At 37.0% G+C, this 57671-nt stretch carries 45 protein-coding genes (2 of these 45 cut by a window edge); 20 read left to right on the top strand and 25 right to left on the bottom strand.

Annotated elements, in window-relative coordinates; genetic code table 11:
- The 6 genes from R2Q77_RS18650 to R2Q77_RS18625 form a co-directional block, all read right to left on the bottom strand.
- A protein-coding gene (locus tag R2Q77_RS18650; protein WP_316805241.1) for an aminoglycoside phosphotransferase family protein crosses the window boundary here: on the bottom strand, positions 1-400 show its 5' portion. 677 nt of this gene lie to the left of the window's left edge; 400 of the gene's 1077 nt are visible here — the first part of the coding sequence; it begins with the start codon at positions 398-400; its stop codon lies beyond the left edge, outside the window.
- Positions 391-1290 (bottom strand): NDP-sugar synthase, encoded by a 900-nt coding sequence (locus tag R2Q77_RS18645; RefSeq protein WP_316805240.1) that lies wholly within the window; start codon positions 1288-1290, stop codon positions 391-393. Before R2Q77_RS18645 ends, R2Q77_RS18650 begins: the two co-directional genes overlap by 10 nt.
- Positions 1291-1392: 102 nt before the next feature.
- Positions 1393-2964 (bottom strand): helicase HerA-like domain-containing protein, encoded by a 1572-nt coding sequence (locus R2Q77_RS18640; RefSeq protein ID WP_316805239.1) that lies wholly within the window; start codon positions 2962-2964, stop codon positions 1393-1395.
- A gap of 96 nt (positions 2965-3060) precedes the next feature.
- Positions 3061-3363, bottom strand: a complete 303-nt coding sequence (locus R2Q77_RS18635) for a chaperone modulator CbpM (protein WP_316805238.1) — start codon at positions 3361-3363, stop codon at positions 3061-3063.
- Between the two features lie 3 nt (positions 3364-3366).
- Positions 3367-4263 carry a J domain-containing protein gene (locus R2Q77_RS18630; RefSeq protein WP_316805237.1) on the bottom strand — a complete coding sequence of 299 codons (897 nt, stop codon included), beginning with the start codon at positions 4261-4263 and terminating at the stop codon, positions 3367-3369.
- A gap of 146 nt (positions 4264-4409) precedes the next feature.
- Positions 4410-6827 carry an alpha/beta hydrolase family protein gene (locus tag R2Q77_RS18625; protein ID WP_316805236.1) on the bottom strand — a complete coding sequence of 806 codons (2418 nt, stop codon included), beginning with the start codon at positions 6825-6827 and terminating at the stop codon, positions 4410-4412.
- Between the two features lie 310 nt (positions 6828-7137).
- Between R2Q77_RS18625 and R2Q77_RS18620 the strand changes: the two genes are divergently transcribed.
- Positions 7138-8811: a hypothetical protein gene (locus R2Q77_RS18620; protein ID WP_316805235.1), complete on the top strand. Its 1674-nt coding sequence runs from the start codon at positions 7138-7140 to the stop codon at positions 8809-8811.
- A 237-nt stretch (positions 8812-9048) separates the two neighbouring features.
- Here R2Q77_RS18620 and R2Q77_RS18615 read toward each other — a convergent pair whose 3' ends face one another.
- From R2Q77_RS18615 to R2Q77_RS18590, 6 genes are all read right to left on the bottom strand, one after another.
- The gene (locus R2Q77_RS18615) at positions 9049-10125 is read right to left on the bottom strand and encodes a nitronate monooxygenase (protein WP_316805234.1); all 1077 of its coding nucleotides are present in this window, start codon (positions 10123-10125) and stop codon (positions 9049-9051) included.
- Between the two features lie 63 nt (positions 10126-10188).
- Positions 10189-11307: a M42 family metallopeptidase gene (locus R2Q77_RS18610; protein WP_316805233.1), complete on the bottom strand. Its 1119-nt coding sequence runs from the start codon at positions 11305-11307 to the stop codon at positions 10189-10191.
- A gap of 112 nt (positions 11308-11419) precedes the next feature.
- Complete coding sequence (locus R2Q77_RS18605; protein WP_316805232.1) at positions 11420-11827, bottom strand: GNAT family N-acetyltransferase; 408 nt, start codon at positions 11825-11827, stop codon at positions 11420-11422.
- Positions 11828-11932: 105 nt separating this feature from the next.
- Positions 11933-13114, bottom strand: a complete 1182-nt coding sequence (locus R2Q77_RS18600; protein WP_316805231.1) for an MFS transporter — start codon at positions 13112-13114, stop codon at positions 11933-11935.
- A gap of 73 nt (positions 13115-13187) precedes the next feature.
- Positions 13188-14729, bottom strand: a complete 1542-nt coding sequence (locus tag R2Q77_RS18595) for an acyl-CoA carboxylase subunit beta (protein WP_316805230.1) — start codon at positions 14727-14729, stop codon at positions 13188-13190.
- A gap of 31 nt (positions 14730-14760) precedes the next feature.
- Positions 14761-15996, bottom strand: a complete 1236-nt coding sequence (locus R2Q77_RS18590; RefSeq protein ID WP_316805229.1) for a porin — start codon at positions 15994-15996, stop codon at positions 14761-14763.
- A 130-nt stretch (positions 15997-16126) separates the two neighbouring features.
- Between R2Q77_RS18590 and R2Q77_RS18585 the strand changes: the two genes are divergently transcribed.
- From R2Q77_RS18585 to R2Q77_RS18575, 3 genes are all read left to right on the top strand, one after another.
- The gene (locus R2Q77_RS18585) at positions 16127-16471 is read left to right on the top strand and encodes a hypothetical protein (RefSeq protein WP_316805228.1); all 345 of its coding nucleotides are present in this window, start codon (positions 16127-16129) and stop codon (positions 16469-16471) included.
- A 151-nt stretch (positions 16472-16622) separates the two neighbouring features.
- Positions 16623-18227, top strand: a complete 1605-nt coding sequence (locus R2Q77_RS18580) for a SulP family inorganic anion transporter (RefSeq protein ID WP_316805227.1) — start codon at positions 16623-16625, stop codon at positions 18225-18227.
- A 6-nt stretch (positions 18228-18233) separates the two neighbouring features.
- Positions 18234-18890 (top strand): carbonic anhydrase, encoded by a 657-nt coding sequence (locus R2Q77_RS18575; protein WP_316805226.1) that lies wholly within the window; start codon positions 18234-18236, stop codon positions 18888-18890.
- 60 nt (positions 18891-18950) lie between these two features.
- On the opposite strand, the gene R2Q77_RS18570 is transcribed toward R2Q77_RS18575, so the two are convergent.
- The 3 genes from R2Q77_RS18570 to pruA form a co-directional block, all read right to left on the bottom strand.
- A complete protein-coding gene (locus R2Q77_RS18570) occupies positions 18951-19205 on the bottom strand; it encodes a hypothetical protein (protein ID WP_316805225.1) in 255 nt (84 codons plus the stop codon).
- Positions 19206-19580: 375 nt separating this feature from the next.
- Positions 19581-20303, bottom strand: coding sequence for a DUF3667 domain-containing protein (locus tag R2Q77_RS18565; protein ID WP_316805224.1), 723 nt, complete (start codon positions 20301-20303; stop codon positions 19581-19583).
- Positions 20304-20477: 174 nt separating this feature from the next.
- Entirely contained in the window at positions 20478-22112 is a 1635-nt protein-coding gene (pruA, locus tag R2Q77_RS18560; RefSeq protein WP_316805223.1) for an L-glutamate gamma-semialdehyde dehydrogenase, read from the bottom strand.
- 249 nt (positions 22113-22361) lie between these two features.
- On the opposite strand from pruA, the gene R2Q77_RS18555 reads away from it, so the two are divergent.
- From R2Q77_RS18555 to R2Q77_RS18535, 5 genes are all read left to right on the top strand, one after another.
- Positions 22362-23000: a TetR/AcrR family transcriptional regulator gene (locus R2Q77_RS18555; RefSeq protein WP_316805222.1), complete on the top strand. Its 639-nt coding sequence runs from the start codon at positions 22362-22364 to the stop codon at positions 22998-23000.
- 21 nt (positions 23001-23021) lie between these two features.
- Positions 23022-24392, top strand: a complete 1371-nt coding sequence (locus R2Q77_RS18550) for a TolC family protein (protein ID WP_316805221.1) — start codon at positions 23022-23024, stop codon at positions 24390-24392.
- Positions 24393-24395: 3 nt separating this feature from the next.
- Entirely contained in the window at positions 24396-25448 is a 1053-nt protein-coding gene (locus tag R2Q77_RS18545; protein WP_316805220.1) for an efflux RND transporter periplasmic adaptor subunit, read from the top strand.
- A gap of 93 nt (positions 25449-25541) precedes the next feature.
- Positions 25542-28601: an efflux RND transporter permease subunit gene (locus R2Q77_RS18540; RefSeq protein ID WP_316805219.1), complete on the top strand. Its 3060-nt coding sequence runs from the start codon at positions 25542-25544 to the stop codon at positions 28599-28601.
- A gap of 68 nt (positions 28602-28669) precedes the next feature.
- Complete coding sequence (locus R2Q77_RS18535; protein WP_316805218.1) at positions 28670-29350, top strand: DUF6624 domain-containing protein; 681 nt, start codon at positions 28670-28672, stop codon at positions 29348-29350.
- An 18-nt stretch (positions 29351-29368) separates the two neighbouring features.
- Here R2Q77_RS18535 and R2Q77_RS18530 read toward each other — a convergent pair whose 3' ends face one another.
- Positions 29369-30508, bottom strand: a complete 1140-nt coding sequence (locus R2Q77_RS18530; RefSeq protein ID WP_316805217.1) for a sterol desaturase family protein — start codon at positions 30506-30508, stop codon at positions 29369-29371.
- Between the two features lie 151 nt (positions 30509-30659).
- Between R2Q77_RS18530 and lpxK the strand changes: the two genes are divergently transcribed.
- From lpxK to R2Q77_RS18515, 3 genes are read left to right on the top strand one after another with little or no spacing between them, the layout of a single operon-like run.
- Positions 30660-31721, top strand: a complete 1062-nt coding sequence (gene lpxK, locus R2Q77_RS18525) for a tetraacyldisaccharide 4'-kinase (protein WP_316805216.1) — start codon at positions 30660-30662, stop codon at positions 31719-31721.
- On the top strand, positions 31693-32508 hold the full coding sequence (locus tag R2Q77_RS18520; RefSeq protein WP_316805215.1) for a purine-nucleoside phosphorylase: 816 nt from the start codon (positions 31693-31695) through the stop codon (positions 32506-32508). Before lpxK ends, R2Q77_RS18520 begins: the two co-directional genes overlap by 29 nt.
- 13 nt (positions 32509-32521) lie before the next feature.
- A complete protein-coding gene (locus R2Q77_RS18515) occupies positions 32522-34519 on the top strand; it encodes a putative porin (RefSeq protein ID WP_316805214.1) in 1998 nt (665 codons plus the stop codon).
- Positions 34520-34585: 66 nt separating this feature from the next.
- Here R2Q77_RS18515 and R2Q77_RS18510 read toward each other — a convergent pair whose 3' ends face one another.
- Together R2Q77_RS18510 and R2Q77_RS18505 are read right to left on the bottom strand one after the other, a co-directional pair.
- Positions 34586-35290 (bottom strand): porin family protein, encoded by a 705-nt coding sequence (locus R2Q77_RS18510; protein WP_316805213.1) that lies wholly within the window; start codon positions 35288-35290, stop codon positions 34586-34588.
- Positions 35291-36727: 1437 nt separating this feature from the next.
- Entirely contained in the window at positions 36728-37909 is a 1182-nt protein-coding gene (locus R2Q77_RS18505; protein ID WP_316805268.1) for an asparagine synthetase B, read from the bottom strand.
- Between the two features lie 226 nt (positions 37910-38135).
- Between R2Q77_RS18505 and R2Q77_RS18500 the strand changes: the two genes are divergently transcribed.
- Together R2Q77_RS18500 and R2Q77_RS18495 are read left to right on the top strand one after the other, a co-directional pair.
- On the top strand, positions 38136-38597 hold the full coding sequence (locus tag R2Q77_RS18500) for a peptidylprolyl isomerase (RefSeq protein WP_316805212.1): 462 nt from the start codon (positions 38136-38138) through the stop codon (positions 38595-38597).
- A gap of 72 nt (positions 38598-38669) precedes the next feature.
- Positions 38670-39218, top strand: a complete 549-nt coding sequence (locus R2Q77_RS18495) for a DUF5606 domain-containing protein (protein ID WP_316805211.1) — start codon at positions 38670-38672, stop codon at positions 39216-39218.
- Positions 39219-39550: 332 nt separating this feature from the next.
- On the opposite strand, the gene rlmH is transcribed toward R2Q77_RS18495, so the two are convergent.
- A complete protein-coding gene (gene rlmH, locus R2Q77_RS18490; RefSeq protein WP_316805210.1) occupies positions 39551-40024 on the bottom strand; it encodes a 23S rRNA (pseudouridine(1915)-N(3))-methyltransferase RlmH in 474 nt (157 codons plus the stop codon).
- 44 nt (positions 40025-40068) lie between these two features.
- Here rlmH and R2Q77_RS18485 point away from each other — a divergent pair, with 44 nt between their 5' ends.
- Positions 40069-41901, top strand: coding sequence for a MutS-related protein (locus R2Q77_RS18485; protein WP_316805209.1), 1833 nt, complete (start codon positions 40069-40071; stop codon positions 41899-41901).
- On the opposite strand, the gene R2Q77_RS18480 is transcribed toward R2Q77_RS18485, so the two are convergent.
- A complete protein-coding gene (locus R2Q77_RS18480; RefSeq protein WP_316805208.1) occupies positions 41893-44433 on the bottom strand; it encodes a PKD domain-containing protein in 2541 nt (846 codons plus the stop codon). The genes R2Q77_RS18485 and R2Q77_RS18480 overlap by 9 nt on opposite strands.
- A gap of 98 nt (positions 44434-44531) precedes the next feature.
- Between R2Q77_RS18480 and R2Q77_RS18475 the strand changes: the two genes are divergently transcribed.
- Positions 44532-45869: a GH1 family beta-glucosidase gene (locus R2Q77_RS18475; RefSeq protein ID WP_316805207.1), complete on the top strand. Its 1338-nt coding sequence runs from the start codon at positions 44532-44534 to the stop codon at positions 45867-45869.
- A 75-nt stretch (positions 45870-45944) separates the two neighbouring features.
- Here the strand turns inward: R2Q77_RS18475 and R2Q77_RS18470 are convergent, their stop codons facing one another.
- On the bottom strand, positions 45945-48227 hold the full coding sequence (locus tag R2Q77_RS18470; RefSeq protein WP_316805206.1) for an aconitate hydratase: 2283 nt from the start codon (positions 48225-48227) through the stop codon (positions 45945-45947).
- 273 nt (positions 48228-48500) lie between these two features.
- Positions 48501-49157, bottom strand: coding sequence for a polysaccharide deacetylase family protein (locus R2Q77_RS18465; protein ID WP_316805205.1), 657 nt, complete (start codon positions 49155-49157; stop codon positions 48501-48503).
- 19 nt (positions 49158-49176) lie between these two features.
- On the opposite strand from R2Q77_RS18465, the gene R2Q77_RS18460 reads away from it, so the two are divergent.
- The 4 genes from R2Q77_RS18460 to R2Q77_RS18445 all read left to right on the top strand — a co-directional run bounded on the left by R2Q77_RS18460 (position 49177) and on the right by R2Q77_RS18445 (position 53386).
- Positions 49177-50592, top strand: coding sequence for a TolC family protein (locus R2Q77_RS18460; RefSeq protein ID WP_316805204.1), 1416 nt, complete (start codon positions 49177-49179; stop codon positions 50590-50592).
- 25 nt (positions 50593-50617) lie between these two features.
- A complete protein-coding gene (locus R2Q77_RS18455; protein ID WP_316805203.1) occupies positions 50618-51943 on the top strand; it encodes an efflux RND transporter periplasmic adaptor subunit in 1326 nt (441 codons plus the stop codon).
- Between the two features lie 73 nt (positions 51944-52016).
- Positions 52017-53015: an NAD(P)H-dependent glycerol-3-phosphate dehydrogenase gene (locus R2Q77_RS18450; RefSeq protein ID WP_316805202.1), complete on the top strand. Its 999-nt coding sequence runs from the start codon at positions 52017-52019 to the stop codon at positions 53013-53015.
- Positions 53016-53173: 158 nt separating this feature from the next.
- Positions 53174-53386 carry a bacteriocin-like protein gene (locus tag R2Q77_RS18445; protein ID WP_316805201.1) on the top strand — a complete coding sequence of 71 codons (213 nt, stop codon included), beginning with the start codon at positions 53174-53176 and terminating at the stop codon, positions 53384-53386.
- Positions 53387-53454: 68 nt separating this feature from the next.
- Here R2Q77_RS18445 and R2Q77_RS18440 read toward each other — a convergent pair whose 3' ends face one another.
- The 3 genes from R2Q77_RS18440 to R2Q77_RS18430 all read right to left on the bottom strand — a co-directional run.
- The gene (locus tag R2Q77_RS18440; protein ID WP_316805200.1) at positions 53455-54489 is read right to left on the bottom strand and encodes a DUF2157 domain-containing protein; all 1035 of its coding nucleotides are present in this window, start codon (positions 54487-54489) and stop codon (positions 53455-53457) included.
- A 193-nt stretch (positions 54490-54682) separates the two neighbouring features.
- Positions 54683-56896, bottom strand: a complete 2214-nt coding sequence (locus tag R2Q77_RS18435; protein ID WP_316805199.1) for a cation:proton antiporter — start codon at positions 56894-56896, stop codon at positions 54683-54685.
- 532 nt (positions 56897-57428) lie between these two features.
- Positions 57429-57671, bottom strand: the 3' portion of a protein-coding gene (locus R2Q77_RS18430) for a bifunctional riboflavin kinase/FAD synthetase (protein ID WP_316805198.1). 768 nt of this gene lie beyond the right edge of the window; the window shows 243 of its 1011 coding nt (coding positions 769-1011); the start codon falls outside the window, past its right edge — the gene reads right to left on this strand; its stop codon occupies positions 57429-57431.

Raw genomic sequence — 57671 nt, 5'->3', positions numbered from 1 at the left:
TGCTGAGCTTACCAAATTGCTTGGCTGCTTCATAAGCTTGTTTAGGATCTGTTAGTACATCCAATGAAACAGAATCTGCAACAAAAGGAAGCATACGCCAGTATTCGTGGTGTACATGTACCATTTCATCACCATCAACGGTAGAAACAGGTTTAATGAAGAGATAATCCGGATAAGTTTTAGCCAGATAATCAGCTATTGCCTTTAAATTATTGGCAATTGCATTTGGGTTTTTGAAAACGTCGGTATTGATGTTTTGTAAAATATATTTTTGATCACCTGATAATGGCGAAAGCAAATAAGTCCGGTTTATTAATCCCGAACCTATTTGTTTAATATTTACATTTTCTTTAGTATAACCGTAGGCTTTTAAAACTTCGGAATCTAAATTTAACTCCATAGTTTTTCCGGGTAGGTTCCGTTTTTCACCAATTGATCTATACAATCCTGAACAAAGGGCTTATCTTCTTTGTAGGTCACGCCAAACCATTGGTTGGATGTAGGTACCACTTTAAAGGTAGCTGTATTGCTTTTTACCAAGCTTTCCCCAATTAGCGGAATAAAGAATTCTGCTTTAGGTTTATCTTTATTAGCTATTGCAAATGCTCTGAATAAATCTTCGGTGATTTTGAAAACTGCAGGTGTAAAACCCCAGAAATTCATAGATACCGGGGTATCAAAACTTAAAGGATATTGTTTATCATCTTCTTCAAAAACAATGGTTTCGTCTTGTTGAAAAACTTTAGTCCGTTCTATAATTTCTTCCAGATTGCCAGCTTCATCAACTTTGCAAACTCCTCTTGATACGGCACCAAAATCAGATAAAGTTTTTCCTATCTGATAACCAATAATGGAATAGTTGCTGTCTGTAGCTTCTGTGTTTAAGAAATCAACCATTTTTTTATAAGCATCAAAGCCATAAAAATCATCTGCATTAATTACACAGAAAGGCTCTTTTATAGCATTTCTGGCTGCTAATACAGCATGGGCAGTGCCCCAAGGTTTTTCTCTGTAAATTTCTTCTTCAATGCCGAATTGTTTCAAATCAAAGTTTTGAAAAACATAATCAGTTTCAATTCTGCCTTTAAGTTTAGGCTCAAAAATGGCTTTAAAATCTTCTAAAAATTCTTCTTTAATAATGAATACAACTTTTCCAAATCCGGCTTTAATTGCATCATAGATAGAATAATCGATAATTGTTTCACCATTAGGGCCGAAACCATCTATTTGTTTCATGCTTCCGTAACGGCTGGCCATACCAGCGGCCAATATTAATAAGGTAGGTTTCATCTAATTGTTTATTGTTTTTATTTGTAAGATGGTACCCTTAATGATTACATCATGTTGGGATCATTTGCAAAAATAGTAATTTGCGGGTATTAAATTAATTGCTTAAAAACCGAACAAACCCCCGCTTTTTGTTCTGGTTTTTTTACCTGTTAACATTCCAAACAAACCTCGTACAATTTCCTTGCCTATTTGACGGGTAATTGTTGCGCCCATTACTTGTTCAACAAGACTTTTTTCTCCTGGTTTTGGTTTGCTATCTGCTTCAGCTTGTTTTTGTGTCTCAGCTTCTTGTTTTTGTTGCTCTGCCGCGGCAGTTTGCTCATTTATACGTTTGGTTAATATTTCATATGCACTTTCCGGATCAATGGCATCTTTATATTTGGCGTACATAGGACTTCCGGTTACCAGCTTATCAAAATCTGCAGCAGTAAGCGGTCCCATTACCGATCGGGGTGGGGTAAGCATAGTTGCCGAAACTTCAGTTGGAATACCTTTTTCATTCAGTACCGTTATTAATGCCTGGCCTGTACCTAAAGAGGTTAATACTTTATCAATTTCGTAAAATTCTGATTTTGGATAGGTGTTAACCGTTTTCTTTAATGCATCTACATCATTAGGTGTAAAAGCCCTTAAAGCATGTTGTACCCGATTACCCAACTGCGCCAAAACGCTCTCCGGAACATCGGTAGGCGATTGTGTACAAAAGAATACACCAACACCTTTGGAGCGGATTAACCTGATAATCGTTTCTATTTGCTCCAGAAATGCTTTTGATGAGTTTTTAAATAGCAGGTGCGCTTCATCAAAGAAGAAAACCAATTTGGGTTTATCTAAATCCCCAACCTCTGGCAGGGTGTTAAATAATTCTGCTAAAAGGCTTAATAAAAAGGTGGAGTATAAAACCGGCTGGTTTTGTACATCGGCAATATTTAGTAAACTAATAATTCCTTTTCCATCTACCCGTTCAAAAAGATCTTCTGTATCAAAAGATTTTTCGCCGAACATGCCCCCTAAACCTTGCTGCTCAATGGCGACAATTTTTCTAAGCATGGTGCCTGATGTGGCAGTAGAAATGCTGCCATAACTGCTCTTAATTTCTGCAGCGCCTGTGCCTTCTGAAAGATATGATACTAATTTCTTTAAATCATTTAAATCAATTATCGGCATTTTATTGTCATCGGCGTATTTAAAAATAACAGCCATAACACCTGCCTGGGTGTCATTTAAGTCTAAAACTTTTGACAATAAAGTAGGGCCAAACTCCAGTACGGTAGCCCTCATTTGTGCACCCAGTTTTCCTGATAACGAATAAACTTCTACAGGAAAGCCAGAAGGAGTAAATGGTTTATTAAGTTGTTGTGCTCTTTCTTCTATTTTTGGATTTATTCCTCCAGGCTGGTTTAAGCCTGATAAATCGCCTTTAACATCGAGCATAAAAACGGGTACGCCTGCATCAGATAGCTGCTCACTTAATAACTGTAAGGTACGGGTTTTACCTGTACCGGTAGCCCCTGCAACAAGGCCATGCCTGTTCATCATCTTTAAAGATAGATTTACTTCAGCTTCGCTATACACCTGTCCGTCTAACATGCCCGCTCCCAAATAAATATAAGAGCCTGTAGGGGAGTAGGATGATTTTATTTTCTCAATAAATTTAGCAGATAAATCGCTCATGTTTTTTATTTTAGATCGCCCAATTTAAGAAACTAATTTTAAAATGATTGAGTTTTTATTTTTACTTTTCCACTTAATATTCAAACAAACGATTGATTAATGTAAGTAGAAATGTTTGTAATAATTAATTTCGTTTTTGAGTGTCGTTATTTCCTGTTTCATATCTTGCATTTGTCCTAATAAATGCGAAACAGCATGCAAGCCCTCGAGGTTAATTTCGAGTTCCTGGTGTAAACGGATATAATGTTCAAGTTTAACCAGTTCATCGGGATCGAGAAAAACTGTTTTTTTAATAATTGTAGTCTGGATCAGACCATACTCTTCTAAAGACTGAACAAATTTTATTTCTATTTTATGAAACACGCAAATGTCTTCTATCGATATTAGATTACTTTTCATAGCCTACAGTTTAGAAAGTTTTTCGAATAACTCTTTTTGCTCGGTATTAAGGTTTGTTGGTAGCTTTACCTGCCATTTAATATATAAATCGCCGAATTGATTTTCCTTTTTATAAACCGGAAACCCTTTACCTTTTAACCTTAATGTAGTATCTGGTTGCGTTTCTGGTGCAATTTTTAGTTTAACCTTTCCGGTTAAGGTTTCAACGATTTTTTCGCCTCCAAGCAAGGCTGTATATAAATCAATATCTTCCTGCACATAAATGTCATTGCCTTTACGTTTATACCTCGCATCTTCGTTTATTTTAAAGGTAATATACAGATCGCCGGGCGGACCTCCATTTGCACCTGCCGAACCGTAACCCGGAAGTTTTATTTTTTGCCCATTTTCTACACCGGCCGGAATGGTAATGCGCACTTGCTTGCCATTAACGGTTAAAGTTTGCTTATGGGTGGCGTAAGCATCCAAAAGATTTAATTGTAGCTCGGCATTGTAATCCTGTCCCTTAAAAGGAGATTGCCTGCTGCTTCGGCCACCTCCGCCTCCAAACATTGAAGAAAAGAAATCAGAAAAATCGTCTCCTCCATATCCACCTGAATAACTATTATAACCACTGCCGCCGCTCTGAGATTGATATTGTCTTTGCTGCTGCTGCTGGGCTTCGAACTGATCGGCGTGTTGCCAGTCTTTCCCGTATTTATCGTATTTTTTTCGTTTCTCCGGATCGCTTAAGACCTCGTTTGCTTCATTAATTTGCTGAAATTTTTTATTGGCCTCTTCATTTCCAGGGTTAAGATCGGGATGGTTTTTTCGGGCCTGTTTTCTATAAGCCTTTTTAATGTCATCAGCTGAAGCATTTTTATTAATATCAAGAATTTTATAATAGTCTAAGTACTCCATAACAGCTTAACAAATAAGTTGGATTTATGTTCAATTTACCGGAATAAATGTAGGCAAAAAAATAGATGCTAAATCGTAACGGAGATAATTTTGATGATACAAAAAATGCCCCGGTTTGGGGCATCTTAAGTTGAATCAGGGATGTGTTATTTCTTGTTTTTTACATATTTTTCGAGCCATTGATCTTGTTCCCAAAGCATGTGAAGAAGATTTTCTTTTCCGCGGTAACTGTGTGCTTCATAAGGTAAAAATACAAAGCGGGTTGTTCCACCGGCTCCTTTAATGGCATTAAACAAACGCTCACTGTTAATCGGGAAAGTACCAGGATTGTCATCGCTATCACCGTGAATTAAAAGAAGCGGGGTTTTAATTTTATCTGCATAACTAAATGGGCTCATTTCGTAATACAGCTGAGGAACCTGCCAATAGGTACGTTCTTCGTTCTGGAAACCAAAAGGCGTTAGGGTTCTGTTATAAGCACCACTTCGTGCAATACCTGCAGCAAAGAGGTTGGTATGCGCCAAAAGATTAGCCGTCATAAATGCACCATAACTATGACCGCCAACGGCCATACGTTTTTTATCACCCACGCCTAAATCAGCCAGTTTATTAATAGCAGCCTCTGCATTTAGCTGTAACTGATCCACAAAGGTATCATTAGGTTTTTTGCCATCTTTAGCTACAATTGGCATTTCTGCATTATCCAATACCGCATATCCACGGGTTACCCAAAATATTGGCGATGCCCAGCTAATGGTGGTAAATTTATCTTTCGATCCACGAATTTGTGCAGCATCGGCAGCCGAATTAAATTCGCGTGGGTAAGCCCATATTAAAGTAGGCAATGGGCCATCTTTATCTTTGTTATAACCTTTCGGTAAATATAAATCTCCGGTTAAATCAACGCCATCGGCACGTTTGTATGAAATTTTTTCTTTGGTAATGCCTTCCAGTGATGGGTAAGGGTTTTTGAAATCCGTAATCGGACGATCTGCAATTCTTAAAATTAAATTTTTAATGTAGTAGTTGGGTACTAATTTCTGGCTTTCTTTACGGGTTAACAATACCAGTTTATCAGGATCAATCACATCGCTTACATATTCAAAAGTACCTTCAGCACTACGCCAGATAATTTCATTTTTCTTTGTCGATAAATCAAACTTAGCCAGAAAAGGCAAATCACCTTTTTCTGATGATCCGACCGGGTTGTTCATTAATAACTTTGTACCATTATCAACCGTATGGATAACCTGACGGCCATATTTGTTTTTTGTGGTTACAGCAGATCCCGGATTGCCATAAGCATCGGTTTGATTGCGGCTGTATAATTCTTCAATAACACCGGTTGTTGGATTGTAACGGCTTACTTTACTGGTTTGTTTGCTGCGTAAACCTTCAGAGATTAGCGCCAGATTGGCATCGCCCCATTGTACACCACGATAGCGTGTTTGCGTTTTAAACAGTTCTTTTTCCGCTCCGGTAAAAGGCGCACTCAAAGCATAAACGGCATCATGAAAAGGTACATTCTTTTTGATTAAACCACTATCTAATGGTTTAGCCCAGGTTATGGTAGCGGGTTCATCATCGCGCCAGTCGAAACTACGTGGAACGTTTTGTGTGTTGTCATACCCAGAAGGCGTACCTTCTGATGAAGGCAGTTCTGCCAATACTTTTACCACTTTACCCGTTAAATCTGTAATGCTTACTGTAGACGGAAAGCCTCCGGCAGATACCAGGTAGGAAAATGGTTTGCGGATGGTTTCTATCATCATATAGGTTTTATCTGGCGATAAACTAACCGATCCATAAATTGCAGGTTTGCCAATCGGCGTTTCTACACCAGCAGTATTTTTTACCAGTTGGGAAGTGCCAAAAAACTCAAATAATTGCTCATCGTATGGCGATTTGATTAAATCCTGGTAAGTAGCACTTGGTGCTGCTTTGCCCAGGTTTTGCTGAATGGTTGGTCCTTTAGGCATTAAAGGTTTTACCGGCGCCGTGTTTGCAGGCTTGGTTACCGCACGGTAAATTACGGTTTGATCGTTTAACCAGGTTACACCACTTCCTAAAATTACATTTAAAAAGGCTTTATTAACCTTTGCAGCTTTTTTGGTTGCTACATCAATAATGTATAAATCAACTCCTTTTTGGGTGGTGTTGGTAAAAGCTATTTTGCTTTCTGAAGGATTCCAGCTAATGTTTCCGGCATAAAGCGGTGTTGGTAAGCCCGTAACCTGAAAGGTTTGATTACTTTTAATATTTTTCAGGCTGAAATTATTGATATAAGTTTGCCTGCTTGGTGCGTAATTGTTTGGGTTAAGCCTTAAACCTGCAATGCGATATTCTGGCATGGCCAATTCCTCAACAGAAGGATAAGAATTGCGCTCGCTAAATAAAATCCACTCTGCTTTACCATCAATGCTAACACCAGGTGTTGGCTTTGCCAGTAATAAATCGGCAATTTCTTTAGGGGGTGTTTGGTAGCTAACGGCATCCTGTGCAGAAGCATTTAATGCAATGCACGAGCCTGCTATTAAGAAATAGAGGTGTAATCTTTTAATCATTTCCGGGTGTATTTGATGTTTGGTTTTCAAATATTGGAAAATTTAAGCTGCCATGCAGCAGGGTAACTGCTTATTTACACTAAGAGGAGCTTGCTGTAGTCACATTATTGTATTTATTGAATGTGTTTTTTTCTTTCTCAGAACTGTAGAAATCCATAATCAAATATCACTTTATTATGATAAAAAAGGACTAATCATTTCTGCAAAGGGAGGATGGATTTATTTTTTGTGCTCTTCTAAATTTTGGCTGCAATTTTGTGTTATGATTTAAAATTTTCTAACCGTTAAAACAAAATATTCTATGAGAAAAATGAGCGTTCTCGAAACATTTATTACCGCAGGGATTTTTACAGTGATTTTTTTAAGCGCTTGTAAAAGTGGCTTAAATGAAAGGCAAAAGTTATTTCTTGATTATGCCAAACTGGAAGATAAATACCACTCAACAGGCTTTTACCGCAACCTCGATTTGTATGATGCAAATACTGATCCAGCGATATATAAAGATAGTATCTTCAATATTTCTTCTTTTAAGGCCGAATTACAAAAAAGTTTTAAACTAACGCTTAATGGAAATCAGATTGAGCCTGATCTTGGGGCAGCTGATCTTCAATACCCACACCATTATATATTTACACCACAAAAAGATGGATCAATACAGGTAAGCCTTTCTGTTTTTGTGCCAGATACTTATTATAAATTTTCGCTCAGTAAAAATGACATTGGTAAATCAATACTGAAAGATAGTGCAGAAATTACCTTGCTTGATATGACAAATGATGGTGTTACCCTTATGGTTGAAAATAAGGGCAACAGGCAAAGTTATGATTATACGTATGATAGTTTTGATAGGAAAGATTTCAGTGAAAAGAAAAGAGTAGAAGAGTATAAACAGCCGGGCTATGATAAATATTTGTTTATAAGCGAGAGTATTGAAACACCTAATTCTGGTCAAACAACGGTTAAGGATAGTTTGATAAAAGTGGATTTTGCACGTTTAAACATCAGTTTAGCTGACGAAAAAGGCAAAACGCTTGTAAGCGATGGAAGAATAAACGATTTTAGACATTATTTATGGTATAGAAACCATGATATGCCTTATCCTGAATTGACATCAGAATACATGGATATTCGCTCAAAGTATAAAGAAGAAGATCAGGATTCTCTTCATAAGTTTCATCCTATTCATATTTTAAATCTTAAGGCCAGCGGCAAAGTTGGTCGGGTCGATTTCTTTTTGAGATCAAATAAAGGCCATGTCGAAACCATAGATTTAGGCAATAAAATGCCACAACAGGCAATAGGGAAGGCGGGGCAAGATCAGCAGGAATACCTGCCGCTGGAAAACATTACCAAAGAAAATGTGGCTAAATTATTAAAGATTGGTTACGCAACATTACCGGTTAAGCGAGATGAACCTGATTATGTCTTGTTATACGCATCGCTGCCGCATGGTTTTAACAATGGGCATATGAGCATGAGTTTTGAGGATATTAAGTTTATTGGAAATAAGAAAGATACTGTAGGTATTGATCAAATGGATAATGCCAAAAATGACTTGAATGTTGGCTATTCAAACAGAAGTTATAATCTAAATGCGGTAAAGTTTGCGATGAAAAATGCATCTGCTACAAAAGTAATTGGCAAGATTGATTTAAGCGTGACTAATTATTTTGATAAAGAGTTTAATGTTAACCAGCTACCAAAAGGGTTAAACATGGCTGCAGATGGAGTAACTCTAATTGTTAAAAAGAATGAGCTTTCAATAGAGAATATGGTAGAGATTTATGCTTTTGAAGAAGGCAATAAGCTCCTTCCGTTGGCAACCTTTCGTATGGATAGTTATGTGCCTTCAAATGAGATGGTATTAGCTAAATATGTGAAAAAACCAGCTACAATGATTATTAGATTTAAAAAGGATAACGGAGAATTTAGTCAGGAAATTCCTTTTGAATTAGATATTTCAACTGTAAAAAACCAGAAATAATGCTATTAATAAGCGAAGTTTAGATGTTGAAAAGTAGATTGTTGAAAGTGCTTAATCATATACAGATTAAACTTAAAAAGATCTTATTTTTATTTCCAGATGCTGCTACCAATTTTTCGGATCCTAATTTTTGATCATAATGTGATCCTTGTACCAAGCCATTTGCCCGGAATTAAGAAGGAAATGGATAATTTATAAAAGCTAAGCCCTGATGAATTTAGGGGGTTTTTTATACGCTTAATTTTGCAGCAATAAAGTGTTGGTTTCTGTTATCAGCGCTTCCATTAAAGCCTTTGTTTCGGTGTATTTTAAACCTGAGTTATTTTGCCCTGACCATAAATTAACCAAATCTGTTTTGCCCTGGGCCAGCGCAGCATTTTTCAACGGCAATAAAAACCGGGTTTGCAGGGGAAAAGGTAATACTTCAGTTTCAAAAGAGACGTTTTCTGTAATTCTGTTACCAATCATTCTACCCATTCTTCCAGTCATGGATTTAGATAAAACCGTTTGAACAGGTTTTTCAGCAAGCAGGAGTGACTTGTGTACCGCAGTTGCATTAGATTCATTACAGGCCAAGAAAGCCGTACCCAGTTGTACAGCATCGGCTCCTAAGGTTAATGCAGCAGCAATTCCTCTGCCGTTTGTAATTCCTCCGGCAGCAATAAGCGGGGTTTTAATTTCTGTTTTTATTTGCTGAATCAGGGCAAAAGTACCAGTTAACGAATCCTGTGCAAGTTTCAGAAAAGAAGGCCGATGTCCGCCTGCTTCAAAACCAGCAGCTACAATGGCATCTACTCCGGCCTCTTCCAATAATAATGCTTCATTAAAAGTGGTTGCAGCGCCAATAGTTTTAATGCCAATCCTGTTGCATTCTTTTAATATTGCTTTATCAGGAATGCCGAAAATAAAACTAAAAACGGCAGGTTTAATTTTAAAGATCATTTCTACCTGCTGCTCAAATTTAGAGAAGATTTCAGTTGATAAATCGGGCAGCGGAATGTTTAATTCGTCGAAATAAGGTTTGAATAAAGCCTGTACCTTTATTAAATTTTCTTTTGGGTAATTTTTAAGCTGGTCATCCACATCATTTACCCAGAGGTTAATATTATAAGGTTTGCTGGTTTTTGATTTAATTTCTTCAGCAGCATCTAAAATTTGTGCAGGTGTTAAAGTATAAGCGCCATAACTACCTAAACCACCTGCATTTGATACTTCAGCTAAAAGATCAGCAGTAGAAAAACCACCACCCATAGGGCCAAGTAATATTGGATATTTAATTCCAAAAAGCTTACTTATTTTAGTGTTGTGCCACATTTTTATTTAATTGTTTTCTTAAACAAGAAAGGCAGCAAATCAATTGCTGCCTTTCTGTTGGTCTTATTTAAATTCTCTGAAATCCTGTCCTGCTTTAATGTTTAACAAGCTTTCGTAAATTAAGCTGATTACATTATCCACATCTTCCTTGTGCACCATTTCTACAGTAGTGTGCATGTAGCGTAATGGTAAAGATATTAATGCAGAAGGAACGCCACCATTGGAATAAGCAAAAGCATCTGTATCCGTTCCTGTTGAACGGGATGAAGCCTGGCGCTGAAATGGAATGTTATTTTTTTCGGCAGTTTTGATTAACAGTTTGTTCAGATTGGTTTGTACCGCAGGTGCATAAGAAACTACCGGACCTTTTCCGGCCGCTAAATCGCCCTGAATGTTTTTATTAATCATTGGCGTAGTCGTGTCGTGCGTTACATCTGTTACAATGGCAACATGAGGTTTTATGCGTTCAGCAATCATTTCTGCACCACGTAAACCAATTTCTTCCTGTACCGAATTTACAATGTATAATGCAAATGGCAGCTTCTTTTTATTTTCTTTTAATAAACGAGCAACCTCGGCAATCATAAAACCACCAGCACGGTTATCCAAAGCGCGGCCAACATAATAACGGTCATTTAAAACCATAAATTCGTCTTCGTAAGTAATTACACAACCCACATGGATTCCCAGTTTTTCTACTTCCTCTTTGGTTGTACAGCCGCAATCCAGAAAAATATTCTTTAATTCCGGTGCCTGTTCTTTTTCGCCATGGCGGGTGTGAATAGCAGGCCATCCAAAAACAGCTTTTACCAAACCATTTTCTGTATGGATATTTACACGCTTAGAAGGTGCAATCTGATGATCGGAACCCCCGTTACGGATCACATAAATTAAACCATCACTTGTAATGTAATTTACATACCAGGAAATTTCGTCGGCATGTGCCTCAATAACAACTTTATATTCAGCTTTTGGATTAATTACACCGACCGCTGTTCCATAATTATCAATAAAATGTTCATCAATATATGGCTTTAAGTAGTTTAACCAAAGCTTTTGCCCTTCCCATTCGTAACCAGTAGGCGCAGGGTTATTAATATATTCTTCAAAAAACTGCAATGATTTTTTAGTCACTACAGGAACATGTTTTTTCTTATTTTCTTCTTCTTTTTTCTTTGCCATAATCTTATTTTAGAGTTTAGATTTCGGTTTTTAACCTGATGAAACACCAAGCAAATCCGTTAATCTAATTTATTATTCTTGTTCTTCTGTTTTTAAATTGTAAATCTACAATCTAAAATTCCTTTTCCATTACCACAAAATCAAATCCATCTTTAAAAAAGACCTGATTGGTTGCCTGAAAACCAAATTTAACATAAAATTCTTTTGCATTTACCCGGGCATTACACCACAGTTTTGTTGCCTTTTGAATCTCGCAGAAATCGATTACATACTGGAGCAATTGAGAACCATAACCGCTTTTTTGTACATCAGCTAAAATAGCAAGCTTTCTGAACTGGTAAACACTTCCTTCAGAAAATAAAGAAACTACACCCGTTAATTTATGATCGGCGTACAAGCCGAAATGAATGCCATCGAAATCTTCTTCCAATTTTACAAAATCAAAGGGATGATCTGGGTACATCACTTCATGTCTGATTCGCCAGGTTAATGATGGAAATATCTGCTCTATTTGAACCATGAATTATATTTTTGGTTTTACAACCATTGGTAACATGGCTAAAATAAAAACAAATGATGAATTCCTTGTCTGATGGATATAATATTTTAAATAAGAAATATTTAATTAAACGGCCGTAAACTTTTTCTTTCCATAAAAGAAGTAAATCAAAACGTTGAGTATAATGATTGCAGTCATGCCATAGCAAAAAAGTGTCCAGCCGCCCTTATCCCACAACCATAGGCCCAAGGCAGAACCACAACTTGCACCAATAAAACTTACCGACATGAAAATGGTGTTCAGGCGGTTTCGTGCTTCCGGAATTAGCGTGTAAATCCGGGTTTGGTTGGTTACATGTATGGCTTGTTGGGCAATATCGATCAGTACAATTCCGATTACAAATAAATATAGATGGTTTCCTGTGAAATAGAAAAATGCGATGCTTACAATTTGTAAAATAAAACCAGTCATTAAATTCTTGCGTGGATTCTTGCCGTCGCTTAATTTTCCAACCAGTGGAGCCGCTAAAGCCCCGGCCGCCCCGGCAATACCAAATAAACCAATTTCCAGCGTTTGAAAGTTAAATGGCGGATTGGCTAAAAATAAAACCATGGTAGTCCAAAAAGCACTGATAATGGCAAAAGCCAAAAAATTTATAATCGACGTTTCGCGCAAAACCGGTTGTGTTCTGATGTAGCTAAACATCGAACTCATTAATTCTTTATAATTTCCTTTAAAGGCGGGATAACTTTTGGGAAAACGTTTAGCCATTAAAGCAATAAGCAGTAAACAAATGGCTGCGGCCATATAATAAACGGCTCTCCAGCCCAGCCAAAAGCCAATGCTTCCGCTAACAGCCCTTGAAGCTAAAATGCCAACCAGCAATCCACTCATAATCATGCCGATGTTGGTGCCGCGGTTTTGGTCTGTACTTAAATTTGCTGCCATGGGTAAAATAAGTTGCGGTACTATGGAGCATGCGCCAATTAGTACACTGGCAATTTCCAGTAGGAAAAAAGTTTTAGAAACTGCAGCAATCAGCAAGGCAAAAATTGCTAAGGCCGTAATTAAAAGAATTTGTTTTTTGCGTTCAAACATATCGCCAAGTGGTACCAAAAGAAACAAGCCAAGGGCGTAACCTATTTGGGTTAAATAAGTTGTTCGTCCGGCATAACTTTCGGTAATGTTAAAATCTTTGGCGATTAAAATTACTAATGGCTGGCAGTAGTAAATATTTGCAACGATAAGGCCTGTACAAAAAGCCATTAGCAGGATATCGGTGCGGGATAATTTTGGAGTAATTTGCATTTTAAATTAAAACTTTGAAGCTTCAGGTTAAGGTGCAGGAAAGATTTAAGTCCTGCGCCTTATTCCATTCGGTTTACAAAGGTATGTTTCCGTGTTTTTTTCTGGGGTTATTAACCACTTTATTTTCTAACATTTTAAAAGCACGGATTAATTTAATACGGGTTTGTGAAGGTTCTATTACTTCATCAACAAAGCCACGTTCTGCTGCACGGTAAGGATTAGCGAAGATATCAGAATAGAGTTTTTCTTTTTCAAGCCATTTTTCCTGAGGATCCTCCGCAGTGGTGATTTCTCTTTTAAAGATAATTTCTGCTGCGCCTTTTGCACCCATTACCGCAATCTCGGCACTTGGCCATGCATAATTCATATCTGCACCAATGTGCTTGCTGTTCATTACATCGTAGGCACCACCATAAGCTTTGCGGGTAATTACGGTTATACGGGGTACAGTAGCTTCGCTAAATGCATATAAAAGTTTAGCCCCATTGGTGATGATTCCGTTCCATTCCTGGTCTGTGCCGGGTAAAAAACCAGGAACATCTTCAAAAACTAAAAGTGGTATGTTAAAACAATCGCAAAAACGAACAAAACGTGCGGCTTTAGTAGAAGAATTACTGTCTAAAACACCGGCAAGGTAGGCGGGTTGATTGGCTACTATACCAATGCTTCTGCCCGCGAGGCGGGCAAAACCAACCACAATATTTTCGGCAAAAGCTGCATGCACCTCCAAAAAGCTCTCTGCATCGGCAACTGCCGATATTACTTCACGAATATCATAAGGCTGTGAAGCATTTTGTGGCATAAACGTATTTAAGTCCGGCCTGCTTTCATCGCCCTGTTCGTAGGGGCGCATTTCTGCCATTTCCTCACAATTTTGAGGCATATAGCTTAGCAATTTTTTAACGTGGTTAATGGCTTCAATTTCATTGGCACAGGCAAAATGTGTTACGCCCGATTTTGTGGCATGTGTACTTGCCCCGCCCAGTTCTTCGGAAGTAACCTCTTCATGCGTAACCGTTTTAACCACATTCGGGCCGGTTACAAACATATAAGAGGTGTTTTCCACCATTAATATAAAATCGGTAATGGCCGGAGAATATACGGCACCACCGGCACAAGGGCCCATAATTGCAGATAACTGCGGGATAACGCCTGATGCCTGTACATTTCTGTAAAAAATATCAGCATATCCGCCTAAAGAAACTACACCTTCCTGGATACGGGCACCGCCACTATCATTTAAGCCTATCAACGGAGCGCCATTTTTCATGGCCATTTCCATTAACTTACAAATTTTTTCGGCGTGGGTTTCGGATAAGGAGCCTCCAAAAACGGTGAAATCCTGAGAGAAAACATAAGTTAAACGCCCATTAACCGTTCCATAGCCTGTAATTACGCCATCTCCAAGGTACTTCTCTCGTTCCATTCCAAAATCGGTGCTGCGGTGGGTAACCATCATTCCAATTTCTTCAAAACTGCCTTCATCCATTAAAAAGTGAATACGTTCACGGGCCGTTAATTTTCCTTTTTTATGCTGACTATCAATTCGGGCCTGGCCACCACCCAGATTTGCCTGTTGTATTTTATCTTGTAATAAAGCTATTTTCTTATCCATTTTAGATGATATGATTCTTTAAAATTAAAAATTACCAGCGGTATTGCAAACGTGCAGTAAATACATCGTCTCTAATATCCTGGTCAAATCCTTCTACGGCTGTTTTTTCATTTTCAACGTGTTCATTGTAAAGCGTAAATTTTAGTCGGCCATTTAACTGATAGGAAAGCCCGTAGCCAAGTGTGGCATACTTAATATCGCCTGCAGTAGTAAAACTGTTTGGCTGGCCAATTAAGCTACCGCTAACATTTGTATTTGGATCGTAAACATCGTAAGCCAAAAGTGCCGTAAGTTTGGTTTTCCATAATTCTTGTGTCAGCCAGAAATAATAACCGTTAAAATGCCTTTCGTATAAATTGGTAGCCGGCTGGGTGGCAAAACTCTGGCTTGCATAAGGTCCTTTTAAATCAACAGAGCTTGCTACTCCAGGCTGTAAACCCGCAACATATTCCGATTTAAAACTGGTTTTACCAAAACTATTTTCATATTGAACCTGCAGGTTTGCACCATAATAGTTTCTGTCCAGGTAGGTGCCTAAAATATTATCATTTGTATTGCTGGTATAACCGCTATTTGTAGCGCTGTAATAAGTTTTTGTGTTGCTTCTTACATACCCTCTATAAATGGAACTTCCGAAACCAATATTTAATTTTTTATTTGCCAAACTGTCGAATTTAAAGGCAATGTTTCCAATAAAGTCTTTTTTCGAATCATAATCCCTTGCCGTTAACCCACTGCCATTGACCACCGCAAATTCAAGATTTAAAAATTTAAATTTATTTTGTGGCTGATAACCAATTAAAGCACCAAGATCGCGTTCTCTGGGCATTAAGGTTTGAAATACCCTGGGCCTTTCAGGAAAGTCTCTGTATCCGGAAGAATAAACAATTGAATAACCAAAGGGGCGGTTAAATAAACCCGCTGTAAATTTAATTTCTTTATACTTTGGCTCGCGAAGCTGGATAAATGCATCCATTAACTGCACACCATTTTGTGTTGCATCAAGTTGAAAAACAATACTGGTGTATTTATCTACCCGATCTATTTTTATACGGCCCCGTCTAATCATAAACCTGCTGTCGGAATTGGCAGAAAAATCGCCGCCCGAAAAAGAAGTAATTCCTGCCGACTGTGCTTTTTGAAATTGTGTTTGTAAATAACCAGTTATTGCAATCTCATGAGGGTCGTAACTGGACGGTGCATTATTATTTTGTGCGTACAATAAAATAGGCGAGCATAAGATGGTTAGCAACAGTAATCTCTTCATGATTGCGAAATTAAATCTTTATATTCAATTTATGGGCTGGATTATATTACATTTTTTTTACAGCCAAATGCATTGAAAAACCAATTATGGTGTTATTTTTGCAATGAAACAAGTGAAATAGATTCTGTTAATGTTTTTAAGAAAGTATAAATATCTGATTGTAGCAGCCTTTATGGGCATCTTTATTGCAAAGATGGGCATATCTGGTGCACCAGTATTTTTTACCAACATTGACAAGGAAATTATGAATGCTGTAATTATGCAAATCGAATTAGAGCATGATTGTAGTAAAGATGCTTCAAAGGGCACAGCAAAATTTACCGATTTTAAATTAATTGAGGTAAACTACCCATTGGTATCTTATGAGTTTTCTTCTGGCCACTTTTACATTACCAATAGTTTCTTTGAGCATTTTAAAAGGTATGTAGATCCATATCATGCCACCGTGCCAACGCCGCCTCCAAACTTTATCTAATTTCTTTTGGGATTAATCCAGAAAAATTAACTTTTAAGAAGTATACCCGCTTTTGAATGATTTTTAGTGGCGCTTAAATTCTTTAATACGTTGATTTATAATGGGTTTCCGCGATTTTTTCGTTAAAATTTATTAGATAATTTATATTGTTATGCAAAAGAATAAGCCGACTTTTTCAGGTTCGGATGTTAAAAAATATTTTCTTAAAAAGAATTTAAAGAAAGATTTACCTTCAAGTATTGTGGTTTTTCTGGTGGCCTTACCTTTATGTTTGGGTATTGCTTTAGCCTCGGGTGCACCATTATTTGCCGGATTAGTTTCGGGTATTGTGGGCGGTATCATTGTGGCTTCCATTAGTGGGTCACAATTAAGTGTTAGCGGGCCGGCAGCAGGTTTAACGGTTATCGTTTTAGGGGCAATAGCACAATTGGGAAGTTACCAGATTTTCCTGTTGGCTGTCGTGTTGGCGGGTATTTTTCAAATGGTTTTGGGTTTAATAAAAGCCGGTACTATTGGCAATTATTTCCCTTCCAGTGTTATTGAAGGAATGCTTGCTGCAATTGGCCTGATATTGATTTTAAAACAATTACCGCATGCCGTTGGTGTAGATTCAGATTTTCCAGGTGATGAAGGTTTCTTTCAAAAAGACCATGAAAATACTTTTTCTGCCATTAGTTCTGCATTAAGCCATGTAAGCGTCGCCGCAATTGTTATTAGTTCATTATCCGTTGCCATATTAATTTTTTGGCCTAAGTTTAAAAAATTAAGCATTGTGCCTGCTCCATTATTGGTTGTGGTATTAGGGGTTGTTGGTGGTTTGGTTTTTGCCGGAACTACTTACCAGTTAAGACCTGATCAAATTGTAAACATTCCTGTAGTGAGCGGATGGGGAGAGTTTGTCGGCTTATTTACGATGCCAGATTTTTCTGCTTTGGGTAATAAAGACGTTTATATTGTAGCAGCAACCATTGCTGTGGTTGCCAGTTTGGAAACTCTTTTAAGTATTGAGGCTGTTGATAAAATAGACCCGATAAAAAGAGTATCGCCCACCAATAGAGAACTTGTTGCACAAGGTATTGGTAACATAACCAGTGGGATGCTGGGTGGTTTGCCTATGACATCAGTTATTGTAAGAAGTTCGGCCAATGTAAATGCGGGTGGAAGAACCAAGATGTCTGCAATTTTTCATGGCGGCTGGTTGTTACTTTCATTGCTTTTCATTCCTCAGGTTATCAATATGATTCCGCTTTCCTGTTTAGCCGCAATACTTTTGGTTACTGGTTATAAACTTACCAGAATTAGTTTGTTTAAACATATGTATCATAAAGGATGGGATCAGTTTGTACCATTTGTGGTAACGGTTGTAGCGGTATTGTTTACCGATTTACTTAAAGGGGTAGCTATAGGAATGTTGGTATCAATATTTTATCTGCTTCGTACCAATATGCGTAATCCATTCTTTTATAAAATACAGAATGAGGGCGACAAAAAGAACATTAGGATTAAACTTGCCGAAGAAGTTTCGTTCTTAAATAAAGCAGCAATACAAGTGGTTTTAACAAATATTCCAAAAGAAACCAATGTAATTATTGATGGTTCAAATTCCAGATATATTGATCCGGACGTTTTAGAAACCATTTTTAATTACAAACACAATGCCTATACAAAAGGAATTGTTGTAACCCTGGAAAATGTACAAAAACATTACACGGTTCCTAAATTAACAAACAAAATAGTTGATGATATTAATAATTAAAAAATTATGTGCGCAAAAACAATTGAAACAAAAGATATAACATACGATAGCCTTTTAAAAGGCAATAAGGACTGGGTTGAAGACATGATCAAAGCTGATTCGACCTACTTTGATAAATTATCTGCAGGACAAAGTCCGCCGGTATTGTGGATTGGTTGCTCAGATAGCCGTGTACCGGCCAACCAGATTACCAACACCATGCCCGGCGATATTTTTGTTCACCGTAACATAGCCAATGTAGTTGTACATACCGACATGAATATGCTTTCTGTACTGGATTATTCCGTAAACGTATTAAAGGTTAAACATGTAATTGTTTGTGGCCATTATGGTTGTGGAGGTGTTAAAGCTGCATTGGGCAACAAACAAGTAGGGATAATTGATAATTGGTTACGCAACATCCGCGATGTGTACCGTATGCACGACCGTGAAATGGAAACCATTAAAGATCCTGATCAAAGGTTTGATCGTTTGGTAGAATTAAACGCCATTGAAGGCGCAGCAAATATTATGAATACCTCCATTGTGCAAAGTGCCTGGGCTAATGGCCAGGAACTTTCTGTACATGCATGGGTATATAGTTTAAAATCAGGTATAATTAAAGATCTTAAAGTAACAACAAAAGGTCTTGATGATGTATCACCTGCGTTTAAAGTAAGTTAACACGTCCCAAAAGATGTATTTTTTTTAGTTCTGAAAGCTCCAGCTTAGGCTGGGGCTTTTTTATTTCTTTTCTGTATTGGGCATATTTCCTGCGTGGCCTTTGTTGCCTTTTCCGGCATCGCTGCGGGCCTCCTCTGATCCAAAATCACCTTTTCCAAAGTCTCTGGCTAAATTCCCCGCTTCACTTTTAACTTTATTTTTACTTTCATTATCGTTGCTGCGGTGGCGTGGAACCTGATGACCAGGCATGTTTGAGCGGTCGGCATTATTCTCTAAGTCTTTATCTCCAAGATTCTTGTTGTTTTCGTTTTTCATGGTCTTTTAATATTAATGTTAGCCCGAACCCGATGATTGTCTGAAATTAACATTCTGAAATAAATTTAGAATGATGGCCGCATTAAGCCCATCTCATAATGTCCAAAATCAATGTCTAATTATCGAGTCCAACTATAAAACATGGAAAAATAAGATTGGTTTTAAAGAATTGATAATGAAGCCAGTGTTTGCCATATGACAGCAATCTTTAAAATAAGCCCTATTGCATTGGCATCCCGATATTTCATTGGGATGGGGGGCCGTAAAGAACAAAAGAGCTTTAGTTAATGCCTTCCAAATTAATTTAATTTTAAATCAAATGGGTAGGGAATACGCAATGTTTTTTTAACTCATTTTGAATAGGTCGGGGGCAGATTATGCATGTTTCAAAATTACATCATACACGATAGCAATAAAGGCAATGCCCAAGCCAAACGTAATCATGCCTAATATATAGGCAGCAAAACCCTTAAAGTAGCTTGCAATTTTCTTTCTATCGAAAAATTGTCCTATTGACCAGGTACAGTATATAAAACCCAACGCAGCACCAATTTGCATTAATGAAAATTTGGTTAAACCTTCAATAACGGCAAAAACTGCATATATTAACATACTTGTACCCATTATAAAGCACAGCAGGATTAAGATTTCGAAGAAGTTATAATTGTATTTTCTGAAAAAAAGCTTTGCCCACATGGCAATAAACACACCCATTATGATATTTGCATATCCATAATGAGCTTGTACCCATGCAGAAATTTTATTTACGGTAGGGTTACCTTCCTGGGTAAGGTTAATGTAGCCATCCTCGGTATGAAATAAGTGGGATATTATAGAGTAAATTAACGAAGTTACAATGATGTAGATAATGGGCTTAACAAGCCTGTTTCTGTTGTTGGATATAAATTCTTTTACACTATCTCCTGGCCTGATCAACAACTCCTTTACGGTGTAAAAAATTCCTTTTTCGAAGTGTAACACATGCTCAATTTCATGCTGTATATAATGTGCATCAATTCTTTTAAGTTTTGCGGGGTGCCCGCAGTTAGAACAGTAGTTTTCCGTTAGTGATTGTTTGCAGTTTATGCAGGCTACCATAGTTAAGCGCTATTTTGGAGTGTTTGATTTGGATAGCCCTAAATTAGTAAAAATTGATAAAAGCGATGGTTTAAAGATCATTTAATTCTCATAAAGTGCTATAACAGAAAAACCCCTGATTGCGCAGGGGTTTTCTATTTTAAACGCCGGCAGAGCAGCGGAAATTTATAAAGATTAATCTTGGGCTAAAAACGGATAGCGATAATCTGTTGGAGATTCAAAAACTTCTTTAATCGTACGTGGAGAAACCCAGCGTAATAAATTAATCATCGAACCTGCTTTATCATTTGTACCCGAACCCCTGGCACCACCAAATGGCTGTTGGCCAACTACTGCACCTGTACATTTATCATTTATATAAAAGTTACCTGCTGCATTACGTAAAGCATGAGAAGCTTTGTCAATTGCATAACGATCTTGCGCTATAAAAGCACCGGTTAAAGCGTAAGGAGAAGTTGTATCAACCAACTCTAAAACCTGGTCAAAATCTTTGTCCTCGTAAACATAAACAGTTAAAACCGGACCGAATAATTCTTCGCTCATCGTGGTATATTTAGGGTCATCCACAACTAAAACAGTAGGCTCAATAAAATAGCCTTTGCTCTTATCGTAATTTCCACCAGCAATAATTTCCACACCTTTATCTTTTTTAGCCTGATCGATGTATTTAGCTAATTTATCAAAAGAACGCTCATCAATAACTGCATTGATAAAATTACCAAAATCTTCAGTTCCACCCATTTTAAAGGTTGCCAAATCACGAATCATTAATTCTTTAATGGCTGGCCATAAGCTTTTAGCAATATAAACACGGCTTGCTGCAGAGCATTTTTGTCCCTGGTATTCAAAAGCACCACGAACAATTGCTGTATTGGCAATATCAACCTGGGCCGAAGGGTGAACAAGGATAAAATCTTTACCTCCAGTTTCGCCCACAATGCGTGGGTACGATTTATATTTATGAATGTTTGTGCCAATGGTTTTCCATATTTCCTGGAACACCTTGGTTGAACCCGTAAAATGAATACCAGCAAAATCTGCGTGGTTAAAAACTACATCTCCGGTTTCAGGCCCGTCAGCATAAACTAAATTAATTACGCCATCAGGTAAACCCGCCTCACGGAAAATTTCCATTAATAGGTTTGCTGCGTAAACCTGTGTATCTGCAGGTTTCCAAACCACAACATTGCCCATCATGGCTGCCGAAGCAGGTAAGTTTGCGGCAATGGCCGTAAAGTTAAAAGGGGTAAGTGCAAATACAAAACCTTCTAACGGGCGTTGCTCTACACGGTTCCAGCTTCCTCTTGGCGATACAGGAGGTTGTTGCTTGTAAATATCAACCATATAACTTACGTTGAAGCGTAAGAAATCAATCAGCTCACAAGCCGCATCAATTTCAGCCTGGTAAGCATTTTTACTTTGGCCAAGCATGGTTGCTGCATTTAATTTATAGCGGTATTTGCCTGCAATTAAATCAGCCGCTTTTAAAAAGATAGCCGCTCTGTGTTCCCAGGTTAAATTTTCCCAGTCTGGTTTTGCTGCCAATGCAGCATCAATAGCCTGATTAATGTGTGTTTTATCGCCAATGCTAAATTGGGCTAAAATATGTTGATGATCGTGTGGAGGAACAACTTTACCTTTTTTTGAAGTATGCACCGCTTTACCACCAATATACATTGGGATATCTTGCTGGTGAGCACGGGCTTCGGCAAGTGCTTCTTTTAAAAGTGCACGTTCTTTGCTGCCCGGAGCATAGTTTAAAATAGGTTCGTTTACCGGTATTGGTACGTTAAAAAATCCTTTAAGCATGATGTTTTAATTATGATTTGTGCAAAGATAAGGGTTTTATACATAGCCAATTCTATAAAACTGTCAGAAAATAGCCGCTCATTTTACACAAACGTTTGATAAATGATGAATGGAGCCGGTTAAATCATTATTGTAAATCAAACGAGGTTGTATCCTGCTAATATTTGGAACATGGTTTAGAAAAAAAATATTTAAAATATTTCATTTTATTAACAGTGTTAACTATGTTTGCGGTGTTAATAAATTATCATGGGAATAAAAGAGCGAAAAGAGAAGCATAAGGAAGATTTGCGTCAAAGGATTTTGGATGCCGCCAAAGAGCTTTTTCTAAGGGAGGGTTACGATGCAACCTCAATACGTAAAATAGCAGAAAAGATAGAATTTAGTCCAACTACAATTTATCTATACTACAAAGATAAAACAGATATTATGTATGCCTTACACCAGGAAGGCTTTAAATTATTAGGTACGCAATTTATGGTTTTACAACATGTATACGAGCCTTTTGAACGATTAAAGGCTATGGGGCGGGTTTACATGAGCTTTGCTTTAAACAACCCTGATTTTTATGAACTGATGTTTATTCAGAAAGAACCCATTGAATTTGTTAAAAATCATTGTGCTGATGAAGAATGGGAAGAAGGCGAGCAGTCTTTTGCCGCATTAATCAAAACAGTTGAGGATTGCCAGCACGCCGGTTATTTTACAGGCTTTGAAGCGAATACTTTTGCTTTAAACGTATGGTCGTTAATGCATGGTTTATGCAGTTTAAAGCTACAGGGTCATTTAGATCATGTGGCATCAGCCAAACTACCCGTTTTGGAAGGAAATAACATTATGGACCAGACTTTTGATGGTTTTATCAAAATCCTGCAAGGTTTAAAATAATATATATTAACACTGTTAATTATGAATTTTTTTAGTCAGTTAAAATTATTTACAATCGCTGTTCTATTAATCTTTACTGTGTCTTTTGCAAATGGACAACAGCTATTGGATGGTTATGTAGCCGATGCTTTTAAAAATAATATTGTGTTGCAGCAGAAAAACATCTCTTTAGAAAAGGCACAATATGCTTTAAAAACAGCAAAGAGTTTTTTTTTACCAACAGTGGCTTTTCAGGGTGCTTATCAAACTGCCGATGGGGGACGTAATATTCCTTTACCCTTGGGCGATTTGTTAAATCCCGTTTATTCTACTTTAAACCAGCTTACACAAAGCAATAAGTTTCCGCTTATGGAAAACCAGAGCATTAATTTTCTGCCCAAGAATTTCTACGATGCAAAAATCAGAACCAGTGTACCGGTTATAAACACCGATTTAATTTATAACCGACGCATTTCGGAGCAGCAGGTGGTTTTGCAGGAGTTTGAAGTTTTAATTTATAAACGCGACCTGGTTAAAAATATAAAAACAGCCTATTATAATTATCAGAGCGCATTACAGGCCGTAGAGATTTATAAATCAGGTTTACAACTGGCTAATGAAGGGCTTCGGGTTAATGAAAAATTATTGGAAGGTGGCAAAGGCTTGCCCGCTTATGTATTGCGTTCTAAAAGTGAAGTAGAACAGGCAAACGCTCAACTGGTTAGTGCCCAGCAGCAAGTGGTTAATGCCCGGATGTATTTTAATTTTTTATTAAACCGGGATGCAGATGAAAACATAGGTACAGATCAGGATAATAAGGCCGGATTGGAAAAAATAAACGGATTATTAGCTGATATATCTACTTCAGCAACACGTGAAGAATTAAAGGCCTTAGACCAGCTGGTGGCCATAAATAAAAATGTTTTGAAAATGAACAAGCAATTTGCTGTTCCTAAACTTGGTGCTTTTGTTGATTTGGGTTCACAATCTGAAGGTTTTAAATTTAATGATAATACCCGTTATTATATGCTGGGTTTGCAGTTAGACATTCCAATTTTTACAGGCAACAGGAATAGCTTTAAGATTAAACAGAGCCATTTAGACTTGCGTAATGCAGAATTAAATGCCAACCTGGCTACACAGCAGTTAAATTTAACCACTAAAACTGCTCAAAATAATTTAAGAGCCGTTTATCAAACATATCAATCATCCTTAAAGCAGTTTGAGGCTGCATCAAGCTACCAGAGATTAATTGAAAAAGGATACAAGGCAGGTACCAATTCTTTTATAGAAACCATTGATGCCCGTAATCAATATACATCAGCACAACTTTTAGTCAACATAAACAGGTATAAAGTATTATCAGCTATGGCTGATTTAGAACGCGAAACCGCAACCTATTCAATAAATTAATTTATGAAGAAGAAATTTTTTTATCCGATTTTAATTCTTGCTGCATTGGGTTTTAATGCCTGCAAGAATCATAAAGCCGAAACCGACACGATTGGTAACCAGGATACGATTCCTGTAAAGATAATGCCGTTAAAGGTAGAGGATGCAAATCACGCCATTTTATCATCTGGACAATTTACCACCAATGATGAAACTTTTCTTTCTTTTAAAAACGGTGGCATCATCAATAAAATATATGTGAAAGAGGGCGATGCCGTAAGTAAAGGGCAATTGCTGGCTTCGGTAAACCAAACAGAAATTTCGGCACAAGTGCAACAGGTAAACTTGTCTTATCAGAAAGCAGAACGCGATTATGCCCGTGCAAGTAAGCTCTTTAAAGATAGCGTAGCAACTTTAGAACAAATGCAGAATGCTAAAACAGCATTACAAGTTGCTAAACAACAGCTGGATGCCGTAAAATTTAATCAGAATTATTCAGAAATCAGGGCAACGAGTAATGGTTATGTACTGAAAAAACTCGCTAACGATGGTCAGGTTGTAGGGCCTGGAACACCCGTTTTGCAAATTAATGGGGCCAAACAAAGTAAATGGCTTTTGAAAATAGGTTTAAGCGATGCACAATGGGCCGTATTAAAAATTGGCGATCGGGCAACCATTACTACAGATGCTTTGCCCCAAAAAATACTACAGGCTAAAGTGAGCCGTAAAGCCGAAGGTATTGATCCGCAAAGCGGAACTTTCGGGGTAGAACTAACGCTTAATGATGCCGATGTTAAAGGTTTGGCAGCAGGTTTATTTGGTAAAGCAAACATTATTCCTACCAAAACCACCAGCAGCTATTCCATTCCTTACGATGCTTTATTGGATGCTGGAGAGAATGAAGGTTATGTTTTTATAACTGATGATGAAAAAACAGCTAAAAAGATTAAAGTACAGCTCGGTGCAATACAAAACGATAAAATAAACATTACCAGCGGACTGGAAAATGCAACGGCTTTAATTGTTTCTGGTGGAGCATATTTAACAGAAGGATCAAAAATAAGGGTTGTTAAGTAGAGGTAAAAACTAAACCGAAAAGGTTGGGGATTCTTTGCTGCATATATAATGGCAGAAGGAATGATCCGTAAGAAAACATCATAGCTAAGAAAGATGAAAATATCAGAATACGCTGTAAAAAATTACCAGTTTACCTTAATCATGGTGCTCATGGTTTTAGCGCTGGGCATTACTACAATATTTAACATGCCGAGGTCGGAAGATCCGGATATGAATGCACCTAATTACCCGGTTGTGGTGGTGTATCCGGGTGCCAGCCCGAAAGATATGGAGGAGTTGGTTGTTAAACCACTCGAAAAAAGGATTTATGGTTTTGATAATATAAAAACCATAAAAACAACGATAAGAGATGGTTTAGCGGTGCTTTTTGTAGAATATAAATACAATGTAAATGTGGATGATAAGTACCAGGAACTGGTACGTGAGGTAAACAGTGAAAGGGCAAATCTTCCGCCCGAAATTTACAGCATGGAAGTGCAGCAGGTTTCTCCATCAGATGTAAACGTACTTCAAATTGCATTGGTTTCAGAAAATGCGTCGAGAGATAAAATTAAAACGGCGGCAGAAGATCTTCAAACCGCTTTGGAGAAAATCCCATACCTTAAAAATGTAGAAATTATGGGGCTGCCCGATCAGCTGGTTAGGGTAGATTTAAATTTAGAGAAATTGGCACAGCTGCATATTCCGGTTACTTTAATTGCAAATGCCATTCAAAGTGAAGTAGCCAACATCCCAGGTGGAAGTGTAAATGCAGGTAATAAATCTTTTAACATAAAAACAAGTGGAAATTATCAAAATATAGAAGAAATTAAAAACACCGTTGTATTTAGTGGCAACGGAAAAAACACAGCTTTAAAAGATGTTGCCAGTGTATACTTTGATTATTCGCAGGAGAAAGACATTACACGCTTAAATGGATTTCGTTGTGTGTTTGTGGTTGCGGCACAAAAAACCGGAGGCAATATAACCGTTGCACAAAAAGCATACCTGCCTGTAATCAATGCATTTAAAAAAACATTGCCGGGTAATATCGATCAGCAGCTCATGTTTGATCAGGCAGATAATGTAAATAATCGTTTGGGTGGCCTGGGTACAGATTTTCTAATAGCCATTTTACTGGTAATGATTACGCTACTGCCTTTAGGTACAAGGGCATCGTTGGTGGTAATGGTTTCTATTCCACTTTCTTTAGCCATTGGTATTGTATTAATCAGTGCATTAGGTTTCAGTTTAAATCAGCTGAGTATTGTTGGTTTGGTGGTTTCGCTTGGCTTACTGGTTGATGATAGCATTGTGGTGGTCGAAAATATCGAACGGTGGATGCGCGACGGGCATAGCCGTTTAGATGCCACTTTAAAAGCCACCAAACAAATTGGTATGGCGGTAATGGGTTGTACAGCCACATTGGTTATTGCTTTTATGCCATTAATGTTTTTACCAGAAGCATCAGGAGAATTTATCAGAAGTTTACCGGTAGCCGTAATTTGTTCTGTAATTGCATCTATGTTAGTTGCATTAACTGTGGTTCCGTTTTTATCAAGTAAATTGTTAAGGCCACATGCCGATGCCAACGGGAATATTTTCCTGCGTACATTGCAGAAAATTATCCATGGTTCATACGCTAAGTTGCTGGATAAGGCACTGGCCAAACCAATATTAACTATTGTAATTGCATTGGTTATTTTTGGGGGCTCAATTGCATTAATCCCTGTAATTGGTTTCAGTTTATTTCCTGCTTCTGAAAAACCGCAGTTTTTAATTAATGTATCTACGCCCTTACAATCCAATTTAAAGTATACGGATTCCATTACCCGACAAATAGAAAAGGAATTAAAGAAAATTCCGGAGGTACGTTATTTTGCTTCTAATGTAGGTAAGGGCAATCCGAGGATTTATTATAACGTTTTGCCACAAAACGAACGTACCGATTTCTCAGAACTGTTTGTGCTTTTACAACCCGATATTAAATCTGACCGGAAGATCGAAATTATCGAAATGCTGCGTAAAAAATGGACACCCTATCCGGGCGCAAAAGTTGAGGTTAAAGATTTTGAGCAGGGCCAGCCCATTATTTCGCCTGTGGAGGTTCGTTTGCTTGGTGATAACCTCGATACTTTAAGGAAACTGGGTGCACAAATAGAAGATATGTTGCTCAAAACCAAGGGAACAATTTATGTAAACAATCCATTGAAAAACCTAAAATCAGATATTAAGGTCGATATTAATAAAGATAAGGCACAAGCTTTAGGCATTGCAACCATTAATATTGACCGAACGGTACGTATGGCAGTGGCCGGTATAGATGTGGGTAAATTTATTAATCCCAAATCAACCGGAGATGATTATAGCATTTTGCTAACCACCAACCATCCATCTTACCCTGATTTAAGCGTGTTTAATAATTTATACATTAATAATAATCAGGGCTTAGCCATTCCATTGCTACAGGTAGCATCGTTAAAATTAGAAACGTCGCCATTAAGCATAAACCACTACAATAAAACCAGAACCATATCTGTTAACGCCTTTGTACAGAAGGGTTTTTTAAATGATAAGGTAATTCAGGATGTGGAAAAACAGATGAATAATTTTAAGCTCCCTGCAGGTTATAGTTTTGAAATGGGCGGTGAGCTGGAGAGCAGAAACCAGTCATTCGGTGGTTTTGGAAGCATTCTGCTGGTTACCTTGTTTATGTTTATTGCTGTTTTAGTGCTTGAATTTAAGACCTTTAAAAGTACCTTAATTGTACTTTCAGTAATTCCACTGGGTATTGTGGGGGCGGTGCTGGCATTGATGGTGACCGGCAACTCGCTTTCTTTTGTGGCAACTATTGGTATTGTTGCGTTAGCAGGTATCGAGGTGAAAAATACCATATTACTTGTCGATTTTACCAACCAGTTAAGGTCAGAAGGAATGCTCCTAAACCAGGCGATTGAAGAAGCGGGAGAAATTAGGTTTTTGCCAATTATTTTAACCACGTTTACTGCAATAGGTGGTTTGTTACCCATTGCCATGTCAAGCAATCCATTAATTTCGCCGTTGGCTATTGTAATGATTGGTGGTTTAATCAGTTCAACTTTACTATCAAGAATTGTAACACCGGTGGTTTATAAATTAATGCCCCCGAAAATAGAGGTGAAAGAAGAGGTTTAACTTTTCACAATGACAATTATAATTAAATATTGATCAAAAAAGGATTAGATTTAGATTAAAGCCTCAACATGAAACATAGCCTCTTAGCTGTAATTCTTTTAATGATTTCACCATATTTATTCGCTCAAATAGCTGATAAAAAAGAAATAATTAAACAATTGGATAGTATTGGAGCTTTAGATCAGGCATATAGGAACCAGCTCGAAAGTATTAGACAAAAACACGCTGGAGATAGTATTAAGTTGAGATCAGAATTAAAAAATAAGTTTAGATTAATTCGTGAAACAGACTCTACCAACTTAATTAAAGTGGCAGCTATTATTAGTAAATACGGCTGGCTAAGTAGCGAAGAAATAGGCGAAGCAGGAAATAGCGCAATGTTTATGGTTATTCAGCATGCTGATTTAAAAGCACAGGAAAAATATTTACCAATGTTGCGCTTAGCCTCTAAAGAACAGAAACTTAAAGCAACTCATTTGGCTCTTATTGAAGATCGTGTGGCTATGTTTAATGGCAAAAAGCAAATTTATGGCAGTCAGTTAGCATGGAATATCACCGCAAATAAATTTACCATAATGCCCATGGTTGATCCTGACCATATCGATGAAAGAAGGGCAAGTATTGGCCTTCCGCCCTATGCGGCTTATTTAAGTGATATGAATATGGTGTGGGATGTAGAACAATATAAAAAAGACTTGCCTGCGATAGAATTATGGCATAAGGAAATAATGAAAAAGGTTAAGCCATAAAGTCTTTTGGGAGCGATTTTATCTATCGCTCCGCTCTTCCATATTCAAATCGGTATCGAAAGGGCTTTTTGTAAACGGGTAGATTGATTGTTTTATAAAACCTTTTGGGTAAGCGGCTTCATGTACACCTGTTCCGGCTGGCCATTTTTTTCCTGGCAAATAATAGGTGCCAAATAACATATCTATAAAAGGAAATATAGAAGCAAAGTTATGGCCGTAATATTTTGGATCTTCGCAATGGTGCCAGTGATGGTATTGTGGTGTGGTAAAAATGTATTTTAAAGGGCCAAAGTTAATGCGTGTGTTTGCATGGATTAGTACGGCATGAATGGCTATAAATATAATATAAACATTAAATACAGTTGATGAAAAACCCAGAATGTACAAGGGGATAAAGGTCATGGCACGTGTAAAGAAAATATCAATAAAGTGCGTTCTGCTTCCGGCAAGCCAGTCCATGTTTTGCGTAGAGTGATGAATAGAATGAAAGCGCCATAAGGCCACACGTGTATGGAAGAAACGATGTGCCCAGTACTGAAATAAATCAGTACTAAAAAAGGCTAAAAACAATGCCACTACAAAAGGCAGGCTTTGTACCCAGAGGTGTACTTTTCCTAAACCAATCCATCCAAAAAATAAAATGGCCGGTTTTTGGGTAACGATGCCAAAAAATTGAATAAACAAATGACTGATTACAAAGTAGGTTAAATCCGTTCTCCATTCTTCATGAAACTTAGTTTGCGATTTGTTCTTTGGGAAAAACAACTCTAAAGGAATAAAAATGGCAACCATTAAAAGTAAATCCAAGATCATCCAGTCCAGTCCAAAATGCCAGCTGCTTTTGGCAACATCCGTACCTTTTAAAGTTAATGCACCCAATACGATCGCTATGCCAGTTATAGAAGAACCAATAAGGGCAAGTTTTATTTTTTTACTCAGCAATAAACTTAGCAATGCAAAAAAGAAAGAGGCAATTACGCCGAAAATCATCAGTGCCTCTGCAATATTCTTGGTGTAAACTTCTCTAAATTCTGGTGTGGTTAGTTGCTCTGGATACCTGAAACAAAAAACGCTCAGCAATACCAAAACCCCCAGGAAAATTGATAAATATCCACTGATGTGGCCCTGGCCAACTTTTAATCTTTTATTCGGCGACATTGAGTTCTGTTAGTTTATGTATCGCAATAATAATAAAAATAAATTAAACATGTTGTTCCTGCTCTTCAAACCATTTGCTCCGTTTCAAGGTTCAGTAAGCATCCATTTGATGCCTTTCTTTTTTAAATAATCTGTATTTTTGAAACACCGTATGCTAATTAAATATTTACGCCTTTTACTTTTTCCGTTTTCGCTCCTCTACGGTTTGGCCATCATCCTTAGAAAAAAGCTTTACGACTGGAAAATCCTGCCCTCTGCAAAATTTGATCTTCCGGTTATTTGTGTGGGCAACCTTGCAGTAGGCGGATCAGGTAAAACGCCGACAACAGAATATCTTGTTCGGCTATTGAGTGAAAATAAGGTTGCCATATTAAGTCGCGGTTATGGCAGAAAAACAAAAGGTTTTATCCTTGCTGATGAAGGCGCCACTGCTGAAAGTATAGGCGATGAACCGCTGCAATATTATAGAAAATTTAAACAGGTTACCGTTGCGGTTTGCGAAGATCGGGTAAAAGGAATTAATCAGTTAAAAGATCATCATGATGTGATTATTTTGGATGATGCCTTTCAGCATAGAAAAGTAAATGCAGGTTTTAATATATTGCTGTTTGAATTCAGTAAGCTGGGTCGGTTTCAATTCTTACTTCCTGCAGGAAACTTACGTGATGTTTTTTCTTCGCGTAAAAGAGCCGATGTATTATTGGTAACCAAATCGCCCCTGCCACTATTACATATAGATCAGCAAGCATCTGTAAACGAGTTACAGCCAAACGCCAGCCAGCCAGTATTGCATTCTTATTTAAAATATGGTGATTTAAATGCATTGTATAAGAATGAAAAACGTAATCTGGATTCGGTTAAAAATGCTGATATTTATCTCTTAACCGGAATTGCAAACCCTGAACCATTAATTAAAGAATTAAAAAAATATACAGATTCAATTCACCATCATACCTATCCTGATCATTATGCATTCAGTTTGGGCGATATTAAAAGGTTGAAAACAGATTTTGAAACCAGTAAGAAAAAAGAAAAAATCATCATCACAACAGAAAAGGATAGTCAACGTTTAAAAGCTACCGGATTTGAAGATTTACTGGTAAATTTACCGGCATATTATTTACCCATTGAGGTTGATTTATTTGAAGAGGATAAGATTAACTTTGATGCACTTATTTTAAACTATGTTAAGAGCAATAGAAGAAACCGTTGAATATATAAAACGTAAAACCGAGAACTTTAAACCAGAAATTGGGATTATATTGGGTACTGGTTTAGGCGGTTTAGTTAAAGAAATAGAAATTGAACATCAGCTGATGTACTCTAACATTCCGAATTTTCCAATTTCCACACTCGAATTTCACAGTGGTAAATTAATTTTAGGAACTTTAAACGGAAAAAAAATAATTGCTATGCAGGGCCGTTTGCATTATTATGAAGGCTATAGCATGCAACAAATCACTTTTCCGGTTAGGGTAATGAAAGGCCTGGGCATTGAAAATTTAATTGTTTCAAATGCCGCTGGTTCAATAAACCCCGAATTTAAAAAAGGGGATTTGATGATAATTGAAGACCACATTAACTTACAGCCGGATAATCCATTAAGAGGTTTAATTGAAAGCGAATTAGGACCACGTTTTCCCGATATGAGCGAACCTTACAAACGGTCTATTATTTCAAAGGCTGTTGAAATTGCAAAAGATGTAGATATAAAATGCCATAAAGGCGTTTACGTGGCAGTATCCGGTCCTAATTTAGAAACCAAAGCAGAATATAAATACCTTCGTTTAATTGGTGCCGATGCGGTTGGTATGAGCACCGTGCCCGAAGTTATTGTAGCCAATCATGCTGGTTTACCTGTTTTTGCAATTTCTGTATTAACAGATGAAGGTTTTCCTGAAGATTTGAAACCTTTTAACTTAGAAGAGATTTTAGAAGCTGCGGCTAAAGCAGAACCCAAAATGACTGAGATTTTAACCCGCTTAATTTCTGAGTTATAAGATGGGGCGATTGTTGAAAATCTGTTTTTTTCTTTTACTCTGTACAGGGCTGAATAATGCTTTTGCGCAAGATTTAAAAACAAATATTGGTAATAATAAGGAAGCCGATTCTATCCGTAAAAAATTAGATAGTAATAAAGATACGGTTATTTATACCGCCAAATTTATCCGGTTTACTAAACTGTCGCTTGCCAAAGACAGTATAATATTGCTGCCTTTGGATACTTCAACGGTAAACATCCAAAACTACAGCCCATTATTGCAGCCTAAACATCCAACCATAAACAATGGTAATATGGGGCTGGCAGCAAAACCATTATTATATGAGCCCAGTAAAAGAATAGGTTTTGACGAAGGCTACCATTCGCTGGATTATTATGCATTAACCCCCGAAGACATCATTTACTACCAGGCAAGGGCACCTTTTACCAGTTTATATTTAATAAGCGCCGGACAAAAAGAACAGCTTTTTAAAGCCATTCATACCCAAAACCTGAAAAAAAACTGGAATGCGGGCGTAAATTTTAATCGTGGCGATTCAAGAGGATTTTATTCCAGACAAAGAGGCGATAATTTGAATATTGCCATATTCAGCTGGTATCAATCACCAAATAAACGTTATAACCTGTGGGCATCGGCTATATTTAACACCATGCGTGCTTACGAAAATGGTTCGGTTGCACAAGACACTATTTTTTCTTCTAAATACCAGAAAATTAGCCGCGATGCGGAACAGATAAATTTAACTACGGCCAGGAATTTATATAGGAGAAATACTTTATTCCTTAAACAAACCTATTATGTAGGGCGTATCGATTCGTCGTTAACAAGCAATAATTCGGTTTTACCAACCAATAAAGTATCCTATACCCTTGAGTACAATAGTAATGGTTATGATTTTACTAAAAATGAAGCCGATAACCATGTGGCTTTGCCCATTGCCTTAAACCGTGAAGGTAACCTTGCCGATGCAACATCATATACTAACGATTCGACACATGTTACAAGGGTTAAAAATGAATTTATTTATAGTTTCTTTCTAAGAGCGAAAAATTCATCTGTAATTAAAAATGAATTAAAAATTGATGCCGGAATCAGGCATGAGTACTATCAATACAAATCTTTAGGCATCAGAAGTAACAATACCTTATATGAAAATAATGATTTCACATTTCAGAATGTTACTGTTTTAGGTGATTTAGGTTATCGGTTTACAGGTAATATAGATCTTAATTTAGATGTTCAGCAAATTGTGCAGGGAAGAAATGCCGGTGATTTTTTATACGAAGCAAAAAGTAATGTCTTGTTAAGTAAGTCCATCGGAAGGATTGTTTTAGGCGCTTATTTACAAAATCAATCCCCATCGGAACTTTTTAACCATTATAACGGAAATCATTATAAATGGGATAATAGCTTTAAAAATACTAAGGTTGCCAATTTATCTTTCAATTACATAAATGATAAACTTGGCATTGATGCCGGAGCAAAATACTTTTTAACAAGTAATTACTTGTATTTTGGAGTACTTGGAAATAACACCATTGTACCCATACAGGAAACTGGCGATATTAGTTTAATCAGGATAGACATTTCTAAAAAATGGAGATTTGGTAAATTTGTGGTAGAAAATTACCTCGCTTATCAAAAAACAGATAACCAGGATGTGTTAAGAACACCAGATTTTTATACCAGTAACAGTTTTTATTTCGACCAAACATTTTTTGGGGTATTAAAGGCCAATTTTGGTATCGATGTAAGGTACAATACCGAGTATGCAAACTATTCATATTCGCCTGCAACCGCACAATTTTATATTCGTGATAACACTGTTATGAAATCTACACCCATTGTGGATGTATTCTTTAAAGCCAATTTGAAGCGCGCAAATCTATTTGTAAAATACGATTATATAAACCAGGGATTGTTTAGTCCGGGATACTATACCGTTAAACGTTACCCGATGCAGGATGCCTTATTAAAGTTCGGGGTAACCTGGAATTTTTACGATTAATAAAATTTAAAGCATAAAAAAAGTCCCGGTTTTTGACCGGGACTTTTATTTTTTCAGCAGTTATGATTAGAACGAATAACCAACTGAGAAACCTAATACTCGGTTAGTTAATTTGTTGTCGTTAACTCTGCTATCTTTAGGGATTAAGTTAGATAATCCTAAACCATAGTTGGCACCAACTGTAAAACCTGAGTTTAATCTATAAGCTAAACCAAAGTTTGCACCAAAATCAGTGCTGCTATAATCTTTATCATTTGAACTACCAAATTTCAGATCATTCTCTGCTGATGTAGTACCTTGTGCATTTGTTCCTGTAGTGGTTGATTCAATTTTATTTTTACCAGAAATGTTGAATCCAATATAAGGACCAGCACTAATTTGAATTGCACCAGCATCGCCAGTAGGAATACGGAATACTGCATTAATTGGAACTTCAATCGCCATTAAGTTAGTTTTAGTTGAAGCAGTAGAAACTACATTTCCAACAGTTGTGGTGGCTTCGAATTTTGCACCTTTATTTTGTAAAGATATTGCAGGTTGGATAAAGAAGTTATTTCCAACACCGAAATCTCCATACGCAGTTACATTAAAACCAACATTGTTTTTAACATTATCATTGAACGAACTTGCATTGTCGCCACTTGCATGGAATTTTGAAAGGTTAACCCCAGCTTTTAATCCAAATCTGGCCGTCTCGCCAGTCATTTTTGTTTGTGCAAATGCACCCGTTGATAATAATAATACGCTTGCACCAATTAGTAACTTTTTCATGATATTTTTCTTTGTAATGTTCTGTTTAAAAATTCCGGTTTTTATAATCCGGTTTGTTAATTATGAGCCACACTTCCAAAAGCTGTGCCAAAGTATTATTTGTGTTACGATAAGAACGGGTAAAATGCTGTTCTACAGCACTTTCTTAGTCAGGTTTTAAGTAGTAGTGTTAATGCTATGTTAAATTGTTGGAGTGTTTTATTTTGTATACATAATAGGAATAATGCAAAATATTGAGCTCAATAACGAGCATAATTTTTTTAAATTTCTGCAAAATTTAGAATTTAGTTTAGCAAGTTGCAGAAATCTACTCCCAGCAAGGCCAAACCTCTATCTCTTCGTTACACTTTTAAACCGGCATGGTCAATGTTTCGGTTGGCACTGAAAAAGCCCTATTACTAACTTTAAAAGAAAGATTGCGAGCCGGCAATTTTTGTTTCTTTTTGTTGTCAAAAAGAAAAGAGCCCCCGCGGCAAGCGGATAAATAATATTGTCTTAGCTAGATGGGCTTCGTACCTTTTTCTTAACAAAAAGGTACCCAAAAGTCAAGGCTTGCATCCTTTCTTGAATAGCATCATCAGAATTCTGATGGCGGTAATATGAGGCTTAGCCCATTTCACAATTCCAGCGCCCGCTGCATATTCCCTTGGTTATTCGGAACATCAAAGTTTCTGCAAGAATTCTAATGTGCTCTTCGGCGAAATGTTGCTATGCCGGATGCGTGCTTGGTTGAGGTTTTAAGGGGAAGAAAGTTAGTTTAGCTTAATGTTGCAATTGCTATTTACACCTCACAAGGCCAAATCACTATTTCGCCGTTACACTTTTAAACCGGCATGGTCAATGTTTCGGTTGGCACCGGACAAGCCTACCTACTAACTTTAAAAGAAAGATTGCGAGCCGGCAATTTTTGTTTCTTTTTGTTGTCAAAAAGAAAAGAGCCCCCGCGGCAAGCGGATAAATAATATTGTCTTAGCCAGACGGGCTTCGTACCTTTTTCTTAACAAAAAGGTACCCAAAAGTCAAGGCTTGCATCCTTTCTTGAATAGCAGCATCAGAATTCTTATTGCGGCAATATGAGGCTTAGGCCCATTCTCAGCCCTGCGCCCGCTGCATATTCCCTTGGTTATTCGGAACATCAAAGTTTCTGCAAGAATTCTAATATGCTCTCCTACGAAATGCTGCTATGCCGGATGCGTACTTGGCAGAGTTACAAGGAAACGAAAGTCAGCTTAGCATGATATAAGAATCTACTCCCAGCAAGGCCAAACCTCTATATCTTCGTTACACTTTTAAACCGGCATGGTCAATGTTTCGGTTGGCAGTGATAAGCCTTAGTAGTTACTTTAAAAGAAAGATTGCGATCCGGCAATTTTTGTTTCTTTTTGTTGTCAAAAAGAAGAGAAGCCCTCGCGGCCAGCAGAAAAATATGATTGGTTATTATGTTTTCTGTGGTTTCTTTTTAGCCGCAGGGAAAAGTACATTATTTAATATTAACCGATAACCAGGAGAGTTTGGATGAAGACTTAAATCTGTTGGTGGGTCGCCAACAGCATGTTGATAATCCTCCGGATCATGACCGCCATAAAAAGTAAATTGTCCTTTTCCTATTTCACCATGTAAATACCTTACTTCTGCGGCACCTTTATTTTCACCCAAAACGGTAACACTGGTTTTAACTAAGCTTTTTTTGAAGGCTGTAGTTTGTCCCATAAAGCCTTTTATTACCTTATCATGATTCTGGGTTAGCATAGTCGGTACTAAATCCCATTTGGCAGAAAAATCAAACAACGTAAAATAATCATTACTTTCGTTTAGGGTTCTGGTTTGAGTGGCATCAATATCCGAAAACTCATAGTTCATTGGATTGTTATCCAGCTTAAAATTCTGAAAAGCAAGTGTTTTGCTATAATCTAATTTAGATTGAGCATTAGGGTCGGCCGGATCGCCATCAAACATGGCTGCACAAATATCTACACCTTCTGCAGCAAGGGCAATATCAAAACTATCAGTTCCCGAGCACATGGCAAATAAGAAACCGCCGCCAGCGCAATATTCTTTAATGTTTTTGGCTACGGCCAGCTTCATTTCCGAAACTTTTTTATAGCCTAACCGCTTGGCCATGCTCTCCTGGTTTTTTACATCTTCCTGGTACCAGTTTGCATACCTGAAAGTTGACCAGAAACGGCCGTACTGACCTGTAAAATCTTCGTGGTGAAGGTGTAGCCAATCATATTTGCTCAATTTATCCTGTAAAATATCATCGTCATAAATTACGTCATAAGGAATTTCTGCATAAGTAAGCACAAGTGTAACTGCATCATCCCATGGTAATTTACTTTTTGGCGAGTAAACGGCAATTTTGGGCGTTTTTTCGAGTTTTACCATTTCCATGTTTACAGATGGATCGCTAATTTCATTTAGTAAATTAACTACTTTTCCATCTGCCACAACCTCATAAGAAACACCTCTTATTTTGCATTCGTCTTCTACCGCTTTATTATATTTAATTAAAAAGCTTCCACCACGATAATTTAAAAGCCAATCTACCTCCACCTGTTTACTGATGGTCCAGTAGGCTATTCCGTAGGCTTTTAGATGATTTTTCTGGTCTTCATCCATATAAATTAACAGAGAGGAAGCTTTAACTAAAAAGCTGCACAGGAGAAGCGCCAGCAGGATATAATATTTTTTTCTCAAAACCTTATTCACTTAAAATACTAAAATACCGCATTTAAACTGTTTAGAAAAATTTAATGATGTTATAAGTTATACAATTTTGTTATTTTTGCCTTTTATGTGTAAAAACAATTGTTCGGATGCGGGCAATTAATATTTAAAAATTGATATGAGTAAAGCTATAATAAAAACAGAAAAAGGCGATATGACCGTAGAATTCTACGAAAATGATGCGCCAAAAGCAGTTGCAAACTTTAAAAAATTAGCTAAAGAAGGCTTTTATGATGGAATAGCTTTCCACCGCGTAATTCCTAACTTTATGGTTCAGGGCGGTTGCCCTAACTCAAAAGATCCGGCTAAAGCACACTTAGCAGGAACAGGCGGCCCCGGTTATAAAATAGATTGTGAATTAGACGGTGAAAACCAATATCACGATCGTGGCGTTTTATCAATGGCTCATGCTGGTCGCAACACCGGAGGATCACAATTTTTTATCTGCCACAGCAGAGCAAATACAGCACATTTAGATCGTAACCATACTTGTTTTGGTAAGGTAATTGAAAATGTTGATGTTGTTGATGATATCCGTCAGGGCGATAAAATTTTAAAAATTGAGGTTTTAGAAGATTAGAATGCGATGCGTTTGGCGATAGATGTTTAATACGCTCTACACCAACCGCTAAACGCTTAACAAATTAATAATATGAATTTAAGAGGAATTGTTGCCGTTTCTGGCAGACCAGGTTTATTTAAACTTGTTGGACAAAATAAAGTTGGTTACATTTTAGAGAGTTTAGATGCTCAAAAAGTTAAAATCGTAGCCAACATCACAAACACAAAATTAGCTTCTTTAGAAGATATTACCGTGTATGGTGAAGAAGAAGAAATTAAATTAGTAGATATTTTTACTAAAATTTCTGCAAAAGGAACTACGCCTGATGCAAAAGCTGATACCGCTTCTTTACGTGCTTACTTTAACGAGGTTGCACCAGGACATGATGAAGAAAAAGTTTATGCTTCAGACATGAAAAAAATTATTACCTGGTATAATTTAATTAAAGATTTGCCATTATTTACAGAAGATACTCCTGATACCCCAGGCACACCTGCTGAGGTTAAATTATCAGAAGAAAAAGCGGCTGAAGATAAAAAACAAAAAAATACAGGTTCAAAAACAGCCAGCGCTAAAGCAACTACAAAAACTTCAGCTCCAGCAAAAAAAGCAAGCATGACAAGTAAAAAAGGCGTTTAAGCTTTTTACCATAGGCTTCCTTTCTTTATCCACCTTTGTTTGGTGTTATCACCAAACACAAAACAAAAAACACCGTACAATTGTACGGTGTTTTTTTATGGTCAATTTTTTGAGATTTAATTAAAATATATTTCCCGGTTATTAAGAGAAATAATAAATCAAAATTACAATGATGGCCGATGCGATTAAGCTAATCCAAAGGTATTTATCATTTCCACTTTGGTTACTTTTAAATCTGTAGTTCCGTTTATATTTATCCAGTAACATAATTTCCTTTATTTTAATGATGATTTAATTGGGTCAATTCCATATTAAAGCGCAATTTTACCTTTTTATGCATGGTGATAGGGTTCTCCTTTCAATATACTAAATCCTCTGTACAGTTGCTCCACAAAAAATAAACGAATCATCTGGTGCGAAAATGTCATATCGGATAATGAAATTAAGCCATTTGCTCTTTTATAAATGCTCTCATCAAAGCCATATGGTCCACCTACTATAAATATAAGGTGTTGTACACTTCCCACCATTTGCTTATTTAAATACGAAGAAAATGCAACCGAAGTATATTTCTTGCCTTTTTCGTCTAATAAAATTACAACATCGCCATTGTTAATTTGTTTGTGTAAAAGTTCTGCCTCTTTGGCTTTTTGTTGTGCTTCACTTAAGTTTTTAACATTTTTTACGTCTGGTATTGCCAAAAAATTAAAGTTAATATAATGTTTTAGGCGGTTAATGTATTTATCAATGCCTTCAATTAAATATTTATCTTCGGTTTTACCTATTGCAATCAGGGTAATCTTCATTTAATATTTTGCCTATATTTATCGTTTTTGAGATTTCAAATATAATGTTAAAAACGCAACAAGAAATAGTATCGAGTTACGATCAGAAAATCACTGATTTAACCAGTCAAATTACTGAAACAAAAAAAAGAATAGACCGGCTTTCGTTTATGCGGATTGGCTTTTTCCTATTGGAAATATTCTTTTTCGTATTACTGGTTAATTCGGCTAACGATATTTGGCGTTTGGCAGTTTATGGTGCCTTAATTTTACCAGTAGCAGGTTTTATCGTTATTGTACGTAAACAAAGTGCATTGGATAGGGAAGTTGATTACCTTAAACAACTTTTGTGGGTTTATCAAAATGAAAGTAATTTAATAAACGGGCTCGAAAATGGCTACGATCACGGTAGCGTTTTCGAATCCGAACTGCACACTTACACATCCGATCTGGATATTTTTGGACGCTCATCCTTATTTGCAAAGATTAATCGTTCTTACAGTAAAAAAGGCATTTCCTTATTATCTGCAAATTTATCTGCTGCCAATCCGGTGGAAGTTATTTTACAAAGACAGGAGGCTGTTAAAGAACTGGTGGCAAAAATGGAGGAGACGTTTATTTTTAGAGCCAATTTGCATGGACATGATATAGAAAAGATAGAAAAAATTAAATTTCAGCTTAAAAATCAGCTCGGAATGCAACTGGACTTTACCCGTTCCAAATTTTTAAGGTTTTATGTGCTATTAGTGCCTTATATTTCTATCTCTTTAATTTTACTGGGCATATTTGTAAATGATGCAGCCTGGAAGTTTTTAACTGCATTTTTTATCATCAATACAGGGTGGAATATTTTAATAAATTCGAAGGTTACAAAAGTATTTTATTGTTTCGGTGGAGGATTTAATCTCTTAAACGACTATGCATTGGCCATCCGCTGGACGGAAAACCAAAACTGGAAAAGCACTTATATTTTAAATCTTTTCACTTCTAAAGTCCAGGTGAGCAAAAGGATTAAAGATCTTTCAGTGATTATTAAAAACTTCGATGCCCGACTTAATATTTTAATCGGGGGCATTTTAAATGCACTTTTAATGTGGGATTTGAGATGTTGCATCAGTCTCGATCGCTGGCATCAAAATGCGTCTGATGATGTTATTGATTCATTAAATCGGATAGGAGACTTCGAAGAATTAATTTCTATTGCTACACTCACATACAATCAACCGAATTGGGTATTTCCGGTAATGAGTGAAAAATTTAAACTGGAAGGAAAAGCAATTGGGCATCCGCTGATTGCGGAAAAACAAAGGATTTCTAACGATTTTAACTTGGAAGATGAACCAACAGTAGATATTGTAACAGGTTCCAATATGGCGGGTAAAAGTACCTTTTTGCGTACACTTGGCATTAACATGGTTTTAGCCTATTCGGGTGCTCCCGTTTGCGCTGAACAAATGACGTTATCCGTTTTTGTGATCAATACCTACATGAGGATTATCGATTCTTTAAATGAAAGTACCTCGACATTTAAGGCAGAATTAAATCGTCTTAAAATGATATTGGATAACATTGTAAACGATAAAAGTACTTTTGTATTAATTGATGAGATGCTGCGTGGCACTAACAGCCGTGATAAATACCTGGGATCTAAAGTTTTTGTGGAAAAATTAATTGACGAAAGAACACCGGCACTTTTTGCTACACATGATTTACAACTGGCTGATTTAAAAGAAAAGCATCCGGATACTTTAAGAAATTTCCACTTCGATATTCAGATTATGGATGGCGAAATGAAGTTTGATTATAAACTGAAACAGGGACCTTGTAAAACCTTTAATGCAGCTATCCTTTTAAAAGAAATAGGATTGACTTTAGATGAAGTAAATCCTTTACCTTAATAACGTAACCGAACCAGAGTATTTAACATTTGCATTGCTTAGGGTAGTACCTAAAATAACATAATAGTAAACCCCAACCGGTAATTCCTGATTTTTGAAAGTACCGTTCCAATTGTCAAAAATATTCTCCGTTAAAAAAACCATAGAGCCAAAACGATTGTAAATCTGGAGTCTGTATTTTTTAAGATTTGTAATGCCAACCACAAACTCATCATTAACATGATCGCCGTTTGGGCTGAATGCATTTAGGATGAAAGCAGTTACCTCTTTCTTAATCATTAAATCGCCTTGTGTATAGGTGGTAAAACAGCCATTATTAGAGCTGGCGGTTAGGGTTATTTTATATGTGCCCTCTGCGGTATAAACATGCAGAGGATTAACTTCAGTAGAAGTAGCGTTATCGCCAAAATCCCACAAAAAAGCATCTGCGTATAAGGAAGTATTGTTAAATTTAATCGGAACAGGAACCGAAAATTTAATGTTAAAGTTAGGGTCAGTACTAAATGATGCAAGCGGTATAGGTGCTATCGGAGGAATGATTATGGTTGCGGCTTCACTTGGGCAGCTCCCTGATGTTAAAGTTACCTGATATTGGCCCGCTACATTAAAATCAATAGCCGGAATACTGACCGATGCAGTTGTTGCCGTGAAATTGTTTGGGCCTGTCCATAAATAAGAAATGCCATCCAGTTGAGGAACAGAAAGCTTAATAATGTCTTTTAAACAAAAAGCAGGCTGATTTACAGCTATTTCTGGTTTCGCTGGCTTTAACTCTACTAATATATCATGGCTTATTACCGATTTACAACCATTATTTGTTTCAACTGTAAGTGTTATTGTTTTTAAACCAACGGTATTAAAAGTTAACAGTTTACCGTCATGGTCTAAATTACCAACCGTTTTAACATCGCTGCCAAAATCCCATTCTATTTTAGTGTAATTTTTTGAAGTGTTAATAATGGAAAAACTCTGACTAATTTCACATCTGTTATTTGCCTCAATGGTAAATATTGCTTCGGGAACCGGATCAACAGATAAAACCTCAATTGAATTAATTGGGCTAATACAGTTGCCTACCTGAATAAAAAGGGTATAAATGCCCACGTTTTCAGGGCCAGTAATTACAATCTTCGGGTTCTGCACCTCAAGTGTAGAACCATTCGGGCTTGTCCAGTGGTACGTAGCTAAATTTACGAATGGTGTGGTTAACTGGAGTTCATCGCCCGTACACAAATTTACGTTTGAAGCTGTAATGGCAGGCTTTTCGGGTGTGTTGGCTACAATAATTGTTTTTGTTGTAATCTGCTTACACAAGTTTATCGATTCAGCCTCCAATACCACTATTTTTTCTCCGGGTGTACTGTACGTTATGGTAAAGGGCCCCTCGGTAGTTGCCGAACTAATACTGGCTCCTTCACCGAACGACCACTTTAAAGATTCGTAATTTGATGAATTACTGGAAAAAGTATAAGCCTGATCGTCAGTACAGGGCTTTAGTTTTACTACATCAATATCAACCTTAGGGCCGGCAAAGTCAGCTGTTCCGTCAAATTCTATTGTAAAGCCATTGTTTTTACTCGAAAAATTGTCAATCAGTAAAGCATAGGTATGCCCTTCGATTAAATCAACATATTTTACAAAGCCATTTTGTCCGGCCGGGCAACCTAAATCTTCAGTTAAATCTGTTTCAGTTAAACTTAAACCGGTTTTATAATAACTGGGTGAGCAGGTAATTCCATGTCCAGCCGCACACCTGATGGCATTTGAGGCGTTAACCTGGCTGCAATCGCCTTCTACTCCTAAATCATAAAATACCCAATCAATGTCATCCGTAGTTACAGTTGGCGTAATTACAAAAGTAAAGGTTCCGGCTTTTGAGGCAATAAATTTGTACCATGCGGTGTTCGATTCTATGTTTAAGCAGGTTCCGGCCGCCTCATGGTTATTAAGGCCCGCACCTACAACATTTAATTGAGTAAAACTTCCTTTTCCGCAGAGTATAGAAGCCGTAGCGCAGTCCTGACCAGGTTTTATTGGCGGGAAATAATTATCTACGCAAAGCCTGAATGTACCTGTGGCATCATTCTCAGCACTTACCCTTATGCAGTATACCTGACCTATCGTTAAACCTCCTTTGTAATAGGAAGTTACATTACTGGAGGTAAAAGTAGAGCCAATAATTTCACTGATTGAATTTGTAAGCGGATTTAAAGAATATAAGGTTACTAAGGGATTTATTAAAGTATTGGAGCTGTTTGCATCAACCTTACCGCTTACCGATATATTTACATCATATTTGGTGGCTGTAAATTTAAACCAAACGTCTTTTCCGGTGTTAATCCAGTTGGTTGGTTTTTGGTAACTGCTTGAAGTAGCTTCTATATTGCTATATGCGGCATCATCACTACAATAAGCAGCGGTATTTACAACACTGATGGCATTTGCCAATTCATCATTAAATGGTGGAGCAGAAGCTGCCTTTAACGTTATGCTGAAAAATAGGATAAACAACCAAAATAATGAAAAGCGCATAACGTAAAACTATAAAATTTTACTCTATTTTAGAATAAATTAAATAGTTAACACATTGTTAATATTAAAGTTGCACTTTAAGCCGGACAATTTGCATTATGATTAAATCTGGAGATTTTGGTAAGGATTTTTTATGGGGGATTGCAGTAGCTGCTGCGCAAATTGAAGGTGCTGCAGGCGCTTATGGAAAAGGTGCATCTATCTGGGATGCATTTTCTGCCAGAAGCGGGAAAATTAAAAAAGGGCACAAGCTTGATGTTGCCTGCGATTTTTATCACAAATACAAAGAAGATATTGCGCTGGTTAAACGGTTAGGCTTTAAAGTTTTTAGATTCTCAATCGCCTGGACAAGGATTTTACCCACAGGGAAAGGTGAAATAAATGCAGAAGGGGTGCGCTTTTATCACCATGTAATTGATGAATGCTTAAAAAATGGCATAACACCTTATGTTACCTTGTACCACTGGGATTTGCCACAGGCTTTAGAAGACGAAGGCGGCTGGACGAGTTTTAGCATTAATGCAGCGTTTAATGCCTTTGTTAGCATTTGTGCTTTAGAATATGGCGATAAGGTTAAAAACTGGATTGTATTAAATGAACCATTCGGATTTACTTCTTTAGGTTATATGCTGGGCATTCATGCACCTGGAAAAACTGGCTTAAGCAATTTTTTTTCTGCCGTTTTACATACTGCCATTGCACAGGCAGAAGGCGGTAAAATTTTACGTGCCGAAATCAACAAAGCAAATATTGGAACCACCTATTCCTGTTCGGAAATTATTCCAAATACCCAAAACGACCAGGATATTTTGGCTGCAAAACGAATAGATTGTTTGGTTAACCGCCTGTTTATTGAGCCTGCTTTAGGAATGGGTTTTCCTACTGCTGATTGGGATGTATTGGAAAAATTCCAGATAGAATATGGTACGTGGCGCCAAACAGAGCGTTTGAAATTTGATTTTGACTTTATTGGATTACAGAATTATTTTCCGTTAACGATAAAGTATAATGCTTTTATTCCAGTAATCCAGGCTTGGGAAGTAAAAGCAAAAAGCCGTAAAAAGCCTCACACAGCCATGGGCTGGGAGATTAACGCCAATAGTTTTTACAATATTATAAAGCAATTTGCCAGCTATCCTAATGTTAATAATATTATGATTACGGAGAACGGTGCCGCCTTTCATGATAAACTGATTGATGGAAGGATAGCAGACCTGGAAAGGATAGAGTACTTTAAACTTTATTTAGATGCATTGCTTAAAGCTAAAAATGAAGGGCTAAAGATTAATAGTTATATGGCTTGGACTTTAATGGATAATTTTGAATGGGCAGAGGGTTTTAATGCGCGATTTGGTTTGGTGCATAATGACTTTAAAACCCAACAAAGAACCATAAAAGATTCTGGTTATTGGTGGCAGGCATTTTTAAAGGACTAACTAAAGGTTTAAAATAAAAAATCCCGTTTTGATTTTACTCAAAACGGGATTTTTTTGGCTTTTGAATTTCAGAATTTATGCCTGGGCTGCTTTAGCTGCAGCATCTCTTCTGATGATATTTAAAGCGCCACCAGCTACGAACCACTCAATTTGCTGAGCATTATAACTGTGGTTAACATTAAACTGCTCTTGAGTGCCATCCGCATGGTGTAACACCAATGTTAATGGTTTATCTGGAGCAAACCCTGTTAGGCCTAAAATATCAATTATATCGTCTTCTAAAATTTTATCGTAATCGTCTTTATCCGCAAAGGTTAAACCCAGCATACCTTGTTTTTTAAGGTTGGTTTCGTGTATACGGGCAAAAGATTTTACCAGTACAGCGCGAACACCTAAATGACGAGGTTCCATAGCGGCGTGCTCACGTGATGAACCTTCACCATAGTTTTCATCACCAACTACGATCGAACCAATACCTGCCGCTTTGTAATCGCGTTGTGTAGCCGGAACAGGACCATATTCGCCAGTTAATTCATTTTTAACGTTATCGGTTTTATCGTTAAAGTAGTTAACTGCACCAATAAGCATGTTGTTGGAGATGTTATCTAAGTGACCACGGAATTTTAACCATGGGCCAGCCATAGAGATATGATCGGTTGTACACTTGCCTTTAGCCTTAATTAATAATTTTAAGCCTTTAAGGTCTGTACCTTCCCAAGGTTTAAAAGGATCTAATAATTGCAAACGGTGAGAAGTTGGAGATACCAAAACCTCTACTGATGAACCATCAGAAGCTGGTGCCTGGAAACCTGCATCTTCTACAGCAAAACCTTTTGTTGGTAATTCATCGCCTGTAGGTGGATCTAATTTCACCTGCTCTCCTTTATCGTTTGTTAAAGTATCCGTTAAAGGGTTAAATGCAAGGTTGCCTGAAATTGCAATAGCAGCAACCATTTCTGGTGAAGCTACAAAAGCAAAAGTATTCGGGTTACCATCGGCACGTTTGGCAAAGTTTCTGTTAAATGAGTGTACAATTGTATTTTTTTCTGCTTTTTCTGCGCCAACACGATCCCACATACCAATACATGGTCCGCAGGCGTTGGTGAAAATTGTTGCATTTAAATCTTCAAAAGTTTTTAAGAAACCATCACGGTTTGCAGTATAACGAACCTGCTCAGAGCCTGGGTTGATGCCAAAGTCTGCTTTGGTTACCAAACCTTTTTCAATAGCCTGGCTTGCAATTGATGCTGCCCTTGACAAATCTTCGTAAGAAGAGTTGGTACAAGAACCAATTAATCCCCATTCTACTTTTAAAGGCCATCCGTTTTTCTCCGCTTCAACTTTCATCTGAGAAACAGGCGTAGCTAAATCTGGTGTAAAAGGACCGTTTAAGTATGGCTCTAATTCATCAAGATTGATTTCAATAACCTGATCGAAATAATTTTCAGGGTCAGCATAAACAGCATCATCACCCGTTAAATATTCTTTAATTTTATTTGCTTCATCGGCTACTTCGTTTCTGCCTGTAGCACGTAAATAGCGCTCCATGCTTTCGTCGTAACCAAATGTAGAAGTTGTTGCACCGATTTCAGCACCCATATTACAAATGGTACCTTTACCAGTACAACTCATAGAAGTAGCACCATCACCAAAATATTCAACAATTGCACCAGTACCACCTTTTACGGTTAAAATACCAGCAACTTTAAGAATAACATCTTTAGCCGCAGTCCAGCCATTTAATTTACCGGTTAATTTAACACCGATTAATTTAGGGAATTTAAGTTCCCAAGGTAATCCGGCCATTACATCACAGGCATCAGCACCACCAACACCAATAGCAACCATGCCTAAACCACCTGCATTAACCGTATGAGAATCGGTGCCGATCATCATTCCGCCAGGAAAAGCATAGTTTTCCAATACAACCTGGTGAATAATACCTGCGCCCGGTTTCCAGAAACCAATGCCGTATTTATTTGATACAGAGGATAAGAAATCAAAAACTTCTTTACTTTCTGTTTTTGCATGAGGAAGATCTATTGCAGCGCCTTCTTTAGCGGTAATTAAGTGATCGCAGTGTACCGTTGAAGGTACGGCAACTTGTGGGCGGCCAGCCTGCATAAATTGCAAAAGAGCCATTTGGGCAGTTGCATCCTGCATCGCTACACGATCCGGAGCAAAATCTACGTAATCAGTTCCACGTGTAAATGCCGTTTTTGGATCGCCATCCCAAAGGTGTGCGTATAATATTTTTTCAGATAGTGTTAAAGGTCTGCCAACTACTTTACGAGCTGCATCTACGCGGCTGCCGAAGTTTGCATAAACCTTTTTAATCATGTCTATATCAAAAGCCATCGATTTTATTGGTTAAAAGGTAATACTTCTATTCTATTAGCTGCGAATTTACAAAAAAAATATCCCTATAGCCGTCATACTTACATCATTGTATTATTTGGAAAAATTCTAAATAAAGCCCTGCCGTAAATCTCTTTGATAAAAGCAATTGCTATGTGCGCTAATGAACATTGGTGTTCGTTTGTGAACAGTTTTGAAAGGCTGTTTTTCTCAAAAAGGCTATTGCTTAAATCTTTAAAGCCGCCATTGCTTTTTGGCACAACGATGGCTAAATCAGAGTGATGAAAACTGAAATCCCTGCTCCGAAAAATATTCAAGCACTTTTGGCAGCACATATTCAAGCCTGTCGAATGCTTTTAAACTGTCGTGAAAAACAATGATTGATCCATTACCCGCATTTTTAATCACGTTTTGATAGCATTTTTCAGGAGTAAGATTGATGTCGAAATCACCGCTTAAAACGTCCCACATAACAATGTTAAGTTGGGCTTTGGGCGTTGAGGGATTGGGATTAGGTTCCAAATCCCAAACTAAAGACTCTAAACGTTTAATCTGGCTTTTCTTGATTCGGCCATAGGGTGGACGGAATAAGTTGGTTTTTGTAATTTGCTGACACTGGATTACATTTTTAATATACGTGTCATTGTCGGTTTTCCAGCCTTTAAGGTGGTTAAAGGTATGATTTCCGATAGCATGTCCCTCGCTTTTTACGCGTAAAAAAACTTTGGGATGTTTTATAATATTATCGCCAATGCAAAAAAAAGTTGCTTTTGCTTTAAAAGCTTTTAAAGTTTTTAAAACAAAATCTGTAACATTGGGTATGGGTCCATCGTCAAAGGTTAAATAAATAACTTTTTCGGAGCGGGACTTATTCCATAATAGTGATGGATAATACCATTTAAGCAGAAGCGGTGATTTGATCAGGTACATTTAACATCAAAGTTAGTAAATGCCTGTACAGATTGAAATTATTAAAGTTGTTTATATAGATTTGAAACAAATTATGAAAATGTTTACCAAAAATAAATTTTTAACCGGATCTGCATTATTAGTAGCCTTATGCTTAGCTCAGCATGTAGGTGCCCAGGAAGTTATAACGCTACAGCAAGCCGTAGATAATACGCTGAACAATAACCTGCAAATTAAACAGGCACAATTTAGTGCTGCGCTAAGCGATGAAAATTTAACGCAATCTAAATACGCCTTATATCCAAACTTGAATGCCAGTGTAAATCCAAATTTAACTTTTGGTCGTGGATTGGATCAAACAACTTTCCAGGTTACCAATCAAACCTCTTTATACACCAGCGGTAACTTGAGTACCAATGTTGATTTATTCAGAGGGTTTTCTAAAATCAACCAGATAAGGCAAAATAAAACGCTTTTAGAGGCTGATAAAAGTAATGTAGACAAAATAAAAAACGACTTGATTTTAAACGTGGTTACGGCTTACCTTCAAGTGTTGTACAATACTGATTTAGAAAGGGCTTCGAAAGAACAATTAGAGATTGCAAATAAAACTTTACAAAGGGAAAATGCGTTGCTTGATGCAGGAAACAAAACATTAGCAGATGTTTCTCAGGCTAAATCGCAGGTTGCAACGGCTGAATTAAATTTAACTAATGCCCAAAATGCACTTTCTATTTCATATTTAACTTTAGGTCAGTTAATGGAAATGCAGCCCAATCAAAAATTTCTTGTGCAGGCACCATTAATTGACAACATTAAAGCTGCCGCGCCTACCGCTGCAAATGCCGAAGAAATTTATAGTAATGCATTGAATATTTTCCCGGATATTAAATTAGCAAGTTTAAGATCGTTAGCCGCTAAACAAGCAGTAGCAATAGCTAAAGGTAGTTATTCGCCTACTTTAAGTTTAGGAGCAGGTATAAATACTTCATATTCTTATCAGTTTAATTATCACGGACAAACCCCTCAGTCGTCTTTTGCAGATCAAATTAATCAGCGTTTAGGACAAAGCATTGGCATGAGCTTGCAAATTCCAATTTTCAATGGATTTTCTGCCCGTTCCGGAGTTCGCAGAGCGAAAATAACGTATCAAAATACTTTAACGCAGGAGCAACTTGCTAAAAACAATTTAAATAAAGTTATTTTTCAGGCCACAACCGATTTAAAAGCAGCTCAAAGTCGCTATTCTTCAACACAAAATGCTTTTAATGCTCAAAAAGATGCTTTTTATGTGGTAGAACAAAGGTACAATGTGGGCTTGGTAAACTCTTTAGATTACAGTACTTCGCAAACCAATAGAAATAAGGCTGAAATAGATTTTATTCAGGCCAAATACGATCTTTTATTCAGGGCCAAAGTAATTGACTATTACCTGGGTAAACCCATTACATTTTAATAAATCAAAAACAATACAATAAATTATGAAACTGAAGCACATTATTATTACCATAGTTGTTATTCTGGTTATTCTGATCGGATTAAAAATGGCTGGCGTTATTGGTGGAAATAAAATCGAAAAAGTAACCACAGAAAAAGCAGCTGATAAAACCGTTGTGGAAACTGTAACAGCAAGTGGTAAAATACAACCAGAAACTGAAGTAAAATTAAGCTCTGAGGTATCTGGTGAGGTGGTTGAACTAAAAGTAAAAGAAGGTGATGTGGTTAAAGCCGGACAATTGCTTTGTAAAGTTAGACCAGATGTGTTGCAATCAGGTTACGAAAGAACCGTTGCAACTTATAACGCTCAAAAATCAAGTGTTGCTTCAGCTCAACAACAATTAATACAAAACCAGGCTAATTTTGTAAATGCAGAAGCTACTTATAAGCGTAATGTAGAATTGTTTAACAAGAAAGTAATTTCAGCCTCTGAATTTGATGCCGCTAAAGCAACCTATTTAACCGCCAAAGCAAATTTGGCAAGTGCTAAAGAAGGCGTTACTGGTGCAAGGTTTACTTTAGAGCAAACAGGCGCAAATGTTAAAGAAGCAGGTGCAAATTTAGCTAAAACCACTATTTATGCGCCAGTTGATGGAGTAGTTTCAAAGCTATCTATTGAATTGGGGGACCGGATTTTAGGTACCTCTCAAATGGCAGGTACAGAAATTATGCGTATTTCTAATCTTTCATCAATGGAAGTAAATGTTGATGTAAATGAAAACGACATTACCCGCGTAAAAGTTGGTGATAAAGCAAATATAGAAGTAGATGCATTCTCAGATCGTAAGTTTAGAGGTGTGGTTACTGAAATTGCAAGTTCATCCACGGCAGTTGGTACCACTACATCAACATCTGTAGATCAGGTTACAAACTTCTCCGTAAAAATTAGAATTACTGAAGAATTGGCTGGTAAGCAACAATCAATTTTCCGCCCCGGAATGTCGGCAACCGTAGATGTTGAAAGCGAATCGGTAAATGGTTTAGCTGTTCCTATTCAGGCCGTATTTACAGATAGTAAAGCAGGTGGTGGTGATGGAAATCAGGAAAATACCGACAAACAAAAATCTAAGCTGACCGATAAAAAAGTTAAGCAATATGTGTATGTATACAACACAGATAAGAAAGTTAAAAAAGTTGAAGTAACCACAGGTATTCAAAATGATCAGTTTATCATTGTAAAATCTGGAATTAAAGCAGGCCAGGAAATTGTTACAGGTCCGTATTCTGCTATCCAAAACAAATTACAGGATGGAATGATTGTAGAGAAAACATCTAAAGACCAATTATTTAGCAAAGACGCTAAAAAGTAAGGTCAGATAACCATATTTAATAATTAAATTGTCCCGGTTTAAAACTTTAAGCCGGGATTTTTATTTTATAAGCATGGTACCTAAAATAGCAATGATAGGGGGCGGAAGCTGGGCGACTGCCATTGTAAAAATGTTATCAGATAATTTGTCTGAAAAGGAAATTTATTGGTGGATGAGAAATGGTGAAGCCATTGAACACATCAAAAGATTTAAACATAATCCACATTACATCAGTTCTGTGGAACTTAAACTATCCGGAGAAAATATTTCCTCGGATATAAACTCCATTATAAAAGCTGCTGAGTATATTATTTTGAACGTTCCGGCCGCTTTTTTAAAGTCGAGCCTTGAAGGTGTTACACCAGAAGATTTAAAAGGAAAGAAAATCATATCGGCCATTAAAGGCATAGTTCCGGAAGACAACCTGATTGTTGGTGAGTTTTTGCACGAGATATATGCAATTCCATATCACGATATTTTGGTGGTTAGTGGCCCTTGCCATGCAGAAGAAGTTGCACTGGAAAAACTCTCTTACATAACCATTGCCTGTACAGATGTTGAAAAAGCAGGAGTTTTTGCATCTTTCTTAAATACACGATATATTAAAACCAATGTATCTGACGATATTTTTGGTACAGAATACGCGGCGGTATTGAAAAATATTTATGCCGTTGCAAGTGGCATTTGCCATGGTATTGGTTATGGCGATAATTTCCAGGCTGTACTGATTAGCAACGCCATCAGGGAAATTAAACGATTTGTTGATGTTGTTCATCCAATTAACCGGGATATAAAAGAATCAGCTTACCTGGGCGACCTTTTAGTTACCGCTTACTCTCAGTTTAGCCGCAACAGAACCTTTGGAAATATGGTGGGGAAGGGCTATACCGTAAAATCGGCACAGCTGGAAATGAACATGATTGCCGAAGGTTACTATGCAGCCAAATGTATGCAGATTAAAAATGAGGTATTTGATGTAAGCATGCCAATTTGTACTGCAGTATATAATATTTTATATAAAAACAGATCTCCTCATATCGAAATGAAAATGCTTGCTGAAAAGCTTAATTAATAAGATAAAGGCCCGGTTTTTTAATCCGGGCTTTTTTATGTTAAAGAAGATTGTTTAGTTGATTTAAAATAAATTTTCTTTGAAAAAATATTTTATCACATATTTGTGATTTATTTTATAAATTTCTATATTTAAGTTCTAACATAAATATATTTATTATGAAAAATTTCAAAAAACTTTCGAGAACCGAATTGAAAGAAGTAATTGGTGGTGGTCCGTTTTCACCTTCACTTGAAACCGGAGATTGCAGTTATAAGTGCTGTTGGAATAATCAGCCAAGTAATTGTAGTGCTACGGTAACGATGTCGCAAGGCGATTCAGGAACGGCAAGCTGTATTGAAGGTGCTCATTTAGTTGCTGTAGGAGGGTAGTGCTCAATATTAATACGACTGATGGTCCGCATCAGTCGTATTAATGATTTTTGCTCTTTAGCTGTTCTTTATTTCAAAAACTCTACATTCCATATCTTTTCTGCCTTTCTGCCGATTAGCCAAAATGAAGCCGCTAAAACTGCAAAGAAAAGTGCCTTATGCCAGCTGTCCCAGAAATATTCGAAATAGCGGGTGTATAAGTTTATAAAAAGAAAAGTGATGCCAAATTCACGGGCGATATCATCATGATATTTTAATCCGAATAAGGTACTGGCAACGCAAACTGTTGCTGAAATTAGCGCCCAGTAAAATAAACTCAATTGCCTTACTGCATACCATTCTTCTAAACTTGCAAAGTTTCCGAATACGGAAAGTGCCCATAAAGAAACAAAGAGGTAAACCATTCCGGCTATATACGTTACCTGGAAAAAATGCTGTGTTTTGGTAAAACCTTTCATAATAAAGGATAAAGCTGTTAATACCGCTCCAAAAATTACGAAACGTAACGGATAATTCATGCCCAGGAAATAATAATTCCAGCGGCTTAAATAACCCGTTTCCGTACCAAACCAGGCACCCAATGAGATTAAAGCAAATATCCAGATTAACCGCGAATTGAAAACGTAACCTAATGCACCATAAATAAATACGGAAATTAAAATAAGCACAGAAAAATTACCCGAACCATTGTCCAAAGCTTTACCAAAGTAGGCAATGGCATTAGCCGTTAATAAAATTGCAGAGAAGACAATGGCTTCATTACTAAACTTTAAATGAGCAAGCTTTTTCTTTCGCCTGAAACCCAAAATATAGAGCCAAGCAGCTAAACCAGCCGACACAATTGCAATTACAATATTAGGTGTATTATAAACCCTTTTCAGATAGTTAAGGATAGAATTATCAATTAATAAAGAGCCTAAAGCTATAAACCCACACGCAAGGGCTACCCAGAATGCGTATTGCGCCAGTCTTAACCAGTCAAAATTCTTGGCTTCATAACTTTTTTTAAGCTTGGTTCCGGTTTCTTCGTTAATTAAGCCTTCCTGCTGCCATTGTTCAATAACATCATCCAAAAATTCGCTTTTGTCTCTATCTATTTTCATTGGTTAGGTTGAACACGAATATAGTATTTTTAACGGTTAGTCAAAAGTATGGATTAGCTGGTAAAGCTAAAGGAAGTAATGTATCCTGTTTGGCTTAAATTAATATAAAAGAGTACGATACGGATATTGCCGCCTCAAAATAAATTCGTCATGCCGGTTTTTTTAGCATGACGAATTATTATCATCTGGTGAGTTAAATTACTTCTCTAATTTTTTTGGTATTTCCAACAATCCAGATCACATCACCATTATCAAAAACAAAATCTGATGAAGGATTTAAAATCCGCTCTGCACCTCTTTCAATACCAACGATTAAGGCTTGCGCTTTTTCCCTGATGCCTGCATTTCTGATGCTTAAACCATAAACTGGCGATTCTTGATTAACCACTACTTTTTGTAAGGTCATTTCTTTATCAGGGAAATTATTTTCTGCTTCAATTTCTGGTAATTCAACTTCCAGCAGGTTCTTTACTGATGCAAGCTGATCATCAGCTCCGATCAACAGTAATTTATCGTTTGGATATAATCTTTCTTCGCGGCCAGGTGTTGGGATATTCATCTTTCCCCGTTCAATCATCGCAATATTAACCCCATATTTTTCACGAATCATCAACTCGGATAAAGTTTTACCCACCACTTCAGATTCAGGCGAAACCTTTATTTCCGTTAAGTGCGTATCCCACGGTAAAATATCTGGTTTTTGATTTTCCCGTGCATTTAAATTCAGGATAAAGCGCTTTTCCAGTTTATTGTAGAAAGATTGCAGTCTCCTTGAAAATACAACCATCATCAATACAATTAAGGCAAGTGCAATACCTGCTGCTACCCAGGTATCAAAGAACTCGTACATTAAAAAACCTACAAAAAAGATTCCTAATGCAATTCTGAAAACTTCAATGGCAATTAATGGCCCCCGTGTATATTTTTTATTCAGCCAGAGATGAGAATAAGCTGTTTTTTGAATTCTCCTGATGGACAATGCCCATAAAAAGGGCGACATTAAAATAAATGAAATAATAACGCTAATTATAGTTGAGGTTAATTCATTAGCAAAATGTTGCGTCATAAAAGGCTGTATAAACCGATAAGCCAGAAAAATAATCGCAATAATGATAACGGAGTGTATAATGGTATTAAACGCGTAAGACCTCAGTAAAATGCGCCAGTCGCTTAGTTTGGTAATACCCTCCGTACTCGAACTGTATCTGTCAATCCCATCTTGCCATTTTTTTGGTAAAATTTTAACCAAAAGATTGTAAAAAGGTTCAGAAAGTTTAATTAAGTATGGGGTTGTAAAAGTTGTAATTGCTGCTGCGGCAACTGCAATTGGGTATAAGAAATCGCTGGTTACTTTTAGGGATAAACCAAGAGAGGCGATGATAAAAGAAAACTCACCGATTTGTGCTAAACTCATTCCTGCTTGTACAGATGTTTTTAGGGGCTGGCCAGAAAGTAAAGCACCTAATATGGTACTGAGTATTTTACCAACTACAATAACCAGGGTTACGATGATAATTGGAACGGCATATTTAACCAGCATGGATGGATCAATCAGCATACCTACTGAGACAAAGAAAACGGCAGAGAAAAGGTCCTTTACCGACTTGGTTAAATGCTCAATCCGTTCGGCTTGCGTGGTTTCAGCTAAAATAGAACCCATAATAAAAGCGCCCAATGCAGCAGAAAATCCTACCTTATCGGCCAATATAACCATGACTAAACATAATGCCAATGACACTACAAGCATGGTTTCATCGTTCATTAGCTTTTTTGTGGCTTTTAAGAAAGATGGAATTAAAAATATACCACCCAAAAACCATAAAATTAAAAAGAAACCCAACTTTAAAATAGACTGCAGCATTTCTGGCCCAGCTGATTGCTGGCTTACCGCCACCGTTGAAAATAAAACAAGGAGTAAAATAGCTACCAAATCTTCAACAATTAGCACTCCAAAAACCAATCCGGCAAATTTCTTATGTTTAATGCCAAGCTCTTCAAAGGCTTTAATGGTAATCATGGTGGAGGAAATGGATAATATCCCCCCAAGAAATAAACTGTTCATATCAGACCAGCCCATTAATTTACCAACAAGGTAACCCGAGGCCAGCACAAAAAATACCTTTACAATGGCCGTAATGGAAGCGGCACCTCCAACCTTAACCAGCTTTTTAAAACTAAACTCAAGACCTAAACTAAAAAGAAGGAAGATTACACCAATCTCGCCCCAAATTTCGATGCTTTTTCTATCGGTAACGGTTGGTAGGAAATCTAAATATGGCCCCACCAATAAGCCTGCTATAATATAGCCAAGCACCAATGGTTGTCTTATTTTTTTAAATATAAGTGTGGTTATTCCTGCTGCAGCAAGAATTAAACCTAAATCGGAAATTAAATTAGGTAAATGCATTTATCAAATGAAATTGTAATTAAATAATCAGGAGAAGAACTCCGTGCTTCCTTCTTAAATTAGTTAAGAAGGTTAAAAAATGCTGAAAAACAGCAAGCTAACTTAAATTAATCTACAACTTACCAGAAAAAATGTTTCGGGTAAAGCATTTTAAATACGCACCAATATTTATGCTTTAATCTTTTAATTATAACTTTAGCATTGGAACTGGTATGCTTTGATAAAATAAAAAATGAAAATAGCAGCAGGAGTAAACAGCTGCTTAATGTTTTTATGGTGTTATTTGAAATGAAATCTTTTTGAATGGTTTCATTATCATTCCAAGTGCTAATGCTGGATTTTGTTTGAAAAAAACAAGAAATAACGCCGGTTTTAAAAGTTTTTGTGGGGCCATTAGCTTCCTTTTTTTGCGATGCAGTGCTTGCAAAAGATAACGAAAATAAAAAAAGAAGTGTAACGTAAAAAAGCCTCATTGCCGTAAATATAGCGAAAATAAGGCTTTTTTGGAAGGGAAAAATGGATTAAATCTATTTTATGACAATGATTTAAAATAAGCTAAAGTATCTTCTTTGTCCTGTTGCAGTTGAACTTTTAACGCCTCCAAGCCTGTAAATTTTACATCATGGCGCAAAAATTTTAAGAAATTCATTTTAATATCCTGCCCGTATATTTCCTGGTTAAAATCGAAAATATTAACCTCAATATTTCTGGTCATTCCGTTTATGGTAGGTCGCTGGCCAATATAAGCCATGCCTTTATAGGTACGTACTTTGCT

This window comes from Pedobacter nototheniae (assembly GCF_032678625.1).
Classification (GTDB): Bacteria; Bacteroidota; Bacteroidia; order Sphingobacteriales; family Sphingobacteriaceae; genus Pedobacter; species Pedobacter nototheniae_A.
The sequence above is the reverse complement of the archived record's forward strand: the minus strand, read 5'-3'. Positions and strand labels throughout refer to the sequence as shown.

Excerpts from the sequence above, each read along its gene's own strand:
- R2Q77_RS18645 (WP_316805240.1), bottom strand. The coding sequence starts at position 1,290 with ATGAAACCTACCTTATTAATATTGGCCGCTGGTATGGCCAGCCGTTAC.
- R2Q77_RS18640 (WP_316805239.1), bottom strand. The coding sequence starts at position 2,964 with ATGAGCGATTTATCTGCTAAATTTATTGAGAAAATAAAATCATCCTAC.
- R2Q77_RS18635 (WP_316805238.1), bottom strand. The coding sequence starts at position 3,363 with ATGAAAAGTAATCTAATATCGATAGAAGACATTTGCGTGTTTCATAAA.
- R2Q77_RS18630 (WP_316805237.1), bottom strand. The coding sequence starts at position 4,263 with ATGGAGTACTTAGACTATTATAAAATTCTTGATATTAATAAAAATGCT.
- R2Q77_RS18625 (WP_316805236.1), bottom strand. The coding sequence starts at position 6,827 with ATGATTAAAAGATTACACCTCTATTTCTTAATAGCAGGCTCGTGCATT.
- R2Q77_RS18620 (WP_316805235.1), top strand. The coding sequence starts at position 7,138 with ATGAGCGTTCTCGAAACATTTATTACCGCAGGGATTTTTACAGTGATT.
- R2Q77_RS18615 (WP_316805234.1), bottom strand. The coding sequence starts at position 10,125 with ATGTGGCACAACACTAAAATAAGTAAGCTTTTTGGAATTAAATATCCA.
- R2Q77_RS18610 (WP_316805233.1), bottom strand. The coding sequence starts at position 11,307 with ATGGCAAAGAAAAAAGAAGAAGAAAATAAGAAAAAACATGTTCCTGTA.
- R2Q77_RS18605 (WP_316805232.1), bottom strand. The coding sequence starts at position 11,827 with ATGGTTCAAATAGAGCAGATATTTCCATCATTAACCTGGCGAATCAGA.
- R2Q77_RS18600 (WP_316805231.1), bottom strand. The coding sequence starts at position 13,114 with ATGCAAATTACTCCAAAATTATCCCGCACCGATATCCTGCTAATGGCT.
- R2Q77_RS18595 (WP_316805230.1), bottom strand. The coding sequence starts at position 14,729 with ATGGATAAGAAAATAGCTTTATTACAAGATAAAATACAACAGGCAAAT.
- R2Q77_RS18590 (WP_316805229.1), bottom strand. The coding sequence starts at position 15,996 with ATGAAGAGATTACTGTTGCTAACCATCTTATGCTCGCCTATTTTATTG.
- R2Q77_RS18585 (WP_316805228.1), top strand. The coding sequence starts at position 16,127 with ATGTTTTTAAGAAAGTATAAATATCTGATTGTAGCAGCCTTTATGGGC.
- R2Q77_RS18580 (WP_316805227.1), top strand. The coding sequence starts at position 16,623 with ATGCAAAAGAATAAGCCGACTTTTTCAGGTTCGGATGTTAAAAAATAT.
- R2Q77_RS18575 (WP_316805226.1), top strand. The coding sequence starts at position 18,234 with ATGTGCGCAAAAACAATTGAAACAAAAGATATAACATACGATAGCCTT.
- R2Q77_RS18570 (WP_316805225.1), bottom strand. The coding sequence starts at position 19,205 with ATGAAAAACGAAAACAACAAGAATCTTGGAGATAAAGACTTAGAGAAT.
- R2Q77_RS18565 (WP_316805224.1), bottom strand. The coding sequence starts at position 20,303 with ATGGTAGCCTGCATAAACTGCAAACAATCACTAACGGAAAACTACTGT.
- pruA (WP_316805223.1), bottom strand. The coding sequence starts at position 22,112 with ATGCTTAAAGGATTTTTTAACGTACCAATACCGGTAAACGAACCTATT.
- R2Q77_RS18555 (WP_316805222.1), top strand. The coding sequence starts at position 22,362 with ATGGGAATAAAAGAGCGAAAAGAGAAGCATAAGGAAGATTTGCGTCAA.
- R2Q77_RS18550 (WP_316805221.1), top strand. The coding sequence starts at position 23,022 with ATGAATTTTTTTAGTCAGTTAAAATTATTTACAATCGCTGTTCTATTA.
- R2Q77_RS18545 (WP_316805220.1), top strand. The coding sequence starts at position 24,396 with ATGAAGAAGAAATTTTTTTATCCGATTTTAATTCTTGCTGCATTGGGT.
- R2Q77_RS18540 (WP_316805219.1), top strand. The coding sequence starts at position 25,542 with ATGAAAATATCAGAATACGCTGTAAAAAATTACCAGTTTACCTTAATC.
- R2Q77_RS18535 (WP_316805218.1), top strand. The coding sequence starts at position 28,670 with ATGAAACATAGCCTCTTAGCTGTAATTCTTTTAATGATTTCACCATAT.
- R2Q77_RS18530 (WP_316805217.1), bottom strand. The coding sequence starts at position 30,508 with ATGTCGCCGAATAAAAGATTAAAAGTTGGCCAGGGCCACATCAGTGGA.
- lpxK (WP_316805216.1), top strand. The coding sequence starts at position 30,660 with ATGCTAATTAAATATTTACGCCTTTTACTTTTTCCGTTTTCGCTCCTC.
- R2Q77_RS18520 (WP_316805215.1), top strand. The coding sequence starts at position 31,693 with ATGTTAAGAGCAATAGAAGAAACCGTTGAATATATAAAACGTAAAACC.
- R2Q77_RS18510 (WP_316805213.1), bottom strand. The coding sequence starts at position 35,290 with ATGAAAAAGTTACTAATTGGTGCAAGCGTATTATTATTATCAACGGGT.
- R2Q77_RS18505 (WP_316805268.1), bottom strand. The coding sequence starts at position 37,909 with ATGGATGAAGACCAGAAAAATCATCTAAAAGCCTACGGAATAGCCTAC.
- R2Q77_RS18500 (WP_316805212.1), top strand. The coding sequence starts at position 38,136 with ATGAGTAAAGCTATAATAAAAACAGAAAAAGGCGATATGACCGTAGAA.
- R2Q77_RS18495 (WP_316805211.1), top strand. The coding sequence starts at position 38,670 with ATGAATTTAAGAGGAATTGTTGCCGTTTCTGGCAGACCAGGTTTATTT.
- rlmH (WP_316805210.1), bottom strand. The coding sequence starts at position 40,024 with ATGAAGATTACCCTGATTGCAATAGGTAAAACCGAAGATAAATATTTA.
- R2Q77_RS18485 (WP_316805209.1), top strand. The coding sequence starts at position 40,069 with ATGTTAAAAACGCAACAAGAAATAGTATCGAGTTACGATCAGAAAATC.
- R2Q77_RS18480 (WP_316805208.1), bottom strand. The coding sequence starts at position 44,433 with ATGCGCTTTTCATTATTTTGGTTGTTTATCCTATTTTTCAGCATAACG.
- R2Q77_RS18475 (WP_316805207.1), top strand. The coding sequence starts at position 44,532 with ATGATTAAATCTGGAGATTTTGGTAAGGATTTTTTATGGGGGATTGCA.
- R2Q77_RS18470 (WP_316805206.1), bottom strand. The coding sequence starts at position 48,227 with ATGGCTTTTGATATAGACATGATTAAAAAGGTTTATGCAAACTTCGGC.
- R2Q77_RS18465 (WP_316805205.1), bottom strand. The coding sequence starts at position 49,157 with ATGTACCTGATCAAATCACCGCTTCTGCTTAAATGGTATTATCCATCA.
- R2Q77_RS18460 (WP_316805204.1), top strand. The coding sequence starts at position 49,177 with ATGCCTGTACAGATTGAAATTATTAAAGTTGTTTATATAGATTTGAAA.
- R2Q77_RS18455 (WP_316805203.1), top strand. The coding sequence starts at position 50,618 with ATGAAACTGAAGCACATTATTATTACCATAGTTGTTATTCTGGTTATT.
- R2Q77_RS18450 (WP_316805202.1), top strand. The coding sequence starts at position 52,017 with ATGGTACCTAAAATAGCAATGATAGGGGGCGGAAGCTGGGCGACTGCC.
- R2Q77_RS18445 (WP_316805201.1), top strand. The coding sequence starts at position 53,174 with ATGAAAAATTTCAAAAAACTTTCGAGAACCGAATTGAAAGAAGTAATT.
- R2Q77_RS18440 (WP_316805200.1), bottom strand. The coding sequence starts at position 54,489 with ATGAAAATAGATAGAGACAAAAGCGAATTTTTGGATGATGTTATTGAA.
- R2Q77_RS18435 (WP_316805199.1), bottom strand. The coding sequence starts at position 56,896 with ATGCATTTACCTAATTTAATTTCCGATTTAGGTTTAATTCTTGCTGCA.